The 56696-nt window shown below is 58.4% G+C and carries 55 protein-coding genes, 1 tRNA gene and 2 pseudogenes (2 of these 58 cut by a window edge); 17 read left to right on the top strand and 41 right to left on the bottom strand.

Going from position 1 to position 56696, the window contains the following annotated elements; all coding sequences use genetic code 11:
* From sigX to ppsA, 7 genes are all read right to left on the bottom strand, one after another.
* Positions 1–65 carry the beginning of an RNA polymerase sigma factor SigX gene (gene sigX / locus CKW20_RS05180; protein WP_032834987.1) on the bottom strand. Its footprint begins 526 nt before the window's first position, so 65 of the gene's 591 nt are visible here — the first part of the coding sequence; the start codon lies at positions 63–65; its stop codon lies off the left edge, out of view.
* 86 nt (positions 66–151) lie between these two features.
* Positions 152–976 (bottom strand): mechanosensitive ion channel domain-containing protein, encoded by an 825-nt coding sequence (locus CKW20_RS05175; RefSeq protein ID WP_095051936.1) that lies wholly within the window; start codon positions 974–976, stop codon positions 152–154.
* Positions 977–978: 2 nt separating this feature from the next.
* Entirely contained in the window at positions 979–1227 is a 249-nt protein-coding gene (locus tag CKW20_RS05170) for a hypothetical protein (RefSeq protein WP_007940635.1), read from the bottom strand.
* Positions 1228–1290: 63 nt separating this feature from the next.
* A complete protein-coding gene (locus CKW20_RS05165; protein WP_095051935.1) occupies positions 1291–2286 on the bottom strand; it encodes a zinc transporter ZntB in 996 nt (331 codons plus the stop codon).
* 25 nt (positions 2287–2311) lie between these two features.
* The gene (gene rraA, locus CKW20_RS05160) at positions 2312–2803 is read right to left on the bottom strand and encodes a ribonuclease E activity regulator RraA (protein ID WP_095051934.1); all 492 of its coding nucleotides are present in this window, start codon (positions 2801–2803) and stop codon (positions 2312–2314) included.
* Positions 2804–2977: 174 nt separating this feature from the next.
* On the bottom strand, positions 2978–3967 hold the full coding sequence (locus CKW20_RS05155; RefSeq protein WP_095051933.1) for an alpha/beta fold hydrolase: 990 nt from the start codon (positions 3965–3967) through the stop codon (positions 2978–2980).
* Between the two features lie 91 nt (positions 3968–4058).
* Positions 4059–6434 carry a phosphoenolpyruvate synthase gene (ppsA, locus tag CKW20_RS05150; protein ID WP_095051932.1) on the bottom strand — a complete coding sequence of 792 codons (2376 nt, stop codon included), beginning with the start codon at positions 6432–6434 and terminating at the stop codon, positions 4059–4061.
* A 174-nt stretch (positions 6435–6608) separates the two neighbouring features.
* Between ppsA and CKW20_RS05145 the strand changes: the two genes are divergently transcribed.
* Complete coding sequence (locus CKW20_RS05145; RefSeq protein ID WP_018925255.1) at positions 6609–7427, top strand: pyruvate, water dikinase regulatory protein; 819 nt, start codon at positions 6609–6611, stop codon at positions 7425–7427.
* 121 nt (positions 7428–7548) lie between these two features.
* Here CKW20_RS05145 and prpD read toward each other — a convergent pair whose 3' ends face one another.
* From prpD to CKW20_RS05115, 6 genes are all read right to left on the bottom strand, one after another.
* A complete protein-coding gene (gene prpD, locus CKW20_RS05140; RefSeq protein ID WP_095051931.1) occupies positions 7549–9033 on the bottom strand; it encodes a 2-methylcitrate dehydratase in 1485 nt (494 codons plus the stop codon).
* 196 nt (positions 9034–9229) lie between these two features.
* Entirely contained in the window at positions 9230–10420 is a 1191-nt protein-coding gene (gene prpF / locus CKW20_RS05135; protein ID WP_095051930.1) for a 2-methylaconitate cis-trans isomerase PrpF, read from the bottom strand.
* A 54-nt stretch (positions 10421–10474) separates the two neighbouring features.
* Entirely contained in the window at positions 10475–13072 is a 2598-nt protein-coding gene (gene acnD, locus CKW20_RS05130) for a Fe/S-dependent 2-methylisocitrate dehydratase AcnD (protein WP_095051929.1), read from the bottom strand.
* A 203-nt stretch (positions 13073–13275) separates the two neighbouring features.
* Positions 13276–14403: a 2-methylcitrate synthase gene (gene prpC, locus CKW20_RS05125; RefSeq protein ID WP_095051928.1), complete on the bottom strand. Its 1128-nt coding sequence runs from the start codon at positions 14401–14403 to the stop codon at positions 13276–13278.
* A 138-nt stretch (positions 14404–14541) separates the two neighbouring features.
* A complete protein-coding gene (gene prpB, locus CKW20_RS05120) occupies positions 14542–15432 on the bottom strand; it encodes a methylisocitrate lyase (protein WP_095051927.1) in 891 nt (296 codons plus the stop codon).
* Entirely contained in the window at positions 15429–16151 is a 723-nt protein-coding gene (locus CKW20_RS05115; protein WP_095051926.1) for a GntR family transcriptional regulator, read from the bottom strand. The genes prpB and CKW20_RS05115 overlap by 4 nt, the downstream gene beginning before the upstream one ends.
* Before the next feature lie 298 nt (positions 16152–16449).
* Here CKW20_RS05115 and CKW20_RS05110 point away from each other — a divergent pair, with 298 nt between their 5' ends.
* The 4 genes from CKW20_RS05110 (at position 16450) to pabB (ending at position 21066) form a co-directional block, all read left to right on the top strand.
* Positions 16450–16986 (top strand): ATP-dependent zinc protease, encoded by a 537-nt coding sequence (locus CKW20_RS05110; RefSeq protein ID WP_095051925.1) that lies wholly within the window; start codon positions 16450–16452, stop codon positions 16984–16986.
* A gap of 5 nt (positions 16987–16991) precedes the next feature.
* Positions 16992–18527 (top strand): inactive transglutaminase family protein, encoded by a 1536-nt coding sequence (locus CKW20_RS05105; protein WP_095051924.1) that lies wholly within the window; start codon positions 16992–16994, stop codon positions 18525–18527.
* Positions 18527–19513: an alpha-L-glutamate ligase-like protein gene (locus CKW20_RS05100; protein ID WP_095051923.1), complete on the top strand. Its 987-nt coding sequence runs from the start codon at positions 18527–18529 to the stop codon at positions 19511–19513. Before CKW20_RS05105 ends, CKW20_RS05100 begins: the two co-directional genes overlap by 1 nt.
* 215 nt (positions 19514–19728) lie before the next feature.
* The gene (pabB, locus tag CKW20_RS05095) at positions 19729–21066 is read left to right on the top strand and encodes an aminodeoxychorismate synthase component I (protein WP_095051922.1); all 1338 of its coding nucleotides are present in this window, start codon (positions 19729–19731) and stop codon (positions 21064–21066) included.
* A 110-nt stretch (positions 21067–21176) separates the two neighbouring features.
* Here the strand turns inward: pabB and thrH are convergent, their stop codons facing one another.
* Positions 21177–21794, bottom strand: coding sequence for a bifunctional phosphoserine phosphatase/homoserine phosphotransferase ThrH (gene thrH, locus CKW20_RS05090; protein WP_008074130.1), 618 nt, complete (start codon positions 21792–21794; stop codon positions 21177–21179).
* Positions 21795–21967: 173 nt separating this feature from the next.
* Between thrH and CKW20_RS05085 the strand changes: the two genes are divergently transcribed.
* On the top strand, positions 21968–22708 hold the full coding sequence (locus CKW20_RS05085; RefSeq protein ID WP_095051921.1) for a phosphoadenylyl-sulfate reductase: 741 nt from the start codon (positions 21968–21970) through the stop codon (positions 22706–22708).
* A gap of 120 nt (positions 22709–22828) precedes the next feature.
* Here the strand turns inward: CKW20_RS05085 and CKW20_RS05080 are convergent, their stop codons facing one another.
* Positions 22829–23752: a LysR family transcriptional regulator gene (locus tag CKW20_RS05080; RefSeq protein ID WP_095051920.1), complete on the bottom strand. Its 924-nt coding sequence runs from the start codon at positions 23750–23752 to the stop codon at positions 22829–22831.
* 124 nt (positions 23753–23876) lie between these two features.
* On the opposite strand from CKW20_RS05080, the gene CKW20_RS05075 reads away from it, so the two are divergent.
* Positions 23877–24623 (top strand): 3-oxoacyl-ACP reductase family protein, encoded by a 747-nt coding sequence (locus CKW20_RS05075; RefSeq protein WP_095051919.1) that lies wholly within the window; start codon positions 23877–23879, stop codon positions 24621–24623.
* Between the two features lie 67 nt (positions 24624–24690).
* On the opposite strand, the gene CKW20_RS05070 is transcribed toward CKW20_RS05075, so the two are convergent.
* Complete coding sequence (locus CKW20_RS05070; RefSeq protein ID WP_095051918.1) at positions 24691–25386, bottom strand: HAD-IA family hydrolase; 696 nt, start codon at positions 25384–25386, stop codon at positions 24691–24693.
* A gap of 263 nt (positions 25387–25649) precedes the next feature.
* Here CKW20_RS05070 and CKW20_RS05065 point away from each other — a divergent pair, with 263 nt between their 5' ends.
* From CKW20_RS05065 to CKW20_RS05050, 4 genes are all read left to right on the top strand, one after another.
* Positions 25650–30524, top strand: a complete 4875-nt coding sequence (locus CKW20_RS05065) for an RHS repeat-associated core domain-containing protein (RefSeq protein WP_095051917.1) — start codon at positions 25650–25652, stop codon at positions 30522–30524.
* The gene (locus CKW20_RS05060; protein ID WP_095051916.1) at positions 30521–30940 is read left to right on the top strand and encodes a hypothetical protein; all 420 of its coding nucleotides are present in this window, start codon (positions 30521–30523) and stop codon (positions 30938–30940) included. The genes CKW20_RS05065 and CKW20_RS05060 overlap by 4 nt, the downstream gene beginning before the upstream one ends.
* Positions 30941–31089: 149 nt before the next feature.
* Positions 31090–31503: a hypothetical protein gene (locus tag CKW20_RS05055; RefSeq protein WP_095051915.1), complete on the top strand. Its 414-nt coding sequence runs from the start codon at positions 31090–31092 to the stop codon at positions 31501–31503.
* Between the two features lie 135 nt (positions 31504–31638).
* Positions 31639–32031 (top strand): hypothetical protein, encoded by a 393-nt coding sequence (locus CKW20_RS05050; protein WP_095051914.1) that lies wholly within the window; start codon positions 31639–31641, stop codon positions 32029–32031.
* A 97-nt stretch (positions 32032–32128) separates the two neighbouring features.
* Here CKW20_RS05050 and CKW20_RS05045 read toward each other — a convergent pair whose 3' ends face one another.
* The 8 genes from CKW20_RS05045 to CKW20_RS05015 all read right to left on the bottom strand — a co-directional run bounded on the left by CKW20_RS05045 (position 32129) and on the right by CKW20_RS05015 (position 35562).
* Positions 32129–32494: a hypothetical protein gene (locus CKW20_RS05045; protein ID WP_095051913.1), complete on the bottom strand. Its 366-nt coding sequence runs from the start codon at positions 32492–32494 to the stop codon at positions 32129–32131.
* Between the two features lie 102 nt (positions 32495–32596).
* On the bottom strand, positions 32597–32911 hold the full coding sequence (locus tag CKW20_RS05040) for a hypothetical protein (RefSeq protein ID WP_095051912.1): 315 nt from the start codon (positions 32909–32911) through the stop codon (positions 32597–32599).
* A 108-nt stretch (positions 32912–33019) separates the two neighbouring features.
* Positions 33020–33190, bottom strand: coding sequence for a hypothetical protein (locus tag CKW20_RS29520; protein ID WP_176466853.1), 171 nt, complete (start codon positions 33188–33190; stop codon positions 33020–33022).
* Between the two features lie 128 nt (positions 33191–33318).
* The gene (locus CKW20_RS05035; RefSeq protein ID WP_095051911.1) at positions 33319–33744 is read right to left on the bottom strand and encodes a hypothetical protein; all 426 of its coding nucleotides are present in this window, start codon (positions 33742–33744) and stop codon (positions 33319–33321) included.
* A gap of 183 nt (positions 33745–33927) precedes the next feature.
* Positions 33928–34293 carry a hypothetical protein gene (locus tag CKW20_RS05030; RefSeq protein WP_007902140.1) on the bottom strand — a complete coding sequence of 122 codons (366 nt, stop codon included), beginning with the start codon at positions 34291–34293 and terminating at the stop codon, positions 33928–33930.
* A gap of 347 nt (positions 34294–34640) precedes the next feature.
* Positions 34641–34835, bottom strand: a complete 195-nt coding sequence (locus tag CKW20_RS05025; protein ID WP_095051910.1) for a hypothetical protein — start codon at positions 34833–34835, stop codon at positions 34641–34643.
* Positions 34836–35061: 226 nt separating this feature from the next.
* Positions 35062–35382 (bottom strand): YbjQ family protein, encoded by a 321-nt coding sequence (locus CKW20_RS05020; RefSeq protein WP_007902143.1) that lies wholly within the window; start codon positions 35380–35382, stop codon positions 35062–35064.
* A 90-nt stretch (positions 35383–35472) separates the two neighbouring features.
* Positions 35473–35562: transfer RNA gene (locus tag CKW20_RS05015), tRNA-Ser, on the bottom strand.
* A 307-nt stretch (positions 35563–35869) separates the two neighbouring features.
* Between CKW20_RS05015 and CKW20_RS05010 the strand changes: the two genes are divergently transcribed.
* From CKW20_RS05010 to CKW20_RS05000, 3 genes are all read left to right on the top strand, one after another.
* Complete coding sequence (locus tag CKW20_RS05010; RefSeq protein WP_095051909.1) at positions 35870–36559, top strand: crotonase/enoyl-CoA hydratase family protein; 690 nt, start codon at positions 35870–35872, stop codon at positions 36557–36559.
* A 214-nt stretch (positions 36560–36773) separates the two neighbouring features.
* The gene (locus tag CKW20_RS05005) at positions 36774–37496 is read left to right on the top strand and encodes a 1-acyl-sn-glycerol-3-phosphate acyltransferase (RefSeq protein ID WP_095051908.1); all 723 of its coding nucleotides are present in this window, start codon (positions 36774–36776) and stop codon (positions 37494–37496) included.
* Positions 37497–37633: 137 nt separating this feature from the next.
* Complete coding sequence (locus CKW20_RS05000; protein WP_095051907.1) at positions 37634–38605, top strand: magnesium and cobalt transport protein CorA; 972 nt, start codon at positions 37634–37636, stop codon at positions 38603–38605.
* A gap of 56 nt (positions 38606–38661) precedes the next feature.
* Here the strand turns inward: CKW20_RS05000 and CKW20_RS04995 are convergent, their stop codons facing one another.
* The 3 genes from CKW20_RS04995 to CKW20_RS04985 form a co-directional block, all read right to left on the bottom strand.
* Positions 38662–39396 carry an amidotransferase gene (locus CKW20_RS04995; RefSeq protein ID WP_095051906.1) on the bottom strand — a complete coding sequence of 245 codons (735 nt, stop codon included), beginning with the start codon at positions 39394–39396 and terminating at the stop codon, positions 38662–38664.
* Between the two features lie 95 nt (positions 39397–39491).
* Positions 39492–41636 carry a 3-hydroxyacyl-CoA dehydrogenase NAD-binding domain-containing protein gene (locus CKW20_RS04990; RefSeq protein WP_095051905.1) on the bottom strand — a complete coding sequence of 715 codons (2145 nt, stop codon included), beginning with the start codon at positions 41634–41636 and terminating at the stop codon, positions 39492–39494.
* Positions 41637–41674: 38 nt separating this feature from the next.
* On the bottom strand, positions 41675–42880 hold the full coding sequence (locus CKW20_RS04985) for an acetyl-CoA C-acetyltransferase (protein WP_095052262.1): 1206 nt from the start codon (positions 42878–42880) through the stop codon (positions 41675–41677).
* Positions 42881–43517: 637 nt separating this feature from the next.
* Between CKW20_RS04985 and CKW20_RS04980 the strand changes: the two genes are divergently transcribed.
* A complete protein-coding gene (locus CKW20_RS04980; protein ID WP_095051904.1) occupies positions 43518–44339 on the top strand; it encodes a cytochrome c in 822 nt (273 codons plus the stop codon).
* 125 nt (positions 44340–44464) lie between these two features.
* Here CKW20_RS04980 and CKW20_RS04975 read toward each other — a convergent pair whose 3' ends face one another.
* From CKW20_RS04975 to CKW20_RS04935, 9 genes are all read right to left on the bottom strand, one after another.
* On the bottom strand, positions 44465–45268 hold the full coding sequence (locus CKW20_RS04975) for a transglutaminase family protein (RefSeq protein WP_095051903.1): 804 nt from the start codon (positions 45266–45268) through the stop codon (positions 44465–44467).
* A complete protein-coding gene (locus CKW20_RS04970) occupies positions 45265–46215 on the bottom strand; it encodes an alpha-E domain-containing protein (protein WP_095051902.1) in 951 nt (316 codons plus the stop codon). Before CKW20_RS04970 ends, CKW20_RS04975 begins: the two co-directional genes overlap by 4 nt.
* Before the next feature lie 12 nt (positions 46216–46227).
* Positions 46228–47637: a circularly permuted type 2 ATP-grasp protein gene (locus CKW20_RS04965; protein ID WP_030131628.1), complete on the bottom strand. Its 1410-nt coding sequence runs from the start codon at positions 47635–47637 to the stop codon at positions 46228–46230.
* 357 nt (positions 47638–47994) lie between these two features.
* Positions 47995–48336 carry a ribonuclease E inhibitor RraB gene (locus tag CKW20_RS04960; RefSeq protein ID WP_007902188.1) on the bottom strand — a complete coding sequence of 114 codons (342 nt, stop codon included), beginning with the start codon at positions 48334–48336 and terminating at the stop codon, positions 47995–47997.
* Positions 48337–48551: 215 nt separating this feature from the next.
* Entirely contained in the window at positions 48552–48785 is a 234-nt protein-coding gene (locus tag CKW20_RS04955) for a hypothetical protein (RefSeq protein ID WP_095051901.1), read from the bottom strand.
* Positions 48786–49021: 236 nt separating this feature from the next.
* Complete coding sequence (locus CKW20_RS04950; RefSeq protein ID WP_063342991.1) at positions 49022–49213, bottom strand: PLDc N-terminal domain-containing protein; 192 nt, start codon at positions 49211–49213, stop codon at positions 49022–49024.
* Between the two features lie 71 nt (positions 49214–49284).
* Positions 49285–49815 carry a hypothetical protein gene (locus CKW20_RS04945; protein ID WP_095051900.1) on the bottom strand — a complete coding sequence of 177 codons (531 nt, stop codon included), beginning with the start codon at positions 49813–49815 and terminating at the stop codon, positions 49285–49287.
* A gap of 239 nt (positions 49816–50054) precedes the next feature.
* The gene (locus CKW20_RS04940) at positions 50055–50573 is read right to left on the bottom strand and encodes an ankyrin repeat domain-containing protein (protein WP_095051899.1); all 519 of its coding nucleotides are present in this window, start codon (positions 50571–50573) and stop codon (positions 50055–50057) included.
* A 111-nt stretch (positions 50574–50684) separates the two neighbouring features.
* Positions 50685–52523, bottom strand: coding sequence for a long-chain-acyl-CoA synthetase (locus CKW20_RS04935; RefSeq protein WP_095051898.1), 1839 nt, complete (start codon positions 52521–52523; stop codon positions 50685–50687).
* 355 nt (positions 52524–52878) lie between these two features.
* Here CKW20_RS04935 and CKW20_RS04930 point away from each other — a divergent pair, with 355 nt between their 5' ends.
* Positions 52879–53157, top strand: coding sequence for a DUF3509 domain-containing protein (locus CKW20_RS04930; protein ID WP_095051897.1), 279 nt, complete (start codon positions 52879–52881; stop codon positions 53155–53157).
* 218 nt (positions 53158–53375) lie between these two features.
* On the opposite strand, the gene CKW20_RS04925 is transcribed toward CKW20_RS04930, so the two are convergent.
* From CKW20_RS04925 to aroC, 5 genes and pseudogenes are all read right to left on the bottom strand, one after another.
* Entirely contained in the window at positions 53376–53921 is a 546-nt protein-coding gene (locus CKW20_RS04925; protein ID WP_095051896.1) for an acireductone dioxygenase, read from the bottom strand.
* Positions 53922–53941: 20 nt separating this feature from the next.
* Positions 53942–54043 (bottom strand): annotated as a pseudogene (locus CKW20_RS29790) (hypothetical protein); the annotation flags it as partial.
* Positions 54043–54105, bottom strand: a pseudogene (locus tag CKW20_RS30110) (methylthioribulose-1-phosphate dehydratase); the annotation flags it as partial. The pseudogenes CKW20_RS29790 and CKW20_RS30110, both read right to left, overlap by 1 nt.
* On the bottom strand, positions 54102–55253 hold the full coding sequence (locus CKW20_RS04920; protein WP_176466852.1) for an MFS transporter: 1152 nt from the start codon (positions 55251–55253) through the stop codon (positions 54102–54104). The gene CKW20_RS04920 and the pseudogene CKW20_RS30110, both read right to left, overlap by 4 nt.
* Positions 55254–55281: 28 nt before the next feature.
* Complete coding sequence (aroC, locus tag CKW20_RS04915) at positions 55282–56373, bottom strand: chorismate synthase (RefSeq protein ID WP_095051895.1); 1092 nt, start codon at positions 56371–56373, stop codon at positions 55282–55284.
* An 86-nt stretch (positions 56374–56459) separates the two neighbouring features.
* On the opposite strand from aroC, the gene CKW20_RS04910 reads away from it, so the two are divergent.
* Positions 56460–56696 carry the 5' portion of an alpha/beta hydrolase gene (locus CKW20_RS04910; protein ID WP_095051894.1) on the top strand. 762 nt of this gene lie beyond the right edge of the window, so only the first 237 of its 999 coding nucleotides appear in the window; its start codon is at positions 56460–56462; the stop codon falls past the right edge of the window.

The raw sequence follows: 56696 nt of genomic DNA, 5'->3' as shown, positions 1-56696 counted from the left end.
ACCAACTCCTCATCAGAGAGCTCGCGGGGGTCGTAGCGCGTGGAGAGCGATTGAGCTTTATTCAAAACAAGTCTGGCCGACAGTCAGGTCAATGTCCGCCGCAGCCCCTCAGGGCATTTTGCGGCGGCATACATTAGCAGGATTTGCCGGGTTAGCGGCTACTCACATGCTGCTCCAAGAGAATCCGATTCGAGAGAGAGACTAGCTCACCCTCGTCGGTCAGCACGGTGGTTTTAACCGTGCCGATTTCCTCGATTTGACCTTCGACCTCGCCAATACGCACTTCCTGCCCAACCTGATACAACTCACGCACATAGATTCCCGCAAGAATCTGACCGGCAATTTCCCGACTTCCCAAGCCCATCGCCAGCGCAACCGCCAGACCGACGGTAATCAAAACGATCACGATCACATGGTTGAGCAGGTCTGTTTTGACCTCCAACTGGCTGATCGCAACCGAAATACTGATGATGATCACCAGGCCCTGGGCAATTCGCCCCAGGCCCGCGGCGTAATCAAGCCCTACGCCTTCTGCCGCGCCACGCACCAGCCCATTGGCCAGTTGCGCCAGCAAAACACCCACCAGCAGTACCAGCGCAGCACCGAATACTTTCGGCAAATACAGCGCCAACATGTCCAGCGTAGCCGAAACTCGCTCAAGTCCAAGTGATTCTGCGGCTGAAACCAGAAAAATCAGCAGAACGAACCAATAGACGATCTTGCCGATCAGCGTCGAGATAGGCACCTGCAAGCCGGCGCGGGATAGCAACTTGGTCAGCCCGGTACCGCCCATCAAGCGATCGAGGCCCAGTTTGGCAAGCAATTTGGAGAGTAGCGTGTCCAACAGTTTGGCCACGACAAAACCCAGCAGCAGCACAACCAGTGCGCCGAACAGGTTCGGAATGAAGTTCGCAACTTTGGTCCATAACGCAGTCATTGCAGTGACGAGGCTCTGAGTCCAGAGATCAAGTTCCATATTCAATCAGCCTTATCAGCAGTGCGAGCGGTAGGTTTACGAAGACGGGAAACCGGCGCGACATGGGCCGATCCGTTATTCAGGGCGATCATCAGCGCGGGCAGCCAGCGGCCCAGCAGGCTGAACAGATCGCCGGCACCGACCTGGCGGTTGGCGGTTTTCAGCACGCGGCCCAGGCAGGCATCGTCGTCACGGCTGGACGGCGAAGCTTTGAGCATGTCACGCAAAGACTGTTCGAACGGATCGTGCATACGCACCTCTCGTGATATCTGTGAAAGACGCGGTCAAATTTGCCCGGGTCACATGACTCATCATCAGAACCAGCGCAAACGTCGGTATAGCCACCACTGCCCCAGCGCTACCGAACCTGCCAGCAAGCAGGCGATCAGGAAGCCATAAGGGCTGCTGGAGAACGGAATGCCGCCGACGTTGATACCCAAAAGACCGGTCAGAAAACTCATCGGCAAAAAAATCCCGGTGATGATCCCGAAGCGGTACATCGTGCGGTTCATGCGCACGCTCAAACGCCGGTCTTCGGCCTCCAGGACTAGCCCCACGCGCTCCCGGGTCAATTCCAGCTCCTCGAGATAACGGGTCAGGCTGTTGTTCAATTCGTTCCAGTAATCGGCATCGTCTTCAACGAACCATGGCATTTTTATCCGCGTCAGCTGACCAAAAATATCCCGTTGCGGCGCCAGAAAACGCTTGAGTGAGGCCGCCCTGCGACGGATCTGCAATACGGTCCCGTGCTCAGGTGTATACCGTTCGTCGGCATCCAGCTTTTCTTCTTCCTCATCGACGATTTCGGAGAGGCAGCTGACCAGATCCTGCACTTTATGGGTGAGGTACTGCGCCATATAAAGAATGAGTTCAGAGGCGGTTTTCGGCCCTTTGCCTTCGGCCAGTTGTACCAGCAACTCATCGGTGGCGCGCAACGGCCGCAGACGCAGGGAGATCACCCGCTGGGCTGAACCGAAGATCCGCACCGAGACCATGTCTTCCGGTTCGGCACCTGGATTGAGGTTGATCCCGCGCAGAAATAGCAATAGTTCGGAGTCCGGCAACGGCAAAAGGCGCGGCCGGGTGTTCTCCTCCAGCAGTAAGTCGCAACTAAATTCACTCAGACCGCTGGATTGACGCAGCCAGGTCTGGGTTTGTGGATGACTGCGATCCCAGTGCAGCCACAGGCTTTCATGGGCCTGCAGCTGCAAATCATCGAGTTCAGTCCGGGCTATCGAACGCGCACCGCCTTTACCGTCCAGCACCAGGGCATGTACCAGCCCCCATTGCGCGTTTTCTTCCTCGAACATCCTCACCCCTTTAATGAAGCGCGCTTTATTCAGGCATCTGCAGCGGACTTGGCGAAATGATCACGCCATTGTTGTCCGCATAAATGTATTCGCCGGGACGGAACGTCACACCGGCAAACGTCACCACAACGTTGAGATCGCCGAGCCCGCGCCTGTCGGATTTCCTCGGGTGGCTGGCGAGGGCCTGAACGCCCAGATCGGTCTGTGCGATGATATCGACGTCACGGATGCAACCGTAGATCACCAGCCCTTCCCAACCGTTTTTCGCGGCTTTCTCGGCCAGCATGTCACCCAGCAACGCATGACGCAGGGAACCGCCACCGTCTACCACCAGCACTTTGCCATTCCCCTTGAGCTCGACTTGCTCCTTGACCCGCGAGTTGTCTTCGAAACATTTGATGGTCACGATTTCGCCGCCGAAAGAATCACGGCCGCCGAAATTGCTGAACATCGGTTCCAGCACCTGCACCAGCTCCGGGTAGGCATCGCACAGGTCAGGCGTGATGTAATGGTTCATCGAGAAACTCCTGTAAAAAAGGAAGACAATCGAGTAGGCAGCCTACGCGGGCCAGGGCTGAACAGCTGAAACGCGCCGATCAAATCAGCCACCAAAAGTGACCAGAACCGCTCAATGCGTCATATCTTAGCCGCAAGCCGTTCAGAGCGAAATGCCCTTGTTAGAGCATCAGGCTCAAACTGCAGTGACAAAATCCGGCTTTCCACCCAGCAACGGCGTCTGTTGATCCGCCAGCCAACGCGCCACCAACGGCCAGACTTCAGCCTGCGCAGCCTTGCTGACAAGCATTTCCACATGACCGAAATTATCGCCAAAGCCTTGCTCGCGGCCAAGAGTGATGAATTGCTTGTGCTCGGAGCCAACCTGATCGAACAGCTTGCGGCAGGCCCAGGTCGGGTCCTGATGATCGCCCGCGGCGCTCACGGCCAGCACTGGCAACTGAACCTCGGCCAAACCCGCCCACCAGTCCTTGTCGGCATCGCCAAAACGGCCGAACAGCCCGTACCAGCGCATGCTTTCCAGGGCCAGGCCAATCGGCTCGTCCTCCGGGCCGCGCTTGAGCCGTGAACCTGACAGCTGGGCAAATCGCTTGAGAATAAAGCGTCCGCTCCACTCCACCGGTGGAAACTTCAATGGCCAGTAGGTGCGGCTGACCTGCGTGCCGAAAAACGCCGCAGAGGCCACTACCGGTTCGCCGATGTATTCACCGCCCAGCGCCGCCGCCAGGGTGATCCCGCCCAGCGAATGACCGATCCAGTGTGGGATCTGGCCACTTTGCTCGCGTACGAACGCGCCAATGGCAGGCAAATCGTAACGTGCGTAGTCGGCGACGCTGTTATTGCGATAGTCCTGGTTGCGCTGAGATAAGCCATGTCCGCGCATTTCCGCAATCCACACATCGAATCCCAGACGCGTCAGATAAGCCCCCAGCCCCAGACCTTTGGGAGAGAACCAGAACCGTCGATTGGAAAAACTGCCGTGCAACAGAATCACCGGCACGCCACGCACCGCCGGCTCATCGGCCAGGCCCAAGCGTGTGACAGCCAATTCGACGGTGCCGTCGGGGCTGTTGCCGGGTTTCAAACGATAGACGTCTTCGCTCAAATCACCGCGCCGTTCGGCGCTGATCAGGGCGACAGGAAATAGATTGCTGCTGCTTTGCATAATGCTCTTGCACAAAAAAGGGCGGCATCCAGAGGAGCCCGCCCTGCTTGATACTTAAAGCCCCGGCCACTTGGCCGAGGCTTCATTCACATCAAGCCGAAGCCTGACCCTCAGCCAGGAAGAACCAGGTTTCCAGCACGGAGTCGGGGTTCAGCGAAACACTTTCGATGCCCTGCTCCATCAGCCACTTGGCCAGATCCGGGTGGTCCGAAGGACCCTGACCGCAAATGCCGATGTACTTGCCGGCCTTGTTGCAGGCCTGAATAGCATTGGCCAGCAGCTTCTTGACCGCAGGATTACGCTCGTCGAACAGGTGCGCGATGATCCCGGAGTCACGGTCCAGGCCCAGTGTCAGCTGAGTCAGGTCGTTGGAGCCGATGGAGAAGCCGTCGAAGAACTCGAGGAACTCTTCAGCCAGGATCGCGTTGGACGGCAGTTCGCACATCATGATCACGCGCAGACCGTTTTCGCCACGGGCCAGACCGTTTTCAGCCAGCAGATCGACCACCTGGCTCGCTTCGCCCAGGGTGCGAACGAACGGCACCATGATTTCGACGTTGGTCAGGCCCATCTCGTTGCGCACGCGCTTGAGGGCGCGGCACTCGAGCTCGAAGCAGTCACGGAACGATTCGCTGATGTAACGCGAAGCGCCACGGAAGCCCAGCATCGGGTTCTCTTCTTCCGGCTCGTAGAGTTTGCCGCCGATCAGGTTCGCGTATTCGTTGGACTTGAAGTCCGACAGACGCACGATGACCTTTTTCGGCCAGAACGCTGCCGCCAGGGTGCTGATGCCCTCGACCAGTTTCTCGACATAGAAGCCGACCGGGTCGTCGTAACCGGCAATACGCTTGTCGACGCTGTCCTTGATTTCTTGCGGCAGGCCGTCGTAGTTCAACAGCGCTTTGGGGTGCACGCCGATCATGCGGTTGATGATGAATTCCAGACGGGCCAGGCCCACACCGGCGTTCGGCAGTTGCGCGAAGTCGAAGGCGCGGTCCGGGTTGCCGACGTTCATCATGATCTTGAACGGCAGATCCGGCATGGCATCCACGGAGTTTTTCTTGATGTCGAAGCCCAGTTCGCCTTCGAAGATGTAACCGGTGTCGCCTTCAGCGCAGGAAACGGTTACGCCCTGGCCGTCTTTCAACAGCTGGGTGGCGTTGCCGCAACCGACCACGGCCGGAATGCCCAGCTCGCGGGCGATGATCGCCGCGTGGCAGGTACGACCGCCACGGTTGGTGACGATGGCACTGGCGCGCTTCATGACCGGTTCCCAGTCCGGGTCGGTCATGTCGGAAACCAGAACATCGCCTGGCTGGACTTTGTCCATCTCGGACACGTCTTTGATGATCCGCACCTTGCCGGCGCCGATGCGCTGGCCGATGGCGCGACCTTCTACCAGCACGGTGCCGGTTTCTTTGAGCAGGTAACGCTCCATGACGTTGGCCTGGGTGCGGCTCTTCACGGTTTCCGGACGGGCCTGCACGATGTAGAGCTTGCCGTCGTCGCCGTCTTTGGCCCATTCGATGTCCATCGGGCACTTGTAGTGCTTCTCGATGATCATCGCTTGTTTGGCCAGCTCGCTGACTTCGGCGTCGCTCAGGCAGAAACGTGCACGATCAGCCTTGTCCACGTCGATGGTCTTGACCGATTTACCGGCCGTGGCCACTTCGCCGTAAATCATCTTGATGGCTTTGCTGCCCAGGTTGCGACGCAGGATGGCCGGACGACCGGCTTCCAGCGTGCCTTTGTGGACATAGAATTCATCCGGGTTCACCGCGCCTTGTACGACGGTTTCACCCAGGCCGTAGGCGCCGGTGATGAACACCACGTCACGGAAGCCCGATTCGGTATCGAGGGTGAACATCACACCGGCGGTGCCGGTTTCGGAGCGGACCATGCGCTGCACGCCGGCCGACAGGGCAACCAGCTTGTGGTCGAAGCCCTGGTGGACGCGGTAGGAAATCGCACGGTCGTTGAACAGGGAAGCGAACACTTCTTTGGCGGCGCGAATAACGTTTTCGACCCCACGGATGTTCAGGAAGGTTTCCTGCTGACCGGCGAAGGAAGCATCCGGCAGGTCTTCGGCGGTAGCGGAAGAGCGCACGGCAACGGCCATGTCAGGGTTGCCGGCCGACAGCGTGGCGAACGCGGTGCGGATCTCGGCGTTGAGCTTCTCGGGGAATTCGGCTTCCATGATCCATTGACGGATCTGGGCGCCGGTTTTGGCCAGGGCATTCACATCGTCGACATCCAGCGCGTCGAGGGCGGCGTGGATCTGGTCGTTCAGACCGCTCAGTTCCAGAAAATCACGATAAGCCTGAGCTGTCGTGGCGAAGCCACCGGGCACCGATACACCGGCACCTGCAAGGTTACTGATCATCTCGCCCAGGGATGCGTTCTTGCCCCCCACATGCTCTACATCATGGACGCCGAGCTTATCGAGGGAAACTACGTACTCTACCAAGGTGATCTCTCCACTAACTGTGTTGGAAAAGCTCAGAAGCCGGCGACTCGAGGGAGCATTTGCCGGCTGTATGGCCTGGACCTGGAAAATAAGTGAGAATGCTGGCCATGGGTGGCCGACAAATCGCGCCTACTATATCCAAGAATCGTCACTAGCTTAAGGCCCAAGGTGCAAATGAAACGATCTGCTTTCTTTATCTCCGATGGCACGGGCATTACGGCCGAAACCCTCGGCCAAAGCCTGTTGGCGCAGTTCGAAAACATTACCTTCAGCAAAATCATACGGCCGTACATCGACGACGCAGATAAAGCGCGGGCCATGGTACAACAAATCAACAAAGCCGCCGAAAACGATGGTTTTCGTCCGATTATTTTCGACACCATCGTCAATCAGGACATTCGTGAGATTCTCGCAACGTCAAATGGTTTCATGATCGACATTTTCTCGACCTTCCTGGCGCCCCTTGAACAGGAACTGACCGAGCATTCTTCCTACACCGTCGGCAAATCCCATTCCATCGGCCACAACTCCAATTACATGGAGCGCATCGAGGCGGTGAACTTCGCCCTCGACAACGACGATGGCGCCCGCACCCACTATTACGACAAGGCCGACCTGATACTAGTGGGCGTGTCGCGATGTGGTAAGACGCCGACGTGCCTGTATATGGCGATGCAATTCGGCATCCGCGCGGCCAATTACCCGTTGACCGAAGACGACATGGAGCGCCTGCAACTGCCGACCGCCCTGCGCGCCCATCACCACAAGCTATTCGGCCTGACCATCGACCCGGACCGGCTTACCGCAATCCGCAACGAACGCAAGCCCAACAGCCGCTATTCGAGCTACGCGCAGTGCGAATTCGAAGTGCGCGAAGTGGAGAATCTGTTTCGACGCGAGAATATTCCCCACATCAATTCCACGCATTTCTCCGTGGAAGAGATCTCTGCAAAGATTTTAGTAGAGAAAGGTGTGGAGCGGCGGTTCAAGTAGATTTTCGGCGGCAGTTACACCGCCTTCGCGGGCAAGCCTCGCTCCTACAGGGTTTTGTAAACGACACATCACTGTAGGAGCGAGGCTTGCCCGCGAAGAACGATAACGCGGTCTCCTTCTCCTAGATCACAAACAAATCCACAAACCGGTTCACCGCCGTCGCCTCAAGCGCTGTCTGATCCTTGCACAACGCAAAGATCTCGGCACTGCGCTGCGCCGTGAAGCGCGTCGCCAGATTGGCCTTGAACTTGTCTTCCAGCAGCGCAATACCATCGGTGCGACGACGGCGATGGCCGATCGGGTATTCCACCACTACGTTTTTGGTGCTGGAGCCATCCTTGAAGAACACCTGGACCGCGTTGGCGATAGAGCGTTTGTCCGGCTCCAGGTATTCGCGAGTGAAACGCGGGTCTTCGACGATAACCATTTTTTCGCGCAGCACATCGATAATCGGATGCACCGCGTGGAAGTCGTCTTCGTACTGCTCGGCCACCAGATTGCCGAACACCAGAGGTACGGCGGTCATGTACTGGAGGCAGTGATCGCGGTCCGCGGCATTGGCCAGCGGGCCGACCTTGGAGATGATGCGGATAGCCGATTCATGGGTGGTGATGACGATTCTGTCGATTTCGTGCAGGCGATTCCTGACCAATGGATGCAAGGTGACGGCGGCCTCGCAGGCGGTTTGCGCGTGGAACTCGGCAGGAAAACTGATCTTGAACAGCACGTTTTCCATCACGTAGCTACCGAACGGCCGGGAAAAGCTGAAAGTGCGCTTTTCTTCAGGCTTGAGCGCCAGGTCATTGTTGGTGTGGCTGAACAGTACGTCGTAGAACCCCCATTGTTTGGCGGTCAGCACGCCGGGAATGCCCATCTCCCCGCGCATCGCAATGTCCGCCAGACGCACGCCACGACTGGACGCATCCCCTGCCGCCCAGGATTTGCGCGACCCGGCATTCGGCGCATGCCGGTAAGTGCGCAGCGCTTGGCCATCGGCAAAGGCATGGGACAACGCCGACAGCAGTTGCTCGCGATTGGCGCCCATGAGCTTGGCGGTGACGGCGGTCGAGGCGATTTTCACCAGGATGACGTGATCGATTCCGACGCGGTTGAACGAGTTTTCCAGTGCGATCACGCCCTGAATTTCGTGAGCCATGATCATGGCGTCCAGTACCACGCGAATGGTCAGCGGGGCATCGCCATTGGCCAGGCGTTTTTGCGACAGGTGGTCGGCCACCGCGAGAATGGCGCCGAGGTTATCGGACGGATGCCCCCATTCGGCGGCGAGCCAAGTGTCGTTGTAATCGAGCCAGCGGACGATGCAACCGATATCCCAGGCGGCTTTGACCGGATCGAGACGGTGACTGGTCCCAGGCACGCGAGCACCGAAGGGAACGACGGTACCTTCGACGATAGGTCCCAGGTGTTTGGTGCATTCGGGGAAACGCAGGGCCAGCAGACCGCAGCCGAGGGTGTCCATCAGGCAATTGCGGGCGGTATCCAGCGCCTCGGTAGATTCAATTTTGAAGTTGAGGACGTAGTCGGCGATGTCCTGCAGGACCGTGTCGTAGTCGGGGCGGTTGTTCAGGTCGACGTTGGCGCTCATGTTCGATTCACTCGGTCAGTGGTTCGTTGATGGGACCTCGGTTCAGGGTAGTCTGAGTCGGTTACCGATTTCTTGTTTTGAAAATGAAATCCTGTAGGAGCTGGCTTGCCAGCGAAGGCGGTATAACAGGCAACAATGATGTTCAATATGACGGCCTCTTCGCTGGCAAGCCAGCTCCTACAGGGGGGATGTGTGTTTAGAAATAATCCCCCGGCACTCGGACATAACCTTCCATCAACACCCGCGCACTGCGGCTCATGATGGCTTTGTTCACGGTCCATTCACCGTTGACCTGGCTGGCCTCGGCGCCCACGCGCAAGGTGCCGGAGGGATGACCGAAGCGTACTGCATTGCGTTCGATACCGCCCGCCGCCAGGTTGACCAGCGTGCCGGAAATCGCCGCCGCCGTGCCGATGGCCACCGCTGCGGTGCCCATCATCGCGTGGTGCAGTTTGCCCATGGACAGCGCACGCACCAGCAAGTCAATGTCGGTGGCCGCAATCGCCTTGCCGCTGGACGCAATGTAATCCGCCGGTTTGGCGACGAACGCCACCTTCGGTGTGTGCTGACGCTTGGCCGCTTCGTCCAGGTGCTGAATCAGCCCCATGCGCAACGCGCCGTAAGCGCGGATGGTTTCGAATATCGCCAGGGCCTTCAGGTCGCCGTTGATAGCGCCTTGCAATTCGGTACCGGTGTAGCCGATGTCTTCGGCATTAATGAAGATGGTCGGAATGCCGGCGTTGATCAAGGTCGCCTTGAGTGTACCGACGCCCGGCACTTCGAGGTCATCCACCAGATTGCCGGTGGGGAACATCGAACCACCGCCACCCTCTTCTTCCGCCGCCGGGTCCATGAATTCGAGCTGCACTTCGGCTGCCGGAAAGGTCACGCCGTCGAGTTCGAAATCGCCGGTTTCCTGAACCTCGCCGTTGGTGATCGGCACATGGGCGATGATGGTCTTGCCAATGTTGGCCTGCCACACGCGCACCACCGCCACACCGTTGTGTGGAATGCGGCTGGCGTCCACCAGTCCATTGCTGATGGCGAACGAACCGACCGCCGCCGACAGGTTGCCGCAGTTGCCGCTCCAGTCGACGAAAGGCTTGTCGATGGAGACCTGACCGAACAGGTAATCGACGTCGTGATCGGCCTTGAGGCTTTTCGACAGGATCACGGTTTTGCTGGTGCTGGACGTCGCACCGCCCATGCCGTCGATTTGCTTGTCGTACGGGTCGGGACTGCCGATCACGCGCAACAACAACGCATCGCGAGCCGGGCCTGGAATTTGTGCCGCTTCGGGCAGGTCTTTCAGGCTGAAGAACACGCCTTTGCTGGTGCCGCCGCGCATGTAGGTGGCGGGGATTTTAATCTGAGGTGCGTGAGCCATTGGTGCCCCTTATAGACGGACACGGGCCTGAAATCCCGTGTCCGCACATCGTTGTTAAACGGCGACCGCCGATTCTTCGAGGAAGTCCTGAGCGAAACGCTGCAACACGCCGCCGGCCTCGTAGATCGACACTTCTTCAGCGGTGTCGAGGCGGCAGGTCACTGGCACTTCGACGCGTTCGCCATTCTTGCGATTGATCACCAGCGTCAGCGTCGCACGCGGGGTGCGGTCGCCGATCACGTCGTAGGTTTCGCTACCGTCGATGGCCAGTGTGTGACGATCGGTGCCCGGCTGAAATTCCAGCGGCAGCACGCCCATGCCCACCAGGTTGGTGCGATGGATGCGCTCGAAGCCTTCAGCGGCGATCGCTTCCACACCCGCCAGACGTACGCCTTTGGCCGCCCAGTCACGGGACGAACCCTGACCATAGTCGGCGCCGGCGATGATGATCAGCGGCTGCTTGCGTTCCATGTAGGTTTCGATGGCTTCCCACATGCGCATGACCTGGCCTTCCGGCTCGACTCGCGCCAGGGAACCCTGCTTGACCTTGCCGTTTTCCTGAACCATTTCATTGAACAGTTTCGGGTTGGCGAACGTCGCGCGCTGCGCGGTCAAGTGGTCGCCGCGGTGCGTGGCGTAGGAGTTGAAGTCTTCTTCCGGCAGGCCCATTTTCGCCAGATATTCACCGGCGGCGCTGTTGAGCATGATCGCGTTGGAAGGCGACAGGTGATCGGTGGTGATGTTGTCCGGCAGCACCGCCAGCGGGCGCATGCCCTTGAGCGGACGAGCGCCGGCCAGCGCGCCTTCCCAATACGGCGGACGGCGGATGTAGGTGCTCATCTCGCGCCAGTCATACAGCGGCGTGACCTTCGGGCCGGTGTCTTCGTGGATGGCAAACATCGGAATGTACACCTGGCGGAACTGCTCCGGTTTCACCGAAGCCTTGACCACCGCGTCGATTTCTTCGTCGCTCGGCCAGATGTCTTTCAGGCGGATTTCCTTGCCGTTCGCGTCCAGGCCCAGCACATCTTTTTCGATGTCGAAACGGATGGTCCCGGCGATGGCGTAAGCCACCACCAATGGCGGCGAAGCGAGAAACGCTTGCTTGGCGTACGGGTGAATCCGCCCGTCGAAGTTACGATTGCCGGAGAGCACTGCGGTGGCATACAGATCGCGGTCGATGATTTCCTGTTGGATCACCGGGTCCAGCGCGCCGGACATACCGTTGCACGTGGTGCAGGCAAAGGCCACGACGCCGAAGCCGAGCTGCTCGAGCTCATCGGTCAGACCCGCTTCGTCGAGGTACAGCGCCACGGTTTTCGAACCCGGCGCCAGGGACGACTTGACCCATGGCTTGCGGGTCAAACCAAGCTTGTTGGCGTTGCGCGCCAGCAGGCCAGCGGCAATCACGTTGCGTGGGTTGCTGGTGTTGGTGCAACTGGTGATGGCGGCGATGATCACCGCGCCGTCCGGCATCTGGCCGGGCACGTCGTCCCACTGACCGGAAATGCCTTGCGCCGCGAGATCGGACGTGGCGACACGGGCGTGCGGGTTGCTCGGGCCAGCCATGTTACGCACCACCGAGGACAGGTCGAAAGTCAGCCCTCGCTCGTATTGCGCGCCTTTGAGGCTGTCGGCCCAGAGGCCGGTCTGCTTGGCGTAATTCTCCACAAGCTGCACTTGCTCGTCTTCACGGCCAGTGAGTTTCAGGTAGTCGATGGTCTGTTGGTCGATGTAGAACATTGCCGCCGTGGCGCCGTATTCCGGGGCCATGTTGGAAATGGTCGCGCGGTCACCCAAGGTCAGCGCCGAAGCGCCCTCACCGAAGAATTCCAGCCACGCGCCCACCACTTTTTGCTTGCGCAGGAACTCGGTCAGCGCCAGCACCATGTCGGTGGCGGTGATGCCCGGTTGCAGCTTACCGGTCAGCTCAACGCCGACGCTTTCCGGCAAACGCATCCACGATGCACGGCCAAGCATCACGCTTTCCGCTTCCAGACCACCCACACCAATGGCGATCACGCCCAGCGCATCGACGTGCGGGGTGTGACTGTCGGTGCCGACGCAGGTATCGGGAAAGGCCACACCGTCACGCACCTGAATCACCGGCGACATTTTCTCCAGGTTGATCTGGTGCATGATCCCGTTGCCCGGCGGGATCACGTCGACGTTCTTGAAGGCTTTTTTGGTCCAGTTGATGAAGTGGAAACGGTCTTCGTTGCGACGGTCTTCGATGGCGCGGTTCTTCTCGAACGCCTCGGGATCGAAGCCACCGCGCTCAACGGCCAAAGAGTGGTCGACGATCAACTGCGTCGGCACCACCGGGTTCACTTGCGCCGGGTCACCACCTTGCAGGGCGATGGCGTCGCGCAGGCCGGCAAGGTCGACCAGGGCGGTCTGGCCGAGAATGTCGTGGCACACCACGCGGGCCGGGAACCATGGGAAATCGAGATCGCGTTTGCGCTCGATGAATTGCTTCAGGGATTCGGTGAGCGTGGCCGGGTCGCAGCGACGCACAAGGTTTTCCGCCAGCACGCGGGAGGTGTACGGCAGGGTGTCGTAGGCGCCGGGCGCAATGGCATCGACCGCCGCGCGGACGTCGAAATAATCCAGATGGCTACCTGGCAGCGGTTTGCGGAATTCTGTGTTCATCGTCAGGACTCGGTCACGGTGGTTTCAAAGGGTGGGTGCCTGGCACCGGGCTTGAATTGAAACCGAACCTCTGTAGGAGCTGGCTTGCCAGCGAAGGCGGTGGGTCAACCAACGAAAATGTTGGATGACATATCGTCTTCGCTGGCAAGCCAGCTCCTACAGGGTTACCGGTTCATTCAGCAACCAATGCCAGCCCTCACCGGTCAGCGTTGTTCGATTGGCACGAACTTGCGCTGTTCGACGCCGACGTATTCAGCGCTCGGGCGGATGATGCGGTTGTTGGCACGTTGCTCGAACACATGCGCCGCCCAGCCGGTCAGGCGCGAGCAGACGAAGATCGGTGTGAACAACTTGGTCGGAATGCCCATGAAGTGGTACGTCGAGGCGTGGTAGAAGTCGGCGTTCGGGAACAGTTTCTTCTGCTCCCACATGGTTGCGTCGATGGCTTCGGACACCGGGAACAGCACGGTGTCGCCCACTTCGTCGGCGAGTTTTTTCGACCAGGCCTTGATCACCTCGTTGCGCGGATCATTGTCCTTATAGATCGCGTGGCCGAAGCCCATGATCTTGTCCTTGCGCGCCAGCATGCCGAGGGTGCCCTCGACCGCCTCTTCAGGCGACGAGAAGCGTTCGATCATTTCCATCGCCGCTTCGTTCGCGCCGCCGTGCAGCGGGCCGCGCAGGGAGCCGATGGCCGCCGTGATGCAGGAATACAAATCCGACAGGGTCGAGGCGCACACCCGGGCGGTGAAGGTCGAGGCGTTGAACTCGTGTTCCGCGTAGAGGATCAGCGAAACGTTCATCACCTTGACGTGCAACTCGCTCGGTTTCTTGTCGTGCAACAGGTGCAGGAAATGGCCGCCGATGCAGGCTTCGTCGGTCACGCAGTTGATGCGTTTGCCGTCGTGGCTGAAGCGATACCAGTAACACATGATCGCCGGGAACGCGGCCAGCAGGCGGTCGGTTTTGTCGTGTTGTTCGGTGAAGTCTTTCTCCGGCTCGATGTTGCCCAGAAACGAGCAACCGGTGCGCATCACGTCCATCGGATGGGCGTCAGCGGGGATGCGTTCCAGCACTTCTTTCAGCGCTTGCGGCAGGTCGCGCAGCTTGCTCAGTTTCTCGGTGTAGGCAGCCAATTGCGCTTTGGTTGGCAGCTCGCCGTATAGCAGCAGGTAAGCCACTTCTTCAAATTGTGCGTCCGCCGCCAGGTCGCGAACGTCATAGCCGCGATAGGTCAGGCCTGCGCCCGACTGGCCCACGGTGGACAGTGCGGTTTGCCCGGCTACCTGGCCACGGAGCCCGGCGCCACTGAGTACTTTTGCTTCGGCCATTGCTGTCTCCAGTTTTCTTGAATTTGTTAGGGAAACTTGTAGGAGCGAAGCTTGCTCGCGAAAGCGGTGTGTCAGACGACATTGATTTTGAATGTCAGTCCGTCTTCGCGAGCAAGCTTCGCTCCTACAGGACTTTCATTACTTCTTCGCCGCAAACAACGCATCGAGCTTCTGCTCGAAGGTGTGGTAATCGATGCGATCGTAAAGCTCCATGCGCGTCTGCATGGTGTCGATGACGTTCTGTTGCGTGCCGTCGCGGCGGATCGCGGTGTAGACATTTTCCGCGGCCTTGTTCATGGCGCGGAACGCCGACAGCGGGTACAGCACCAACGACACGTCGGCGGCAGCGAGCTGTTCGGTGGTGTACAGCGGCGTCGCGCCGAATTCGGTGATGTTGGCCAGGATCGGCGCTTTCACGCGGCTGGCGAACAGTTTGTACATCTCAAGCTCGGTGATCGCTTCCGGGAACACCATGTCGGCACCGGCCTCGATGCAGGCAGCGGCGCGATCCAGTGCAGATTCCAGACCTTCAACAGCCAGGGCGTCGGTGCGGGCCATGATCACGAAGCTGTCATCGGTGCGGGCATCGACGGCCGCTTTGATGCGGTCGACCATTTCCTGCAGCGAGACGATCTCTTTATTAGGACGATGACCGCAGCGCTTGGCGCCGACCTGGTCTTCGATGTGAATCGCCGCCGCGCCGAACTTGATCATCGACTTCACGGTACGGGCTACGTTGAACGCCGAGGAACCGAAACCGGTATCCACGTCCACCAACAGTGGCAAGTCGCAGACGTCAGTGATGCGACGCACGTCGGTCAGCACGTCATCCAGACCGGTAATCCCCAGGTCCGGCACGCCGAGGGAGCCGGCAGCCACCCCGCCACCCGACAGGTAAATAGCCTTGAAACCGGCGCGCTTGGCCAGCAGTGCGTGGTTGGCGTTGATTGTGCCGACCACTTGCAGCGGATGTTCGCTGGCGACCGCATCGCGGAAACGCTGGCCTGGAGTGCTCTTGTTGGAACTCATGACTCACCTCGTTCAGTGGCTGTCGGGTTAGCGCCGTCCTGGTAGTGACGGGCGATATTGCGTTTGGAGGCGCCGATGTGACGGCGCATCAACAACTCGGCCAACTCACCGTCACGGTCGGCGATGGCATCGAGAATTCGGTGGTGTTCGGCAAACGCCTGGCGCGGCCGATTGGGCGTGGTGGAAAACTGGATGCGGTACATGCGCACCAGTTGATAGAGCTCACCGCACAGCATCTGGGTCAGGGTGCGGTTGCCGCTGCCCTGGATGATCCGGTAATGAAAGTCGAAATCGCCTTCCTGCTGGTAATAGCCGACGCCTGCCTGAAACGCCGCATCGCGCTCGTGGGTTTCGAGCACGCGGCGCAGTTCGTCGATTTCTTCGACCGTCATGCGTTCAGCCGCCAGACGGCACGCCATGCCTTCCAGGGATTCGCGAATTTCGTAGAGTTCCAGCAGTTCGGCGTGACTCAGCGACACCACCCGCGCCCCGACGTGCGGCACGCGAACCAGCAGGCGCTGGCCTTCCAGACGGTGAATGGCCTCACGCAGAGGCCCGCGGCTAATGCCGTAGGTGCGCGCCAGCTCCGGCTCGGAGATCTTGCTGCCCGGGGCGATCTCGCCTTTGACGATGGCCGCCTGAATACGTCGGAAGACGTTTTCGGAAAGTGTTTCCGAGTCGTCCTGAACTGTGACCAGGGGATCGAGTTGATCCAGCATATTGTCGACACCTTGAAAACCAATGCCGCAAAAACTAGCGAATATGGCCGCTTACGTCAAAGGATAAATCGATATTGTCGACAATCGTCTAATAACCTCGTTGCACCATAAGGAAGCAACACCTCAAGTTATAGCCGTCGGCCAGCGCTGGCGCCATAAACCCACCGTGCTAGAATGCCGCCCGCATTTGCTTGTCATCTGCATTGCCTGTCATAAAAAACGGACAGGCATACGAGGGAGCTTGTGCAGCAATGCCAGGGCCTTGAATTGAAGAACGGACCGCTGCGCACCAGGATTTATGAGACTCAAGCTCTTCACTACACTCCTATGTCTTTTTGGCCTGCCAGGTTTCGCCGCAGCAGGGGAAAAGACTGTGTACGGCCTCAATGAGTACGCTTCGCTGGACGGCATCAATCTGGAAGTCGCCGCCAAACTCGACACCGGGGCGAAAACCGCTTCGCTGAGTGCCCGCGACATCAAACGCTTCAAACGCAATGGCGAATCCTGGGTGCGCTTCTATCTGGCTATCGACGCCGCGCATTCGCATCCGATCGAACGACCGCTGGCCCGTGTCAGCAAGATCAAGCGCCGGGCCGGTGACTACGACCCGGAAGAAGGCAAGAAATACACCGCCCGTCCGGTCATCGAACTGGATATCTGCATGGGTTCGGCTTTACGCAGCATCGAAGTGAACTTGACCGACCGCAGTGCCTTCCAATACCCGCTCTTGATCGGCTCCGAAGCGCTCAAACGTTTCGATGCGCTGGTCGACCCCAGTCTTAAATACGCTGCTGGCAAACCCGCCTGCGCCACCGACGCACATACCGCAGAGTAATTCCAATGCGCTCTCTTACCCTCCATCTGAAACTGCTGATCGCCATCCTGGTGGTGCTGGGCATTTCAGTTACGGCCTATCAGATTTTCGTGCTCGGAATTCCGGTGACCGAAGACGCTACCGACGACTTGTGGAACATCGACGCCAAGGTCGAGTTCGTCGCCAATGCCAAAGACCCGATCAAGATCCAGATGTTCGTGCCACCGTTGAGCCGCGACTACGTGAGCCTCAACGAGAGTTTCATTTCCAATAATTACGGTGTGGCAGTGAACCGTGCCGACGGTAACCGCAAAGTCACCTGGTCGGCGCGTCGCGCCAAGGGCAACCAGACCCTTTATTACCGACTGGTGCTGACCAAGCGCTACAGCGGTGAAAAATCCAAGGTCAAAGGCCCGACCTTCCGCGACAGCATCGCCGTCGAAGGCCCGGAAAAAGTCGCCGCCGACGCCCTGCTGGCGCCGATCCGCCAGCATTCGGCCGATGTCGAAACCTTCATCGGCGAAGCCATCAAACGCGTCAACAACCTCAACGACGACAACGTGAAACTGCTGTTGGCCGGCGATCCGTCCACCGTGAACAAAGCCAAAATCGTCGAGCTGGTACTGTCCATCGCCCATGTGCCGGTGGAAAAGGTCCACACCATCCGCCTGGTGGCCGATCAACCACAAATGCCTGAACTCTGGTTGCGCAGCTTCAACGGCACCGACTGGCTGTACTTCAACCCGGAAACCGGCGAACAGGGCCTGCCCACCGACCGCTTGCTGTGGTGGACCGGCGACGAAAACCTGATCACCGTCGATGGTGGCAAAAAAGCCAACGTCACCTTCAGCCTGAACAACAGCGAAATGAACGCCATTCGCCTGGCCAAGCTGACCGACGAAAACTCCGACGCCAACTTCCTCGACTACTCGCTGTACGGCCTGCCGCTGCAAACCCAGCAGACCTTCATGATCATGGTGATGATCCCGATCGGCGTGCTGGTGATCCTGATTCTGCGCAACCTGATCGGCATTCAGACACTCGGCACCTTTACCCCCGTGCTGATCGCCCTCGCCTTCCGGGAAACCCAGCTTGGGTTCGGCATCGTGCTATTTACGATCATCACGACGTTGGGACTGTCGCTGCGCTCCTACCTTGAACATTTGAAACTGCAAATGCTGCCGAGGCTATCGGTGGTGCTGACCTTTGTGGTGGTGCTGATCGCGGCCATCAGCCTGTTCAGCCACAAACTCGGCCTGGAACGCGGCTTGTCGGTGGCGCTGTTCCCGATGGTGATTCTGACCATGACCATTGAACGCCTGTCGATTACCTGGGAAGAGCGCGGTGGTGGCCATGCCATGAAAGTGGCGATCGGCACACTGTTCGCAGCCTCCCTGGCGCACCTGATCATGAGCGTGCCTGAGCTGGTGTACTTCGTGTTCACCTTCCCGGCGATTCTGCTGATTCTGGTGGGCTTCATGCTGGCCATGGGTCGCTATCGCGGTTATCGCTTGACCGAACTGGTGCGCTTCAAGGCTTTCCTGAAGAAGGCTGACGCCTGATGTTCGGTCTCTGGAAGACCTGGAAAGCCCTGGAGGCCCGGGGCATCATGGGGATCAATCGGCGCAACGCAGACTACGTGCTCAAGTACAACAAGCGCAGCCTGTACCCGATCGTCGATGACAAGATCATCACCAAGGAGCGCGCCATCGCCGCCGGCATTCACGTGCCGGAGCTGTACGGCGTGATCTCCACCGAGAAGGAAATCGACAACCTCAGCGAGATCATCGGCGGGCGTACCGATTTCGTGGTCAAGCCAGCCCAGGGCGCCGGCGGTGATGGCATTCTGGTGATCGCCGACCGCTTCGAGGGCCGCTATCGCACGGTGTCGGGCAAGATCATCAGTCACGAGGAAATCGAGCACCAGATTTCCAGCATCCTGACCGGCCTGTACTCACTCGGCGGTCACCGTGACCGCGCGCTGATCGAGTACCGCGTGACCCCGGACCAGATTTTCAAAAGCATCAGCTATGAAGGCGTGCCGGACATTCGCATCATCGTGCTGATGGGTTATCCGGTGATGGCCATGTTGCGCTTGCCGACCCGTCAGTCCGGCGGCAAGGCCAACCTGCACCAGGGCGCCATCGGCGTCGGTGTCGATCTGGCCACCGGCCTGACATTGCGCGGCACCTGGCTGAACAACATCATTAACAAACACCCGGACACCACCAACGCCGTAGACGGCGTACAACTGCCCTACTGGGACGGTTTCATGAAGCTCGCTGCCGGTTGCTATGAACTGTGCGGGCTGGGTTACATCGGTGTCGACATGGTGCTCGACCAGGAGAAAGGGCCGTTGATTCTTGAGCTTAACGCCCGGCCCGGGTTGAACATTCAGATCGCCAACGATTGCGGGTTGACGTTGCGTACCCACGCGGTCGAAGCGCGCCTGGAGGAATTACAGGCCCGCGGGATAATCGAAACAGCGCAGGAACGCGTGGCGTTCGTTCAGGAAATGTTTGGGCATATTCCTGCGGTTGAGGGCTGATCCGAGACCAAGGTGCGACATTCGCGGGCAAGCCTCGCTTCTACAGGTACAGCGGCGCCCTTGTAGGAGCGAGGCTTGCCCGCGAAGGCTGACTCGCAGTCACCCAATCTTTCAACCCTGGCACCAACAGTTCAATCCCCGACATCCCCTCTAGGAGCAAATCCTGCAGAGGACTACAATCCCTCCCCCGCCTCGATGGCTGATCTGCCCCGCCCATGTTGACCTGTTCCGTACACCCGCTGCCCTATCGCCCCAACCCCGCCGAATACTTCGCGGCGATTCGTCATGCCCCCGGTGCCGTACTGCTCGACAGCGGCCGGCCGAGCGCCGAGCGTGGGCGTTATGACCTGCTCAGCGCCTGGCCGCTGGAGCAATTGGCCGTTTTACCGGACGAAAGCGGCAGCCATTTCCTGCAACGCCTTCGCGACACTCTGACGCGACTCGGCGAAGCCACTGTTCCTTTAGACCTGCCTTTCGCCGGTGGCCTGATCGGTTATCTGAGCTACGACTTCGGCCGGCATCTGGAAAACCTGCCGAGTCAGGCACGGGACGATCTGCAATTGCCCGACGCACGTTTCGGGCTGTACGACTGGGCACTGATCAGCGATCACCACCAGGCCACCAGCCAACTGGTGTTCCACCCGGCGCTGATCGACAGCGAACGACAACGGCTGATCGAACTGTTCACGCAACTTGCACCTCGGAAAATCGAGCCTTTCAAGCTGGACGGCTCGATGAGGGCCGATCTGAGCGCCGACGAGTATCGACAAGCTTTCGAACGCATTCAGCAATACATCCAGGCCGGCGACTGCTATCAAGTCAACTTCGCCCAGCGCTTTCGCGCGCAATGCCACGGCGATCCATGGGCCGCGTACTGCGCTTTACGAGCGGCGTGCCCGACGCCGTTTTCCGGCTTCCAGAGCCTGCCCGACGGCGACGCCGTGCTGAGCCTGTCGCCGGAACGCTTCGTCAAAGTCAGCGCGCGCCACGTCGAAACCCGCCCGATCAAAGGCACCCGCCCCCGCGGTCTGACTGCTACTGAAGATGCGGCGAACGCCGCCGAACTGCTGGCCAGCCCCAAGGATCGTGCGGAAAACCTGATGATCGTCGACCTACTGCGCAACGACCTCGGCCGTACCTGCCGCATCGGCTCGGTGCGGGTGCCGGAGTTGTTCAGTCTGGAAAGTTATCCGAACGTGCATCACCTGGTGAGCAGCGTTACCGGCGAGCTGGCGGATGACAAGGATGCGCTGGATTTGATCGCCGGCAGCTTCCCCGGCGGCTCGATTACCGGCGCGCCGAAGATTCGCGCGATGCAGATCATCGACGAACTGGAGCCGACCCGTCGTGGGTTGTATTGCGGTTCATTGCTGTACCTGGACGTGCGCGGCGAGATGGACAGCTCCATCGCCATTCGCAGTTTGCTGGTCAAGGATGGGCAGGTGTGTTGCTGGGGTGGCGGCGGGATCGTCGCGGATTCGGACTGGCAGGCGGAATATCAAGAATCGATAACCAAGGTGAAGGTGCTGCTCGATACTTTGCGGAGCCTATGATGCCACGCGCTTGAATGATCGTTCCCACGCTCCGCGTGGGAACGATCAAACAGGGACCAGTGTTCACCTGTAGGAGCGAGGCTTGCCCGCGAAGGCGCCCTCGCAGACGACTACAAACTCAACGCCCGATTCGAAGCCTTGATGAACTCTTGCTTCAACTCCGCAAAACTGTGCACCGCCGGGAATTGTGGAAACTCGCGAATCACATTGTCCGGCGCATGGAACAGAATCCCGGCATCCGCCTCGCCCAGCATCGTAGTGTCGTTGTAGGAATCCCCCGCCGCGATCACCCGGTAGTAGAGGCTCTTGAACGCCAATACCGACTGACGCTTGGGATCTTTCTGACGCAACTGATAGCCCGTGACACGACCGGCATCGTCGGTAATCAGACGATGGCAGAGCAAAGTAGGGAAACCCAGTTGACGCATCAACGGCTGGGAGAATTCGTAAAAGGTGTCCGACAGAATCACCACCTGAAAGCGCTCTCGCAGCCAGTCGACGAATTCGCTGGCGCCTTCCAGAGGCTTGAGCGTGGCGATCACTTCCTGGATGTCGGAAAGCTTCAGGCCGTGCTCGTCGAGAATCCGCAGGCGCTGCTTCATCAACACGTCGTAGTCGGGAATGTCCCGAGTGGTGGCCCTGAGGGAGTCGATCCCGGTTTTTTCGGCAAAGGCGATCCAGATTTCCGGGACCAGCACACCTTCAAGATCCAGACAGGCAATTTCCACAAGACACTCCCATTTTGTACTGTTTATTAAGTCGAGCGAGCAAAAGGACTGCCGAACTCTAGCGACTCGCCCTCCTCTGTGCAACGCAGAGGGAGCACCAGTCGCCGCAGGATTTTGTTACCATCGACACATATAGAGCGCCCAGCGCCACCGACCTGTAGGAAGCCGCCCTGATGAGCCCATCGTTCGATGTCGTGGAACTCGCCACGACCTATGCCAACAAATCCGCCCAAGACATCCTGAAACTCGCGTTCGCCGAGTTCGGCGATGACCTGTGGATATCTTTCAGCGGCGCCGAGGATGTGGTGCTGGTGGACATGGCCTGGAAGCTGAACAAGAACGTCAAAGTGTTCAGCCTCGACACCGGCCGCTTGCACCCCGAGACCTACCGCTTCATCGAACAGGTGCGCGAGCACTACAAGATCGACATCGAAGTGGTATCACCGGACTACACCAAGCTCGAACCTTTCGTGAAGGAAAAAGGCCTGTTCAGTTTCTACAAGGACGGCCATGGCGAGTGCTGCGGCATCCGCAAGATCGAGCCGTTGCGTCGCAAGCTGTCGGGCGTGACCGCCTGGGCCACCGGCCAGCGTCGGGACCAGAGCCCGGGCACCCGCAGCACGGTCGCGGTGCTGGAAATCGATACCGCGTTCTCTACCCCGGAACGCACCCTGTACAAATTCAACCCGCTGGCGCAAATGACCAGCGAAGAGATCTGGGGCTACATCCGCATGCTCGAACTGCCGTACAACAGCCTGCATGAGCGCGGCTTCATCAGCATCGGCTGCGAGCCTTGCACCCGTCCGGTATTGCCGAACCAGCACGAGCGCGAAGGTCGTTGGTGGTGGGAAGAAGCCACGCAGAAAGAATGCGGGCTGCATGCCGGGAACATCATCAGTAAATCCAAGGCTTAAAAAATCACAGTCTTGGACCGCGTTATCGTTCATCGCGGGCAAGCCACGCTCCCACAGGACTCAAAACCCTGTGGGAGCGTGGCTTGCCCGCGATGGTAACGCCTCGGTCCCCCGCCGGACTCAAAGCGCACTAAACCGCTGCCCCAACCCCTGCTCCGCAAACTGCTCAATGATGAAATCGACAAATACCCGGGTCTTTCCCGGTAGCAGTTTGTGCTCGGCGTAATAGATGGAGATGTTGCCGTCGTCGACGTACCAGTCAGGCAACACCCGCTGCAACGTCCCGGCATCCAGATAGCCCACGGCAAACGGCATGCTCACCAACGCAATGCCCAACCCCTGAGCCGCTGTGGCGCAGGCGGCTTCCGAATCGCTCATGGTCATCCGCGCCTTGAGCGTCAACGGGCTGTGTTGCCGGGCGCGACTGGTCAACTGCCAGGAACGCACACGCCCCGTCTGCGGCGAACGTATCAAGATGCCGTCATGGTTTTTGAGGTCATCGGGCTCGGCGATCGCCTCGTGCTTCGCCAGGTACTCGGCTGAAGCCACCAACACCCGATGGGCAGGCGTCAGCTTGCGCGCCACCACGCCCTGGGGCAGTTCGAATCCGCCACCAATCGCCGCATCGAAACCCTGGCCGATCAGGTCGACCTGGCGGTTATCGAAATGCCAGTCCGGGTTGATCGCCGGAAAGCGCTGCAGAAACTCTCCTAGCAACGGCACGATGTACAAGCGCCCGAACACTGTGCCCATGCTGACTTTCAATGTGCCGGCGGGACGTCCTTCGGCGCTGGCCAGGTTGGCCACGGCATTCTGGATCGTGTGCAGGCTGGCGCTGACTTCGCCGAGAAACAGCTGGCCCGCCTCCGTCAGCGTCAGACTGCGGGTGCTGCGCTGGAACAGCCGCACACCCAGTCGCGCCTCCAGCTTGGCGACGCTTTTTCCCACCGCCGCCGGCGTCAGGCTCAAGCGCCGCGCAGCTTCGGCGAAGCTGCCCACCTCGGCGCTGCGCACGAAGCATTCGATACTGCTGAAGGTTTCCATAAGCGCCACTATAAACTTCTGGTTTACACAGACTATAGCAATGACGGTCTACCCGCAGGGTTGTGCGAGGCCGATACTCGATTCCGACAACAAGGCAGCCCGCCTTGAATTTCTGGAGATCGACATGACCACTCAACACCTCAGCGGCAAAGTAGCTCTGATTCAAGGCGGTTCACGCGGCATCGGTGCTGCCATCGTCAAACGCCTGGCCGCCGAAGGCGCTACCGTCGCCTTCACTTACGTCAGCTCCACCGCAAAAGCCGAAGAGCTGCAAAACAGCATTACCACTGCCGGCGGCAAAGCCTTGGCCATCAAGGCCGACAGCGCCGATGCCGTCGCCATTCGCAATGCCGTTAACGCCACCGTCGAAGCCTTCGGTCGCCTGGACATCCTGGTCAACAACGCAGGCGTTCTGGCTGTCGCACCGCTGGAAGACTTCAAACTCGAAGATTTCGACCAGACCCTGGCCATCAACGTACGCAGCGTGTTCATCGCCACCCAGGAAGCGGCCAAACATATGACCGAAGGCGGTCGCATCATCAACATCGGCAGTACCAATGCCGAGCGCATGCCCTTCGCCGGTGGTGGCCCGTACGCCATGAGCAAATCGGCGCTGGTCGGTCTCACCAAAGGCCTGGCTCGTGACCTCGGCCCACGGGGCATCACTATCAACAACGTGCAACCGGGCCCGGTCGACACCGACATGAACCCCGCCAGCGGCGACTTCGCCGACAGCCTGATCCCGCTGATGGCCGTGGGTCGTTACGGCAAAGTGGAAGAAATCGCCAGTTTCGTCGCTTATCTTGTCGGTCCCGAAGCTGGCTACATCACAGGTGCCAGCCTGACCATCGATGGTGGTTTCGGCGCCTGATGCACAGTTCGATTGAAACAAAAACGCCGGCTGCCGGCGTTTTTTTGTGCCCGGAATTACCGAGTGCTCAAGCCCACGCAAGTGCCGGCAAGCCACATGCACCAGGCTTGAACGCCTTCAACGTACGAAGAATGCCATCGGCGTGTGCGTACTTTTCGTCGGCCATCGCCGCATCCGGGATCGCAATCGCCGTCATCCCCGCCGCTTTCGCTGCGGTGACGCCGAACGGTGAATCCTCGAACACCAGGCAATCCTCCGGCGCGACACCCAGGCGCCGCGCCGCTGTCAGGAAGATATCTGGCGCCGGTTTGGCTGCCCCCACTTCCGGGTCATCCGCGGTGACGATGAAGTCAAACAGCGCGAACCAGTCGCGGTGCAAGGTGGTTTTCTGAGCGAACGACAGACGTGAAGAACTGGTGCCCACCGCAATAGGAATGTTGTTGGCCTTCAAGTGCCGAACCAGTTCCTCTGCGCCAGGCATCGCCAGCGCCGTCGGAAAACGCTCGCGCATCAAGGGTTCGCGGATCATCAGAAACTCTTCGGCGGTGATCGGCAGGTCCAGCGCCTCTACCACATAGCGCGCCAGATCACCCGCGCCACGGCCGATGATGTTCTGTTTGACGCTCCAGTCGAAGGTCCGGCCATAACGCCCGGCGATGATGGACGTGACCTCGGTGTAAATGCCCTCGGTATCCAGCAACAAGCCGTCCATGTCGAAAATCACGGCCTTGATCGGGCCGAACTCATCCAAGGGTGCATTCATCGCATCAGATCCGTTTTTTCATGGCATCTCAGGAGCGGCTCAGGCACGACCGGGTCCGTGATGGATTAAAGGGTTCAGCAGCATAGCGAGCGCGATTGGTAGAGAGCAACGGGCAACGCCTGACGGATACAAAAATCTGTGTCGAGGCACCCGCGATGATTTAGCGACTTCCCCTACACCAAACACCTCCTTTCCCGACTTCTTTCCTTGCTGATCCCCCGCAAAGTCTCGCGTTCCACATTGATCAGCGCGAGGGACTGCGAATGTTCGAACCTGACAAGGTCCTGGCCTTGAACAATGCCATCGGCCTGCTGGTGGTCGCCGCCATGAACCCCGAGCAGCCGAACGTCGAAGCGCTACTCGATGATTTTCGACTCTGCCTCAATGACTACGAAGCCTGGGCGGAAAACTTCTGGACCGGCGGGGCGCTGAAAGTCGAGCAAGTGTTCAAGGTCGGCAACGAAGTCCGGCTCAGCGCGCCGAAGGAGTCCACCGCCCCTGTCAGTTCAACACTCGCCATATGTCCCGCCAGCGGTCCGTTGACCCTGGTGCACCTGTTCGAGGCCGCGCGTTTCGTGCCGATCGGCAATACACCGGTGATGCTCGAACCGGTTATCTCGCAGCGTAATGGTGAACTGACGTTCGGTGAGCCCGTCCACAAAACCATTGGCCCCAGCGGCATCCTCGAAATCCCCGAATGCTGGCGCGGCCAGCGCTATCGCATCACCTTCTTTCCCAATGTTTCCGCTAAGCACGTCAAAGCGCTCTATGCCTCCTATCAGGACGTGATCGGCGAGCTGGAAGGCTGGCTGCGCAATGAATGGACGAGCGAATTCGAGCCTTTATGGGCAGGTTTTTCCGAGGCAGGGTTCACTCGGCGCTACGGCATGCTGCAACAGGCCGACTGGCGCGGTTTCGAGCGTTCGCTGCACGGTTTGTGGGATGACGTGAAGCAGGTCTACGCCCTGGTGGCAGACCTGCAAACCAACAGCGAAAAACTCCTTGAGTACCTGACCCAAGACGAGCTTGAGACGCTGCTGAATGCCTCGGCTGAAGCCATCGCCAATGTGTTGCTGATGTTGAGCGATGAGCCGTTGATGTTCATCCATCTCGCAGCCTTCACCAGTTGGCTGAGGATGTTGCCGCCGCAGTACATCGCCGAAGTCGTGGCGCAAATTCGTACAGAACTGTTGATCAGTTTCCTGCTGGTGCGCCTCACCGGTCCTACGGGCCTGAAGCTCGGCATGAGCGCCAAAGTATTGGACAAGATCAAGTCCCGGCAGGCTCGACAGTGGTTGGCGGCGGCCAGTTTGCGACTGGCCGAACTGACGGCCAGATCTGACCTGACAGCCCACGTTGGCGCGCTCAAACCGCTCGTGGTCAACGCGCGAAATGCCTCGCTGAAACCGGCACCGACGGTTCCGCTGCAGATCAGTGCCGGCGATTCACCGGTTGTGCGGGTGAACAATCCGGTGGCCATTGCTCGCGACAAGTCCGACGTCATGACCCGACTGGGCCGTCACGAACCTCACGACGATGCATCGAATCAGGCGAAAAATCCCAACGGCGACAGTGCCGATTCGGCGGATAGAACCGCTACCAACGGCTGTCCGGTGTCGATGGTCAGTGGCGAAGAACTGCTGACCCTGACCGACGGTTCGCTGGATGGGCTGCTGCCGTTTGCCTTTACCCGGTTGTACCGCACCAGCGCGGTGGAGATCGATTGCGGGCTGGGTTGGGGCTGGAGCCATTCACTGGCGCAGCGGTTGGAGCTGGACGATGAACACGTCGTCTGGATCGACCATGAAAACCGTCGTACGACGTTTCCGCTGCCGAGCATCGAGCGCCCGACGATTCATAACAGTCTATCGCGGGCGTCGATTTACCTCGGGGACGAGCCGGAAGAGTTGATTCTCGCGTTGGCCGGCGAAAAGAGCCGGTTCTACCACTTTCGAGGGGGTCGCTTAACGGCGATCAGCGACGCCTACAACAACCGCCTCCATATCACTCGCGACCGTCAGGATCGCATTCAACGCCTCGATAACGGCGCCGGTCGTTCGCTGCTGTTGTGCTACGAGCGCAGGCACCTCGTCGCCATCGAATACCAGTCGTTTCACCGCACCGATGCCATGAATGAAGCCTGGCGTACAGAGCAGACGCTGGCTTTCTATCGCTACGACGCTCGCCAACGTTTGATCGAAGTAACCAATGCCGCCGGGGACAGCGAGCGTTACGACTACGACGACCGGCATGTGATCCTGCAGCGGCAACTGGCCGGTGGCGCGAGTTTCTTCTGGGAGTGGGAACGGTCTGGCAAGGCGGCGCGTTGCGTGCGGCATTGGGCGTCGTTTGCGCAGATGGATGCGCGGTATGTCTGGGATGACCACGGCAGCGTGGTGGTTAAAAACGCCGACGGCAGTGAAGAAGTTTACGAGCACGACGACCGGGCGCGGCTGGTGCGCAAGGTCGGGCTGGACGGTGGCGAACAGCTCAAGGTCTATGACGATCAGGGCCGGTTGGTGGCCGAGCAGGATCCGCTCGGCGCCGTTACCGAATACCGTTATGACGAAGTCGGACGGTTGGTGGCGCTGATTCCGCCAGAAGACGAGCCAACGGCCTACGAGTACCGCAATGGTTTCCTGCATGCGCGCTATCGCGGTAAAGCCGTATGGAAATACCAGCGCAATGCGCAGGGCGATGTGACCGAGGCCACCGATCCCGACGGCCACGTCACCCATTACCACTACGACCCTCAGGGGCGCTTGCTGTCGATCCGCTACCCGGACACCAGCCGCCATGTCTTCGTCTGGAATGCCTTGGGGCAACTGCTCGAAGAGACCTTGCCGGATGGCGGGCAGCGACGCTTTTCCTACGATGCGCTGGGGCGGCAGATTACCCGTCAGGACGAACACGATGCCGTCATCCGTTACCAATGGGACGCCGTTGGCCGACTGACTCAGACGATTTTGCCTACCGGTGCCACTCGCGCCTTCAGCTACAACGCCTACGGCAAGATCACCGCCGAACGCGATGAACTGGGCCGCGTCACTCGCTATGAATACGCCGACGATTTGCACCTGGTCAGCCGCCGGATCAACCCCGACGGCACCCAGCTCAAATACCGCTACGACAACGCGCAGCTGCTGCTCACGGAAATTGAAAACGAATCCGGCGAACACTATCGGCTGGACTACACGCCCAGCGGATTGATCCGACAGGAAACCGGCTTCGACGGTCGCCGTACCGCGTACGTCTATGACCTCAACGGCCACCTGCTGGAAAAAACCGAGTTCGGTGATGACGGCTCGCAGCTGGTTACGGGGTATCAACGGGATTCGGCCGGACGCCTGTTGGTCAAGACGCTGCCCGATGGCATCAAGGTCGAGTACCGCTACGATGCGCTGGGCCGACTCGTCAGCGTCAATGACGGCCACGATCACCCGCTGGAGTTCAAGTACGACCAACAGGACCGCCTGATCACCGAACACCAGGGCTGGGGCACCTTGCGTTATGGCTACGACGCCTGCGGCCAGCTCAACCACCTGCGCCTGCCGGACACCAGCAAACTCGACTACCACCACGCCAAGGGCGGCGCGCTGACGGCCATCGACCTCAACGGCGCACGTCTTACAAGTCACACATACAAATCCGGCCGCGAACAGCAACGCCAACAAGGTCAACTCACCAGCAAATATGCCTATGACGATCAGGGCCGGCTGAAGGCCCATGCCGTCAGCCAACAGCAAAAAAACCTGTATCGCCGCGACTATGCCTACAGCGCCAACGGCAATCTCGACCATATTGCCGACACCCGCCATGGCCAGCGCAGCTATCAGTATGACTCGCTCGACCGCCTGATCCGCGTGCGCCATTCCCGCGACCAACCGCCGGAAAGCTTCGCCCATGACCCGGCCGGCAACCTGCTGATGCAGGACCGACCCGGCCCGACGACCGTCAAGGGCAATCGCCTGCTGATACAGGGCGACCGGCATTACGACTACGACGCCTTCGGCAACCTGATCCGCGAACGCCGCGGCACCGCGCAAAAGCTCGTCACTGAATACCGCTACGACTGCCAACACCGGTTGATCAGCGTCACTACTGCAGATGGTCGTTGTTCAAATTACCGCTACGACGCCTTCGGCCGTCGTATCAGCAAAACCGTCGACGAAAAAACCACCGAGTTCTTCTGGCAAGGCGACCACCTCGTCGCCGAACACAGCCAGGATCACCATCGCAGCTACATCTACGAACCCGGCACCTTCCGCCCACTGGCCATGCTCGACGGCAAAGGCCCGCGCCAGGCCTGTCCGTTCTACTACCAACTCGACCACCTCGGCACACCGCAAGAACTCACCGACTACAGCGGCGACATCATCTGGGCCGCCCGATACACCGCGTATGGCCGCCTCACCCGCCTCAACCGTGACACCCACCAAGTCCTCGATCAACCGCTGCGCTTTCAAGGGCAGTATTTCGACGCGGAAACCGGCCTGCACTACAACCGGCATCGCTACTACAATCCGGATGTCGGGCGGTATCTGACGCCGGATCCGAGCAAGTTGGCGGGCGGGCTAAACGGCTATCAGTACACGCGCAATCCGGCGGGTTGGGTTGACCCGTTGGGGTTGAGTGATTGTCCTGGGACGGATGGGTGTAGGAAGCCGTCGTTTGGGGATGAGGATCCGGCGGGTAAGGTGGGGGTTGATGAGGGGGAGCCCAGAACCCCGAATCCAAAACAAGAGAACTATTACTTGTACCGTGGTGACGATCGAGAACCCTGGGAAATTTTTGAGGCAGGATTCGAACCCTTGGGAGACAGTACAGATCTGTACTTGCACGCACTAGATAATAAAAGCCCTCCCAGTTACTTTGTCAGCACTACGACAAACGAAAATGAGGCAAAAAAGTTTGCCACAGGCTACGGAATTGCCGATGGTTACATATACGTACTGAAAAACATTAGGGGAATTGATGTAAACAAAGAACTTGGCATGATGTCACCACATCGGCGTGAGGTTGAGATAGCATTTCCAGGAGGAATAAAAAATCATGATATCGTCGGCGCCACCCCCGTCTATGATGATGGTAGCTATAAGGGCTACTCCATACCAAACCCTTTCAGGAAGCAACCATGAAACCAATAGAAATTTTAATAAACAATCATGGCGTCGTAGAGACAGCCACAATCGAATGCGACAGAAAAAAACTGACACTCACATTCACGATGCACAGTGGTTTAAAAAAAGTTTATACGGCCTACGACCTTTACGTATGCTTTGGCATGTTAAGAGCCGACTATCCTGAGATAAAATTCCTGTGCAAAGGCGCCAAGTTAAATGTTCATCCTTCACGAATGTCGTCCCAAATGTCTAATGGCTTAGTCGCGTACGAACTTAAACTTGGAAAACCTAGCGAAGAAGAGGACATAGTACGAATTTTCGACTACGAAGACGAAAATATTACTAGCAATATTGAGGAGCAAAAAACCTTCTATAAGAACTGGATCGAGTCATTGATTACTACAGCGTCAAAAAAAGATAATACTCAATAAAACAACCGACAATATAGAATCACAAGCTCACGCAACACCGTTAATCGAGCAAATACGCAACTATCAGTAGCGACACTTACAATTCAGAGCAGCCACATCAAAACAAAACATCTAATCACAGAAGATCCGGCCATAAGCGAGCAAACCTAATGAAACATTATATAAAACTACAAATTGGGCATACCATTGAAACTGCAACGCTTGAAGAGAATTACAGTTCATTAACATTCATAATGGAAAATGGACTCAGAAAAACCTATACCGACCATGACCTGTATTTATGTCTGGCACAAATCCGACGAGACTTCCCTAAAATAAAATTCCTTTGCAAAGGAGCAAAACTTAATGTGTTCCCTTCACGAATATGCTCCCAAATGAGCAATGGATCTGTTGCTTATGAGATGACACTGGGAGAAGCAGCATCACGTGATAATATTGTTCACATTTTTGATTTTGAGGACAAAGACATCACCAATGATATTTCCGAACAAATAGATTTCCACCATCAATGGATAAGCCATTTTCGACCAAAACAAACTAACCCAGTAAAAAACCCAACTTAAAGAGGACTGACTTATTCAGTTCAAAAAAACAAAAACAAGCGACTAAGATAAAGCTATTTTTTCAGCGGTATACCCATCGATACCAATGACGGCCTATCAGGCCAAACCATCTTTAAATTCGAACCGAAAATAGAAGTGGAAAGCGTAGAGATTGTGATATTCAAAGACGGTCACCGCCTGCTCGCTAAATTCCTTTGCAACACGAAAACGCTGACCATTAATTTCATTATGGAGGATGGATATAGTAAAACTTATTCAGGCGCGGATTTTTACGAGTGCTTCGGCCATATAAGAAAAGAACATTACAATATAACTTTCTTATGCAAAGGAGCAAAAATAAACGTACACCCCTCCAGCATGTCCTCGCAGATGTCGCTTGGAGTAAAAGCATATGAACTCACAATAGGTAAATATGCATCAAGGAATGACGTTGTAAACATTTTTGATTACGAGAAAAACAATCTTACGAACGATCCGGAGGTTCAAAGAGAGTTCTTCATGCGCTGGGTAGAGTCAGACATTTCATAGGAGTAACGAGTCGAGAAAGAAGGGTGAGGAAACTTTCGATTGTCTGAGTCCAAGCCCAGCTCGACACTGGGCTCAGTTCTACAGTCAAAACGCTGACTTAACCGCCAGAACCACCGATTTTATCTCCACTTCCTGCTTTACCACCGCTCTCATCTATCTCAAAATCACCTGACTCTCCAGACCCACTTCCAGAACCGCTCCCTATCGAACCTCCACCGCTCATCGAGCCACTTCCCTCCCCCGGGCTGGTGCTACTCCCGCTGGCATCGCCGCCATTCCCACCACCAATGGTATCCGGTGGCGGCACTTTCCCATCCGAGGAACCCGCATTCATTTCCGAGTAGGGCGGCATCCCGCCCTTGTCGACCGGCGCATCGCGGCCAGACGATTGAGCAAACGCCGCCAATGAACTGATCGACAGTAAGCCGACCACCGTCAGGCTCGTCAGTTTTGATCTGTTCATGGCGCACCTCCTTTAAAGAGTGCTTTATCTGATCTCTGGCAGCGGTCGCTTTTTAAAGGTGCCGCACAATCGACGAGCGGCGATGGATCGCTACTCAGGGTTTCAGCTCGGTTCTCCCGATAAATCGTCACCGGTAATGTCCGGGTCATCGGGATGGGCCTCCACATCACCGCGCTTCACATCATCGGTGGGCACTTGCTCCACACCAGTGTCGTCATCGGTGGGCACCTGCTCCACACCAGTGTCGTCATCGGTGGGCACCTGCTCCACACCAGTGTCGTCATCGGTGGGCACCTGCTCCACACCAGTGTCGTCATCGTCGGGCGGGCGCTGATCGCGACTCAGAGAGTCGGTAGGTGAAGGCAGCGGGTATTCGGGGGTATCGTCGATATCGGAGTCTTTCGGATCAGCATTCATAACGCACCTCTCAATGGACCTGAGAAACAGATCCTGATCTTTCGAGGACAACACGATAGATGCGGTTCGATCAGAGAGACAATTGGTCGTTCCGACCGCAAAGCCTGATCACTCGTCGTCTTCTTCGTCGTACTCGTCATACTCGCAGTTGCCTACGTCGCCTGCGTCATCGGCATCGTTGAGCGGCACCGTGGCGTCGTCCATCAGAGACCCCGGATCTTCGTTGCCAGGATCGTTGATCGGACCTTCTTCTTCCATGCCTTCGGTTTCCGGAGTCATGACATGCCTCAAAACGTCCAAGGGTGTATGAAGTTCGAGGCGTCCTACGAGCAAACGTTCCAGAGTCCTACTGACAGAAATGAAAAACCCGGCACTGGGCCGGGTTTCTACTGTCACTCGATATCGAGTTAGCGATGCTTGTACTTATTTTTATGCTTGTGTTTGTGTTTGCCACCACCGGAATGCGAGCTGTCGCTGTCATTACCCAGGTTGCTGCCCACCGCGCCACCGGCTGCACCGCCCACGCCAGCGCCAATGGTGGAACCGGTGGAGCCGCCCAAGCTATTGCCGATCATTGAGCCGCCCGCCGCGCCAATACCACCGCCAACGGCCGCTTCTGTTCGACTGCCCTTGCGCGCACCGACCGCGCTGCCTGCCGCACCGCCGACGCCAGCGCCCACTGCTGCTCCCGTGCTGCCGCCTAGTTGACCGCCGACTACGTTACCCAACGCGCCGCCAAGACCACCGCCCACTGCAGCGGTGCCGTCGCCGGCAGCCATTGCACCCTGAGCGACCAAAAGTCCTAAAACCACCGTGGACAATGTCAAACGCATGATATGAACCTCTAATTTCCGCATCGGGGGAAGAACGGGCCGCGGACAGGCCTCAGCCTGGCATCTGCGTGTGTTGAACAAAGCAAATACCGACTGTACGAGATTTGAGCCACATCCTGGAGAAACGTTCCAAAACGAAAAAGCCCGGCATCGAGCCGGGCTTTTTCAGCGGATCATTCGGGATCAGTGGCCCTTTTTGGACAGATTGCTGCCCACGCCGCCGCCCAATGCACCGCCCAGGCCGGCACCGATGGTGGAACCTGTCTTGCCGCCCAGGCTGTTGCCGATCACCGAACCGCCTGCCGCGCCGACACCGCCGCCGATGGCCGCTTTGGTGCGGCTGCCTTTGCGTGCTGCAACAGCACTGCCGGCTGCGCCCGCTACGCCAGCACCAATCGCTGCACCGGTGCTGCCGCCCATTTTCTGGCCGACCACATTACCCAGCGCGCCACCCAGACCACCACCGAGCGCGGCAGTGCCATCACCGGCAGCCATCGCACCTTGAGCAACCAAAAGGCCCAGAACCAGAGCAGGCAGTGTCAAACGCATAACGAGAACCTCAAAAAAAGGGGAAACAGAAAGGCCGGAGATTGAATGCTTTAGAAGAGGCAAAGTCCAGACACAAACACGGAACAACCTCGTCATTGGCGACGGTTGGACAGCATTTATGGAAAAGGTTTTATAACAGGCAAAAAAAAGCCCGCTGGGGAGACGGGCCAGGGTACTGCTTTCTAACGGATGAGCTGAGACTACGTAGGCCGGTGTGAAAAGTTTGTGAAAAAAACACTAGCGCTCGCAAAGTTGTAGGACATTTTCCGGCATTGCTACCGAGCCATGCTTTCTACCCATCAAAAAAAAGAAACCCCGCTCAATGGCGGGGTTCGTGCGGTAACTGTTTACTTCTTGGAAGGCGCACCCAGCTTGGGCATGAATTTCGATTTCGGCCCTCGGGTTCGAGGCACTGCGGATTTGATTTTGTTGATCTTGATACGGTCTTCACCGAAGCTCGGCACATAGTCCGTCTGACCACACTGCACGCAATCATTGATCGGAAACTCTGCCCCGTCGTCTTCGATATACGGCTCAGTCATATCTTCGCTCCTCTCTAACGGGTCGATACCGGCAAGCCTTCTTTGCCTGAAAAATATCGACCACCCAGGATTTTGAGACTAGTCGGTCATTCCCGGACTTGTGATTCAGATTATTACGTGCCCGACGAATGGCCAGCGCTTGCTTCCTACAAAGTCAGATGGCGCGAATAAACAGAACGTGCATGCCCCTCGCCCGACAACGCTCTCAAGATTTTTTCACCCCAACTTACCGCAGTTTGACCGCCGTCCCGGTCACAAACACCACCACCATCCCACCCTTGCCGGCCGGCATGCTGATCTCATAATCGAGCCCCACCACCGCATCCGCCTGAAGCGCCCGCGCCCGCTCCTTGATCTCGTCGGTGGCCTGAATCCGCGCATCCTTCAATGCCCGCTCCAATGTCTGAGAACGCCCGCCGAAAAAATCCCGCATGCCAGCGAACAGATCGCGGATCACGTTAACGCCCTGCACCGACTCAGCGCTGACGATGTCCAGGTAAGCGGTGATTTGTCGACCTTCGATGGTGTGGGTTGTGGTGGTGATCATGATATTTCCTCCATGCATGAATTTTTAGACGCCAAAAACCACAAAACCCCTGACTTCTCTCGAAATCAGGGGTTTTGTGTATATCAAATTTGGCGGTGAAGGAGAGATTCGAACTCTCGATACAATTTCTTGTATACACACTTTCCAGGCGTGCTCCTTAAGCCACTCGGACACTTCACCGTATCTCTTCAAACATGTTCTGTCTGTCGAGGCGCGCTAATGTAGTCGAAAGCTTTTCTGATGGCAAACTTTTTTTGCAGAATTTTCATGCGGTTAGCGATTTAGTCGTTCCGGTGGGTGCCGTGCCATGGCAAACCCGCCAATCTCCGGCTTCGCGCCCTCTTCTATATAGAGGGGAATGCGCGGCTGGTGTGGCCGGCAACGCTTGCCGGGCGGGGAAAGGGTGACCGGGTGGTCAGTCACAGCGCTTTACCTGGCCTACGGCGGTGGGTAACGTCTGCCCTACTTTATTAGAAGGATTGGCGTCATGAGTGAGTTGATTTCTTACCATCTCGAAGACGGTATCGCGACCCTGACCTTGAGCAATGGCAAGGTCAATGCCATCTCGCCGGACGTGATCGTTGCGTTTAACGCTGCTCTGGATCGGGCGGTGGCGGATCGGGCAGTGGTGATCATTACCAGTCAGCCAGGTATTTTTTCGGGTGGTTATGACTTGAAAGTGATGACGGCCGGCCCTAACGAAGCCAGAGCACTGGTAGCTGCCGGTTCGACCCTGGCTCGTCGCCTGCTGTCGCACCCGTTCCCGGTGGTTGTGGCCTGCCCTGGGCATGCGGTGGCCAAGGGTGCGTTTATTTTGTTGTCGGCTGACTACCGCATTGGTGTCGATGGCCCGTACAGCATTGGTCTGAACGAAGTGCAGATCGGCATGACCATGCACCACGCCGGTATCGAGCTGGCGCGTGATCGTCTGCGCAAGTCGGCGTTTCATCGTGCGGTGATCAATGCCGAGATGTTCAATCCGCAGAGTGCTGTGGACGCCGGTTTCCTTGATGTGGTGGTGTCGGCCGAAGAGCTGCAAGGCGCGGCGCTGGCGGCGGCTCGTCAGTTGAAGAAGCTCAACATGACCGCCCACAAGAACACCAAGCTGAAAGTGCGCAAGGCACTGCTGGAGACACTGGACAACGCGATCATCCTGGATCAGGAGCATATGGGTTAAACCTGAACGCGCTGTACCGAAAAGTCCGACCGTCGTGTCGGGCTTTTTCTTGCGTGCCTGGTTTTAAACCTTACAACCGCTCTAGACCGCATCTGACCTATAAGTCGGAAACATGCGCTCAAACATCGGCCATTTCCCACTTCCCTAGCGGCAATTGCCGAAAATAGTGCACATCCGTACACTGCGCCACCTTTTGTCCCGGTGGACCCTTTAAATGCTGTTTGTGTTTCGTATGTTATTGATGGGCTTGCACTTTATTCTGGCCGGGGTGCTTGGGGTGATTCTGGGTCTGTGCCGGCCGTTCAATCCGGACAACAGCCGTTTATGCGCGCGCCTGTATGCATGGCCGGCGATGTGCATTTTGCGTTTGCGGGTGAAGGCCGACGTCAGGCCGCTGATGGAAAAGCCTGACAGCTGCGTGATCATTGCCAACCACCAGTCCAACTACGATCTGTTTGTGTTCGGCAACGTGGTGCCCCGTCGTACCGTGTGCATTGGCAAGAAGAGCCTGAAGTGGGTGCCGCTGTTCGGGCAGTTGTTCTGGCTGGCTGGTAACGTGCTGATTGACCGCGGCAATGCGCACAAGGCACGCCAGTCGATGCTGACCACTACTCGCACTTTGCAGCATGAAGATACCTCGATCTGGGTCTTCCCCGAGGGCACCCGCAACCTGGGCGAAGAGCTGCTGCCGTTCAAAAAAGGCGCGTTCCAGATGGCGATTGCCGCGGGCGTGCCGATTGTTCCGGTGTGTGTCAGCAGTTACGTCAAACACATGCGATTGAACCGCTGGCGCAGTGGGAAAATTCTGATCCGTTCGCTGCCGGCGATTCCTACGGCTGGATTGAGTCTGGATGACTTGCCGATGCTGATCGCCCAGTGCCGCGACCAGATGCGCGAGTGCATCGACTCGATGGATCGGCAACTGCAAGCCGCCTGAATGAAACCCGCCCTGTGCGGGTTTTCTTTTGCCTGCGAACTCTGCAGATTTTGCTGACTCTCAAGCAGTAGACAAGGTTAAGCTCAATCCTGCCTGGCACCGCCAGTCTTTACGCTAATAAGAAGTGAATCACCATCATGGGTAGAGTCGTTGCTGCTGCGGTTTACAGCGCCGGTAAGAAAGTCACCAATATCACCCTCGATGAAGGTGCCGCATGGGCTGCCAAGCCTGGTCACTTTGTGTGGATCGGCCTCGAAGAGCCGAACGCCGAAGAGTTGTTCAACCTGCAACGTCAGTTCAACCTGCATGAACTGGCCATCGAAGACGCCCTGGAAAAACACAGCCGACCGAAGCTGGAAACCTTCGGCGACGCACTGTTTATCGTCACGTATTCGCCGATCCGCAATGAAGGCAAACTGCAGTTCATCGAGACTCATATCTTTGCCGGCAAGGGGTACGTCATTACCGCACGCAATGGTCATTCGGCGTCCTACGCCTATGTCCGACAACGTTGTGAGGCGCGCCCGCTGTTATTGGAACATGGGGAAGATTTCGTACTCTATGCCATCCTCGACTTCGTGATTGAGAACTACCAGCCGATGGGCGAAGCGATCCATGCCGAGATCGATGAGCTGGAGAACAGCGTAATGTGCAGCTCCCTGAATGAGCGCGACATTCAGAAACTCCACAGTCTGCGCCGTGATGTATTGCGCTTGCGCCGTTTTGCGGCACCGATGGTGGAGATCAGCGAGGAATTGCAGAACCTGAGCTTTCCATTTATCGACAAGAACATGCGCCCGTACTTCCGCGATGTGCAGATTCACGTCAGGCGACAGATGGAAGACCTGACAACCCTGGCGGACATTGCCAGCCAGACCATCGAGGTCGGGGTGTTGCTGGAGGCGTCACGGCAGAGCGTGGTGCAGCGCAAGTTTGCGGCGTGGGCGGCGATTCTGGCGTTCCCGACGGCAGTGGCCGGGATTTACGGGATGAACTTCCAGAATATGCCGGAGTTGAGTTGGCATTATGGGTATTTCGGGGTGTTGGGGTTTATCACTGTTGGGTGTGTCGGTTTGTGGGCGAGTTTCAAGCGGTCGGGGTGGTTGTAGTCGGGACCGAGGCGTCTGCACAATTCGCGGGCAAGCCTCGCTCCTACAGGTTTCGCTTAGCGTTTAACCGCTTCATCCTCGGGCTTGTGCGCCACAAACCGCATCATCCACTCTGCAACGGTAGTGCCGTGATGCTCGTGTTCAAGGCTCGCCATACCTTTCGAATAAATCTGCTCGCCCAGCGCTTCCTGACGAATATCCAGCAACGCCCGTGAGTAATCGTGAATGAATTCTGGATGCCCCTGGAAGCACAGCACTTGATCGTTGATGTGGTATGCGGCGAAGGGGCAGAAATCGCTCGAGGCGATGACCGTAGCGTTTTCCGGCAGCGCGGTGACCTGATCCTGGTGGCTGATCAGCAGCGTCAGATCCTCCCTCACCGGGCTCATCCACGGCGCCTTGGCCGCGAGTTTGTAGCTATGGGTGCCCACGCCCCAACCCTGGGTTGCCCGCTCACTTTTGCCACCCAATAACAGCGCCAGCAGCTGATGGCCGAAACACACACCCAGCAGTTTGTCGCCGCGCTCGTAGCGATTCAGCAGGTACGTCTTGAGGGTTTGAATCCACGGGTCGGTGCCGAAGGAATCGGCCTTGCTGCCGGTGACCAGATACGCATCGAAGGTCAGGTCATCGCTGGGATAATCGCCCTGCATCACGTTGTACACGGTGAACTCGGCAGCGATGGGCTGCTGCGAAAACAGACGCTGGAACATCTGCCCGTAACCCTGATATTGATCGACCAGTTCCGGACGCAGGATGTCGGTTTCCAGAATGCAGATGCGTAACGACATAAAAAATACCTGACACATGAAGGGAATAATGCACACCCCAGAGCCTGCCTCGAAACACGGTGGCAAGGCAAGCCCCGGAGCGCGTCATCGGTCCCTTAGAACAAGGCGTTTTTGGCGGCTTTCTCCAACAGCAGCGCAGGCGGTGTGAAGCGCTCGCCATATTGCTCGGCCAGATACTGGGCGCGGGCGACGAAGTCTTGCACGCCGTACTGGTTGATGAACTGCAGCGCACCGCCAGTCCAGGCCGCGAAGCCGATGCCGAAGATCGAGCCAACGTTGGCATCCGCCGTCGAGGTCAGCACGCCCTCTTCCATACAGCGCACGGTTTCGATGGCTTGGACGAATAGCAGTCGATCGCGTATGTCTTTCGGCGAAATCTGCCCATCGGCTTTCTCGAAACGGCTTTTCAGCCCTGGCCACAAATGCTTCTGCCCTGTGGCCGGGTAATCGTAGAACCCCCCCCCAGCGGCCTTGCCCGGACGCTTGTATTCCTTGAGCAGCAAATCAATCACGGCGAACGCCGGGTGCTCAATCAGGGCTTTCCCTTCTGCTCGCAAGTCTTTGGCGGTTTGCTCGCGGATATGGCTCATGAGGCTGAGGGAAACTTCGTCGGAGATCGCCAGAGGCCCGACGGGCATGCCGGCCTTGCGCGCTTCGGTCTCGATCATCGGCGCGCTCACGCCTTCGCCGAGCATGGCAATGCCTTCGTTGGTGAAGGTGCCGAACACTCGGGAGGTAAAGAAGCCGCGACTGTCGTTGACCACAATCGGGGTTTTCTTGATTTGCAGAACGAAATCGAAACCGCGAGCCAGGGTGTCGTCGCTGGTGTGGACGCCCTTGATGATTTCCACCAGCGGCATTTTCTCCACGGGACTGAAGAAATGCAGGCCGATGAATTTCGTCGGGTCCGGCACGGCGGTGGCCAGACCGCTGATCGGCAAGGTCGAAGTGTTGGAGGCGATGACCGCATCCGGGCCGACGACTGTTTGCGCGGCTGATGAGACCTTGGCCTTCAGTTCGCGATCTTCAAACACTGCTTCAATGATCAGGTCGCAACCGGCCAGGTCCGTATCGTTTTCGGTGGCATGGATTCGCGCCAGAATCGCCTCGCGCTGCTCCCGAGTTAACTGACCACGCGCAACCTTTTTGTCCAGCAACGCCGCCGAGTGGGTCTTGCCCTTCTCTGCCGCGGCGAGGTTGATGTCTTTGAGCACCACGTCGATGCCGGCCGATGCACTGACAAACGCGATGCCCGCGCCCATCATCCCGGCGCCGAGCACGCCGACTTTCTTCGTCACATACGGCGCTATGCCTTGGGGGCGCGAGCCGCCGGCATTGATCTCATTGAGCTGAAACCAGAACGTGCCGATGAGATTTTTCGCCACTTGGCCGGTGGTCAGTTCGGTGAAGTAACGGGTTTCGATCAGGTGCGCCGTATCGAAATCCACCTGAGCGCCTTCCACCGCAGCACAGAGGATTTTCTCCGGTGCGGGCAGGCAGCCTTGGGTTTTGCTGCGCAGAATCGATGGCGTGATGGCCAGCATCGGCGCGAGCTTCGGGTCCGACGGCGTGCCGCCAGGGATCTGATAACCCTTCACGTCCCAGCGCTGCGCAGCGACCGGGTGAGCAACAATCCACGCTCTCGACTTGGTCATCAGCTCATCGCGATCGGCAGCCAATTCGTCGATCAACCGCGCCTGTAACGCCTGTTGCGGGCGGATTTTCTTGCCTTCAAGCAGATACGGCAGGGCTTTTTCAATGCCCAGCATGCGGACCATGCGCACTACCCCGCCGCCGCCCGGCAATAGGCCGAGAGTGACTTCCGGCAGGCCAAGCAGCACCGACGGATTGTCCAGCGCCACGCGGTGATGGCAGGCCAGGCAGATCTCCCAACCACCGCCAAGCGCCGCGCCATTGATGGCGGCGACCACCGGTTTGCCGAGGGTTTCCAGGGTGCGCAGTTGGCCCTTGAGTGCCAGCACCATGTCGTAAAAGGCTTTGGCTTCGGGTTTGCCGACCTTGATCAGTTCATTGAGGTCGCCGCCGGCGAAGAAGGTCTTCTTGGCCGAGGTGATGATCACGCCGGCAATGGCGTCCTTGTCGGCGACCAGTCGGGCGACGCAGGTGGCCATGGCGTCGCGGTAGACCGCGTTCATGGTGTTGGCACTCTGGCCCGGCATGTCGATGGTCAGGACGACGATCTGGTCCTGACCCTTTTCGTAACGGATGGCTTGGGTCATGGCAATTTTCCTTGCGTCGGATTTTCTTAAAGTCAGGCTCAGAGGCGTTCGATGATGGTGGCAATGCCCATGCCGCCGCCGACACACAATGTCGCCAGGCCATAGCGCAGGCGCCGGGTTTCCAGTTCATCGAGCAGCGTGCCGAGAATCGCGCAGCCAGTGGCGCCGAGCGGGTGACCCATGGCGATGGAACCGCCGTTGACGTTGACCTTATCGGGGTCTATGGCCATGTCCTTGATGAACTTGAGCACGACCGAAGCGAACGCTTCGTTGACTTCGAACAGGTCGATGTCTTTGACCCGAAGCCCGGCCTTGGCCAGCGCCTTGCGCGTAGCCGGCGCGGGGCCGGTGAGCATGATGGTCGGGTCGGTGCTGGTGACCGCCGTGGCGACGATGCGCGCCCGTGGCTGCAAGCCCAACGCCCGGCCACGGGCCTCGGAGCCGATCAGCATCAGCGCCGCACCATCGACGATCCCGGAACTGTTGCCCGGCGTGTGCACGTGGTTGATCCGCTCGACCTGGCTGTAAACCCGCAATGCCGTGGCATCAAAGCCCATTTGCCCGATCATTTCGAAGCTCGGCTTGAGCTTGCCCAGGCCTTCCATCGTCGATTCGGCGCGAATGAACTCATCATGATCGAGCAGGATGATGCCGTTCTGGTCCTGCACCGGCACCAGCGACTTGTTGAATGAACCGTTCGCCCGCGCCCGCGCCGCCTTCTGCTGGGAGTGCAACGCGAAGGCATCGACGTCCTCACGGCTGAAGCCTTCAATCGTGGCGATCAGGTCGGCACCCACGCCTTGGGGCGTGAAGTGGTTGTGAAAATTGGTTTCCGGGTCCAGTGCCCAAGCGCCGCCGTCGCTGCCCATGGGCACGCGGGACATCGACTCGACACCACCGACTACCACCAGGTCTTCGAAGCCGGAACGTATTTTCATCGCCCCGAGGTTCACCGCTTCCAGCCCCGACGCGCAAAAGCGATTGAGCTGCATGCCGGCCACGCTGACGTCCCAATCGGCCACCTGCGTGGCGGTCTTGGCGATGTCGGAACCCTGATCGCCGATGGGCGTCACGCAACCGAGCACCACATCATCGACCTGACTGGTGTCCAGGGACGTACGCTGCTGCAGCGCCGTCAGCAGCCCGGCCACCAGGTTCACTGGCTTGACGCTGTGCAAGGCGCCATTGGCCTTGCCTTTGCCACGGGGCGTGCGTAACGCGTCGAATATCAAAGCTTGGGTCATGACGTCCTCGAACCTGATGGTGATGAAGATCAAAAGATCGCAGCCTTCGGCAGCTCCTACAGGAGACCGTGTGACCCTGATCTTTATGCACTCACCTTATGCCGAGCAGCCATGGATTCAATGACCACAGTGCTCATTGGCGTTGACGGTCACGCTCAGACGAACGGTAGTCTGCTATCAGATAAATCGATTCACGTCACCGAGCTGTCTAGCCAACGGGCGCCCAAGAAGCTGGCCATAAGCCTCATGCCTTTTTAGAAGCAATAAGCGAGTAACACATACGAAATGGATCTAAGCCAACCGTGACGCGGGCCCTAAGGTAAACCTTGTACGAAGTTGTCGTCGGGTTTTGCCGAGGCACTCGTTCTACAAGGAAGTGCAACGCTCTGTCGTCATGGAGATAGGCAGGCAGGCATCAGGAAATAACAAAAAAGGCGGTCAAGCCATGTTCAAGCATTCGAAAGTTCGTCAAGCCGGGCTCATTCTATTCGCCACTACACTGTTGTTGATTTTGCCGAACCTGACCAAGGTGATTGGCTGATCGAGCTTCAGGGTTTTCATTTCGCCTGATAAAAATGTGATTTGCTCGCTACCCGGGTCAGCGTGGCTGTGCCAACCTTTGCGGCACTTCTACGACATGGACGGCGATCACTTGAAAGCACTCATTCTGTTTGGGGCCTTGCTGCTTAGCACGCCTCTGTCTGCCGCACAGCTGAATCTTGAGCTGGGCGCGAGCCCTGGCACCTGGCAGACCGAGCAATTGCTCAAGCATCCTCAGGTTCAGACCATCACGATCACTAACGATGTTTCCTACAAACGGGACATGAGCTATCGCGCCGTGCCGTTGGCGGCGCTGTTGACGGGCATCAAGCCTGACGATCACCTGCAAGCCGTTGCCCTGGACGGTTTTGCCGCCGAACTGGCTGCCGCGCCGCTGCTCAATACCCAAGGCGCGCGGGCCTGGCTGGCGATTGAAGACCCGGCCCAGCCGTGGCCGCCGCTGTCAGAGGGCAAGCACAGTGCGGGGCCGTTTTATCTGGTCTGGACCAATCCGCAGGCAGGCAACATCAGCCCTGAGCAATGGCCGTTCGAAGTGGCCAGCATCAAGCGCATGGCCCCGGTGGCCGAGCGCTTCCCTGCCCTGCTGCCCGATCCTGCGCTGAAGGCGGATGATCCGGTGAACAAGGGCTTTGCGCTGTTTCAGAAGAACTGCCTGGCCTGTCATCGACTCAATGGGGCGGGAGATGCGCAGTTCGGGCCGGACCTGAATATTCCGTTCAACCCGACCGAGTACTTCGGCGCGGATTTCCTCAAGCGCTACATTCGTGATCCGCAGAGCTTGCGCCAGTGGCCGCAGGCGAAGATGCCGGCGTTCGCGACGACGGTGTTACCGGAGGGGGATCTGGAATTGTTGGTGGGGTATTTGAAGCATATGGCCGGGCGAAAGGTGAAGCCCTAGTCAGTGATCGTTCCCACGCGCAGCAAAGGAATGCAGCCCGTGACGCTCTGCGTCACATCCAAAGCCTAACGCGGAGCGTCCGTGGAGGCATTCCCACGCAGAGCGTGGGAACGATCGGTGGTAGGTTACTGCTGTTGGACGGAGATCACCGGCGTCGGCGAAACAAATACCTTCGCATGCATCTGCTCGCCCCCGCCGCCACGGCGCATGCCGCGCACCGGGCAGGCGTCGAGGTAATCCAGGCCCACGGCCAGTTTCAGGTGACGCTCCGGGCGGGCCAGTTCGTTGGTTACGTCGAAGCTGTACCAGGCGTCATCCAGCCAGGCTTCAGCCCAGGCATGACTGGCCAAGTGTTCGCTGTTCTCGCTGTACAGATACCCCGACACATAACGCGAGGGAATGCCCAGGCTGCGGGCGCAGGCGAGGAACGCATGGGTGTGGTCCTGGCAGACACCGGAACGCCCGGCGAAAGCCTGGGCGGCGCTGGTGTCCACTTCGGTGGAACCCGGCGTGTAGGTCATGTGCTGGTTCAGGCCATGCATCAAATCGATCAGCGCCGTACGATCCCGGCGTTGTTTGCAGGCCTTCTCGGCGAATGCGCGCAGCGCTTCGTCGGCCTCAGTCAGGCGCGTGAAGCGCAGGAACGGCAGCGCCGACTGGCTTTCATGCTCGGCTTCGCGCAGTTCGTCGATGTCCACCTGCCCTCGGGCGCCGATAATGATCGCTTCGTGAGGTTCGTCCAGGGTCAGCACATGCAGAATGTTGCCGAACGGATCGAGCTGCGCACGCACCGGGCGTGGCAGGTCGAGCTGCCAGCTGAGCACGTGTTGGCGCTCGCTGTCATGGGGGGTCAGTCGCAGGTACTGGATGCTCGCCCGCACCTGATCTTCGTAGTGATAGGTGGTCTCGTGGCTAATGGAAAGTCTCATGCAGCCTCCAGGTAGGAACTGTGTATGGCGTTGCCCAACTGGCGCACCAGCGGGATGAACTCGGTCAGCCAGGCATGCAGGCCTTCGTCGAGAATTTCGTTGATACCGGTGTAACGCAGGCGCGCGTCCATTTCTGCCGCCAAACGCTGGGCAGGACGGCCGTTGGCGCCCGGTAATTGGGCGAGGATCTGGTCGATTTCTTCGGTGCAGGCGCGCAGGGATCGCGGCACGTCGGCGCGCAACAGCAACAACTCGGCCACATGCCGGGCGCCAGGGGCGTCGCGGTAGATCTCGGTGTAGGCCTCGAACGACGATAGGGCTCGCAGCAAGGCGCTCCACTGGTAATACGCGTGGGCCGTGCCGTCGCTGACTGCTTCGGCCTGATCGCCGGCCATTTCGTAACGGGCGTCGAGCAGGCGCAAGGTGTTGTCAGCCCTTTCGATAAAGGTACCCAGACGAATGAACCGGAACGCGTCGTTACGCATGATCGTGCCGTAGGACGCGCCGCGGAACAGGTGGGAACGCTCCTTGATCCACTCACAGAAACGACTCATGCCGTAGCGACTCAAGCCCTGCTCGGCAATCCCGCGAATTTCCAGCCAGGTAGCGTTGATGTTTTCCCACATGTCGGCGGTGATTCGCCCACGCACCGCATGGGCGCTGACTCGCGCGGCACCGAGGCAGCTGTAGATGCTCGCCGGATTGGCCGCATCCAAAGCGAAGAAATGCAGCAGCCGTTCGGCATGCAGATCGCCGTGGCGCTCCAGGTAATCGTCGAGGGTGCCGGTGATCAGCAACGGCATGGCGAGTTCGTGCAAGCCATCGCCACGACCGTCCTGGGGCATGAGTGACAGCGAATAACTGATGTCGAGCATCCGTGCGAGGTTTTCCGCCCGCTCCAGGTAACGCGACATCCAATACAGATCCGAGGCAGTTCTACTTAACATGGCAGGCTTCCTTCAATCCTCGACCACCCAGGTATCCTTGGTTCCGCCGCCCTGGGAGGAATTCACCACCAGGGAGCCTTCACGCAAGGCGACACGGGTCAAACCGCCGGGCACAACCCGGGTTTCGCGGCCAGACAACACAAACGGGCGCAGGTCGATGTGGCGTGGAGCGATGCCGTTTTCGACAAAGGTCGGACAGGTCGACAAAGACAACGTCGGTTGGGCGATGTACGCGTGGGGCTTGGCTTTGATCCGCTCGCGGAACGATTCGATTTCCGCTGCCGTCGCCGCCGGCCCCACCAGCATTCCGTAGCCGCCGGAACCCTGGGTTTCCTTGACCACCAGTTCCGGAAGATTGGCCAGCACGTGGGACAGTTCCGAGGGATTACGACACTGCCATGTCGGCACGTTCTTCAGGATCGGCTCTTCATCCAGGTAGAAACGAATCATGTCCGTGACGAAGGGGTACACCGACTTGTCGTCCGCGACCCCGGTGCCGATGGCATTCGCCAGCACCACGTTGCCGGAGCGGTAGGACGACAGCAGCCCTGGCACGCCGAGCATCGAATCCGGATTGAACGCCAGCGGATCGAGGAAGGCATCGTCGAGGCGACGGTAGATCACGTCGACGGCTTTCGGCCCATCGGTGGTGCGCATGAACACCTTGTCATCGCGCACGAACAGGTCTGCGCCTTCGACCAGTTCAACGCCCATTTCCCGGGCCAGAAACGCATGCTCGAAAAATGCGCTGTTAAAGCGCCCCGGCGTCAGCACCACCACACTCGGGTTGTCGAGCGGACTGGAGCTTTTCAAGGTGTCGAGCAACAGATTCGGATAGTGGTCGATCGGTGCGATGCGCTGGGCCGAGAACAACTCGGGGAACAGGCGCATCATCATCTTGCGGTCTTCGAGCATGTAGCTCACGCCGCTGGGTGTACGTAGATTGTCTTCGAGCACGTAGTACGTGCCGTCGCCATCGCGCACCAGATCGACGCCGGAAATGTGCGAATAGATATCGCGGTGCAGATCCAGCCCTTGCATCGCCAACTGGTATTGCTCGTTGGCCAGCACTTGCTCGGCCGGGATGATGCCGGCCTTGATGATGCGCTGCTCGTGATAGAGGTCGGCAAGGAACATGTTCAATGCCTTGACCCGTTGAATGCAGCCGCGCTCGACGACCCGCCATTCACTGGCGGGGATGCTGCGGGGAATGGTGTCGAAGGGAATCAGGCGCTCTGTCCCCTGCTCATCTCCGTAGAGCGTGAACGTAATCCCGGCACGATGAAATAACAGATCGGCCTCGCGTCGCCGTTGTGCCAAAAGCTCGTCAGGCGTTTCGGCCAGCCAACGGGCAAACTCCCGATAATGCGGGCGGACCTGGCCGCCGGCATCGTACATCTCATCAAAATAGGTGCGGATCATGCCGTACTCCTTGTCACTCCGGACATCCAGGCCTTCGCAAGGCCCGTGCCATCGGCATAAACGCTTTGATATCAATAAGTTGGATATAGGCGCTGCACGTACCGCACCAATCCTGTGCGGTAAATACCCCAACCTGATCGCCCCCGCTTCATGGCGAAGCAATGCTGTCGCCTATCAGCAGCATAGCCTGTAGGAGCCGGCTTGCTGGCGAAGGGCCCCGAAGTCATGTGTTGCTCTCGGCGCAGCCTTCGCTGGCAAGCCAGCGCCTACAGGTCCGTATTCAATTTCACATTTCCACAAACGAAAACGGCCAACCCAAAGGTCAGCCGTTACTGAGTGTTGTCACTGTTCATAAGACTATGCGAGTAACCCTCGTACCTCCTGCTTGACGCCCCATCCTTCGATGATACCGCCCAGAGGCTCGACCACCGCCTCGAAGTCCTGCTCAAAGTCGCCAATCCCGTCATAGGTGGCGTACATCACTTTGCTCAGTTCCAGATGCCACGCGCCGTCGTCGCGCACGCTGATCTGGGCATTCAAGGATTCACCACAGAAATGACCTGCCGCCCTGCGTGCCCGCTCCTCGTCCGGGAAAATGGCGTAGAACTCGATGGGATGGAATCGTGAAAAGTCGAAACCGCCTTCTTTCATGCGGCGCAGCACGCTGCTGCTGATGTCTTCTTGATAGGCTGTGCTCATGAAACGTCCCCCTCAGACTGATGGATAGACTTTCCGTATTCCCTGCACTTTCAACCGATTGGTGAGAGCGATACGGCAACAGAGGTTGCCGACGGGAAGCAAGCATGTAGCTGACAAGACCAGACCTTAGCGAGTCATTCGCTGATCTCGCTTGCAGAGTAGCCTCTAGATAGAGCTGCTGCCAAGGCCTGGGTATGAATGTGACGAGAGGTGTATCAGATTGGAGTAATACTGATGATTTCAATGCTGTTCTGGGATTTCAGACTTTTGACGGTCGGATCATCGGTACGACCCTCCAGATCATTGAGATCCAGTTCGGCAGCGACCGGCAGGCGCCGGGCGCGAATGAGTTTGGCGGCTTGCTCGCTGTTCGGGCATTCCTCGGACTCGAAGAGTTCGTCCACTGTTTCACCGTGATCATCCACGAAAGTGATTTTCCACTTTTGCATCGGTGCCTCCTCGATAAAACCCATGGATGGGCTTACTTCTATCTGGACTTTTGCCCGGAGTGATCGTTCAAACGGATTACCGCGTGCCGGCATAAAAAAAACACAGAAACCCTGTGTAGGAGCGAAGCTTGCTCGCGAAAGCGGTGTATTAGTCAATTCACATGTCGACCGATACACCGCTTTCGCGAGCAAGCTTCGCTCCTACAGGGTTATGTGTTCATTTTAGTAGGATGCAGTCAGATCCGCACATTGCCTCGCGGCCCGGCGATGGCCCAGATGATCAGGCCCAGGACCGGCAGCAGCAGGATCAATAGCACCCAGATGATTTTCATCCCGGTCTCAGCGCCACTTTTAAGCACGTTGATGATGGCCCAGATATCCAGGGCAAGAACAATCAGGCCAACCAGGCTGTTGAACGTGGAACCCATAGTGACGCTCCCGAAGAGTGGTATGCACTCTTAGGATAGTCGGGCCTTGCGAGGATTCAGTTTTATTACCGTCAGACGTGGATCGCCACTTTCAGGGCTTCCAGGGAGGGCGCGGCGGCGATGCCGACTTCCGCGCACAACTCCAGCACCCGTGGCACGTCGTTACCGTATACCAGCACCACTTGCAGTTCGTCGTCGAGCAACTGGCTGAAGTTCATCAGCGTGTAACCGCCATTTTCCTTGTTCATGCTGCTCATTTGCACCTGAATGCGGTTAAGCGCCGTCAAGGCTTCGGTTTTGGCCAGTTGCTTGGGTTTGATGTTGAAATCGACGCCAGGACCGAACGAAGCGACGATCTGCGCAAACAGGTCCATGTAGGTGTCGGCCTGGAACAGCACGGTTTCCGGCAAGCTGCCGACGACTACCCACTCGCCCAACGGGATCGGGAAGGTGTCGTCGTAGTTGATGTCCGGATTGGCCGCCAGAAAAGCCTCTGGATCGGCGTAGGCCTGAGCCGCTTCGTCAGCGACTTTCAGGATTTCGTCCTCGCTCATGCACCCGGAGCTGATTTTGCTGATGAGTTCGACGAGTGCGGCTTTCATGAGGTGGATCCTGTAGCGAGGGAGATTTGAGGGCGCGAAGGATAGCGCATTCGGAAACGGATTGCGGGACCTGGCATGAACCTGTGGCGAGGGAGCTTGCTCCCGCTGGGTTGCGAAGCAGCCCCAAAATCAGCCACCGCGGTCGTTCAGACAGACCGCATTCGCCTGGTTTACGACTGCTTCGCAGCCGAGCGGGACAAGCTCCCTCGCCACAAAAGCCCCCGCGGCCACAGAGGGAATCAGCCAACCAGTTTTTGCAGCTGTGCGGTGGTATCCACCGCGCCCATGGTTTTGGCCGCGTCCAGCGCGGATACACCGTTGGCATCCTTGGCTTTCGGATCGGCGCCTTTGCTGATCAGGTAGTCGATGATTTCGACGCGGTTGAACATCGCCGCCATCATCAGCGCAGTGCGACCGTCGAAGGACGAACCTTCCACTTGCGCGCCCCCCTCAACCAATGCCTTGACCACCGCCAGATCACCCTTGAACGCCGCGCCGGCAATCGGGCTCTGGCCGTTGTCATTGCGGATTTCCGGGTCGGCCTTGTGCTCGAGCAGCACTTTTACCGTCTCGACATGGCCGTGGTACGCCGCGAGCATCAACAAGGTATCGCCCTTGTGGTTGCGCAGGTTCGGCGGCAGGCCCTTGGTCAGCAGCGCAGCCATCATGGCCGCATCGCCCTCGCGCGCTTTGTTGAACACCTGTTCGGCAAATTCAGCAGCCTCTTCGGGGGTCATCTGGCGGCTTTTGTCTGACATTGGGGACTCCACATTCGGTCAATCGGAAAGCCGATAGTTTCCCGAGCGCTCCGGAACCTGTCACTTCTTTTTTCTAATGGGCGGCCATAGCCACAGTCAATAAGGCCACATTCAATAGCGGTGCTTGCCGCCGTGAATATCCGCCAGCACCTGCTCGGTGACTTGCACGTAAGTCTGGGTCCCTGGCAACCAGGCGTAGATCGGATCATCGCCGGTTTTGTTCGGGTCGAAGGCTTCATCCTTGAGTCGGGTCTTCTGGTATTTGAAGGTTCCGGTGGTTTCCATTTTCACCTTTACCCGCAGAAAAAGTGGCACCGCATAGGCAGGCATTTGCTGCCTGGCGAACGCCAGTAACTCGCTGAAGTCCAGGGTCGCCAGGGATTCAGCCGGTGTGATTGCCGCCATCCCGGCACGTCCATTGGTGTTGTGGATTTCCACGCCATAGGCCACGGCTTCGGCGATCTGCGGGTGTTGCAGAAGGATGTTCTCGACCTCGGTGGTCGAGACGTTTTCGCCCTTCCAGCGATAGGTATCACCCAAGCGATCGACAAATTGCGCGTGGCCAAAACCGATGTTGCGCAGCAAGTCGCCGGTATTGAAGTAACGGTCACCCTTCTTGAATACGTCGCGGAGCACGACTTTTGCAGTCTTTTGCGGATCGGTATAGCCGTCCAGCGGCGCCTTGTCGTCGATCCTCGCCAACAGCAAACCCTGCTCGCCCTTGGTCACTTTGCGCATGAAGCCCCTGGCGTCACGGGTGGGCGCGCCGCTGTCGTGGTCGTACGCCACCAGCTCCCAGGACATCAGGGAAAAACCGATGGTGTTGTCAAAATTGAGGATGTTGGTGAAGCCGATATTGCCATCGCTGGCGGCGTACAGCTCGCAGATATGGTCAACGGCGAAACGCGTTTTGAACTCGCTCCACGCGCCAGGACGCAGACCATTGCCGATCATCTTTGTCACGCTGTGTCGACTGTCGTCCGGGCTGCGCGGTTGATCCACCAGGTAGCGGCACAATTCGCCGACGTAACCTAGGGTGGTCGCCCGGTATTTGCGCACGTCGCTCCAGAACTGACTGGCGCTGAACTTGCGGCGGATGGCAAACCCCGACGACCCGCTGATTGCCGAGCCCCAGCACACGCAGAGCCCGGTGGCGTGGTACAGCGGCAAGGTGCAATAGACGACATCCTGCGGCTGCATGTCCAGGGCAATCCGCCCGAAACTGGCGGAACTGCGCATCCAGCGGCCGTGCTTGAACACCCCGGCCTTGGGCAACCCGGTGGTGCCCGAGGTGTAAATATAGAAACAAGGATCGTCGAGAAAAACCCGCTGGCTGCTGACAGGGTTATCGCTGCACGCTTCGGCGCTGACCGTCATCAGGTTAATGAAGCCATCGGGCGAATTGCCCGGATGGCGATAAGCGTCTTGATCGGCGACAAACCAGGTGCGCGCCGTATCAATAGACACCCGCTCGCGGACCGCATCGAAAGCCGGAACCAGCTCTTCTCCGACCACGATCGCTACAGGCGCCACCAGATTCAAACTGTGAGCCAGGGTGTCACGGGTTTGGGAGGTATTGAGCAAGGCGCTGATTGCGCCGACTTTGGCCACTGCCAATATCGTCACCAACAGTTCCACACGGTTCTCGATAAAGATCGCCACCACATCGCCCTTGCCGATGCCTTGGGCGATCAGGTGATGGGCGATGCGATTGGCCCATTGGTTGACCTGTGCATAAGTGAGTGCCACCTCGCCCTGCAGCAAGGCTGGGCCATCGGGATTGCGCAATGTCGCCTGCTCGAAGCTCCAGCCCAGGCCACACGGCTGGGTCGGATCCTTGACGTTGGCGGCTTTCATGCCCTTCACCACGCGGGGAATGGCTTTGGCAATGGAAGGCAGTTTGCGGAGCATCATGCCCCAGGTAATCGTGTCGTTCAGCGTCCGGCTCATGGTTGCTCCCGTTCGATCTTTTTATTGTCGGGTGGCGTTGATTGAAGCCGAAAGTACGTCAGCGGTTCTTGAGCTGTACACGCGGTTTTTGCAATGTTTTGTATCCGCGACTGGAGCGTTCGAACCGGAGATCGAAAAGCGGAACCCTGGCGTTGTGATTGGTTCCATCGAATCGATGCCGACCACGCAAAATGCAGGATGCACGATGGCCATTCATGCAGATTGCACGAAAGCATAAAGGTACTTAATTTATAACTTATTGATTTGTATGTATTTTTAAAAAATCAGGTGCTGGCACAATCACTGCAACTACCTCTCCATGGTTGCCCTTCAAGCACAAACGGAGCTGATAGACATGAGCCTGATCCAGGAAAAATTTTCGTCGCTATTCTCCAACTTCGAAGTGACCACCCAGCCACGGCCTGACGGCGGCATTCTGCTGACCCTGCGCGGTACGGACGGCAAAGTCTTCAAACGTTCGATTTCCTATCAGCAATTGCATGCCGGCGATCAGCTGTCGTGGGTGATCAGCGCGATTCGCCGTGACGTTGCCGAACAGGCCAGCGAACTGCCGCAGATCTCCCTGCTGCAAAGCCAGCAACGGTTCGCCTTGCCGACTTATCACTCGATGTAATTCGTTACAACGCTACAAACAAACAGGCCGTGAAAGCTTCTCGCTTCACGGCCTGAGTTGTTTCTGCAGTTACGCAATCCCTGTAGGAGCCGAGCTTGCTCGCGAAGGCGGTGTGTCAGCCAACATTAATCTCAGCTGACCCGCCGCCTTCGCGAGCAAGCTCGGCTCCTACAGGTTATGTGTGGTTACAGTCAGAAGGCCAGCTGATCGGCATCGACTCAGTCCTCGAGACGCGGGAAGCGGCTGGCGATGTCATCGCCGCTGAAATTGGCTACCAAGCCTTCCGGATTGTTGAACAGGCGGATTACAACGAAATGCGGGTTTTCACCCATGTCGAACCAGTGCTTTGTGCCGGCTGGCACCGAGATCAGGTCGTTTTTCTCGCAGAGCACGGCGTAGACATAATCGCCGATGTGCAGGGTGAACAAGCCACGGCCGGCGACGAAAAATCGTACTTCGTCTTCACCATGGCGGTGCTCATCGAGGAACTTGGCCCGCAACTCGGTTTTTTGCGGGTGATCGCTGTTCAGGCTGACGACATCGACGGTGATGTAACCGCGCTCGGTCATCAGCTTGTCGATTTGCTCCTGATACGCGGCGATCACTTCTTCTTGGCTGGCGCCTGGCTGGATTTTCGCCGCGGCTTGCCAACGGTCAAAGCGCACGCCCTGTTCGGCCAGGGTCGAGGCGATGTCTTCAAGGTGGGTCAATACCTTGTTCGGCAGGTCAGGGCTGCTGACGTGGTAAACGGACAGGCTGCTCATCGGGGCAACTCCTTAACGGTTCATGCTTTATGGTTCGAGAATGAGCGCGTCTTCGACTCGCACACGAACAAAAATTCAAAGGCCTCGATCTGCCGCAATGCGTCGCTCATGCGCGCACTCCACCATACAAAAAACGCCCGGCGTCGATGATTTCCTGCGCGAGGTGTTCACGGGTAAGGCTCATGGCCTGTCCTCTTGCATGCGTGTGGCAATGATAACGGCAGCGGCGAAGGCTGCGAGACTGGCAATACTAAAGGTCCATGTGGCGCCGAGGGTATTCCAGCTATAGCCGGAATACAGCGCGCCCAGTGCACCGCCAGTGCCAGCCAGTGCGGCATACAACGCTTGGCCCTGCCCTTGCTGGCGTGCACCGAAGCTACGTTGCACGAAATGGATGGCAGCGGCGTGAAAGCTGCCGAAGGTGGCGGCGTGCAGCACTTGGGCGAACAGCAACACCCAGAGGAATTCGGCAAACGAACCGAGCAACAACCAACGCAAAGCCGCCAGCAGGAAACTCGCCAGCAGCACCCGGCGCACCGAGAAACGCGCAAGGATCTTGCTCATGACCAGAAACACCAAGACTTCGGCGACCACCCCGACCGCCCAGAGCATGCCGATCAGCCCACGACTGTAACCGAGTCGCTCAAGGTGCAAGGTCAGAAAGGTGTAATACGGCCCGTGACTCATCTGCATCAGCGCCACGCAACCGTAGAACGCCAACACCCCGGGGTTGCGCAATTGCTGAAGGAATCCCTCCCCCGCCAACCGTTCACTCTGAATCGGTTGCGCGTTAGGCACCCATAAACTGCTGACGACGATCCCGGCCATAATCAGCACCAACGCCAGCGGATAGATGTCGAGGCTGAGCCATTCGAACAACCTGCCGAGCGCGACCACGGTGATGATGAAACCGATGGAACCCCACAGGCGAATCTGGCTGTAGCGAGACGTTTGGCCGTTCAAATGCGCCAGGGTGATGACTTCGAATTGCGGCAATACCGCGTGCCAGAAGAACGCGTGCAAGGCCATGACCATCGCCAGCCAGGCGTAGCTTTTGCTGACGAAAATCAGTGAGAAAGTCAGCAGCGTACAGACCGCGCCGAAACGCACGATGGCCAGCCGCCGGCCGGTGTAATCACCAAGCCAGCCCCAGATGTTCGGCGCCACGCAGCGCATCAGCATCGGGATCGCCACCAATTCGCCAATGCGCGCACTGGAAAAGCCCAGGTGATCGAAGTACAGCGCCAGAAACGGCGCCGTCGAACCGAGCAAGGCGAAATAGAACAGATAGAAACTGGAGAGCCGCCAGTACGGAAGCGCCGCCACGGCCATCAGACTGCAGCGGCCTTAAGAACAGCCATTAAAGCTGACCCAGCACCGGCGTGCTCACGCGCACATCGACATTCTGCCCACGGTGACGCAGCAGATGATCCATCAGCACGATGGCCATCATCGCTTCGGCAATCGGCGTGGCGCGGATGCCGACGCACGGGTCGTGACGCCCTTTGGTGACGACCTCAACCGGGTTGCCATGGATGTCGATGGAACGGCCCGGCGTGGTGATGCTCGAGGTTGGCTTGAGCGCCAGATGCGCAACTATCGGCTGACCGGACGAGATGCCACCGAGAATGCCGCCTGAGTTGTTGCTGAGGAAACCTTCCGGGGTCATTTCATCACGGTGTTCGGTGCCGCGCTGGGCGATGCTGGCAAACCCGGCACCGATTTCCACACCTTTGACCGCGTTGATGCTCATCAGCGCATGGGCCAGTTCGGCGTCAAGACGATCGAAGATCGGCTCACCAAGGCCCGGCATCACGCCTTCGGCGACCACGGTGATCTTCGCGCCGACCGAATCCTGGTCGCGACGCAATTGGTCCATATAGGCTTCCAGCTCCGGCACTTTGTCCGGGTCGGGGCTGAAGAAAGCGTTTTCTTCCACCGAATCCCAGGTCTTGAACGGAATTTCGATCGGGCCGAGCTGGCTCATGTAGCCGCGAATGATGATGCCTTGAGTGGCCAGATACTTTTTCGCAATCGCCCCTGCCGCCACGCGCATGGCGGTTTCACGGGCCGAACTGCGACCGCCGCCGCGGTAATCGCGCTCGCCGTATTTGTGGTGGTAGGTGTAGTCGGCGTGGGCCGGGCGGAACAGATCCTTGATCGCCGAGTAGTCCTTGGACTTCTGGTCGGTGTTGCGGATCAACAGGCCGATGGCGCAACCGGTGGTGCGGCCTTCGAACACGCCGCTGAGGATTTCGACTTCGTCGGCTTCCTGGCGCTGGGTGGTGTGGCGGCTGGTGCCGGGCTTGCGGCGATCCAGGTCGCGCTGCAGATCCTCAAGGGAAATCTCCAGGCCCGGCGGGCAGCCATCGACAATGGCGACCAACGCCGGACCATGGCTTTCGCCCGCGGTGGTGACAGTGAACAGCTTGCCGTAGGTATTGCCGGACATGCGGGACGCTCCGTGAAAATCGAAACTAAAATACGTAATGCGCGCCAGTATACGCAGGCTACCCGACTAGTTCATCCTCGAACCTTATGGGTGCCTGCGAGTCCAACCGGCACCTTGTTGATGATGGCGTGATGATGCTGCGAGTTCTAGCCTTGAGCCTTACCTTGTTTACCGGCTTTGCACAGGCCACTGTCCTGCAACGCCCGATCACTTTGGACACGGGCCGCGGCGAGCTTTTCGGCTCGCTGTTGCTGCCCAAGTCCGACACGCCTGTACCGGTTGTCCTGATCATTTCCGGCTCCGGTCCTACGGATCGTGACGGA

It is taken from the genome of Pseudomonas sp. Irchel s3b2, assembly GCF_900187445.1.
In the GTDB taxonomy this organism is placed as follows: Bacteria; Pseudomonadota; Gammaproteobacteria; order Pseudomonadales; family Pseudomonadaceae; genus Aquipseudomonas.
Note: the sequence above shows the minus strand (reverse complement) of the source record. Positions and strands in the feature narration are given on the sequence as shown.

Coding starts and splice junctions, on each gene's coding strand:
- CKW20_RS05025 (WP_095051910.1), bottom strand. CDS start 34,835: ATGACTGAGCCGTATATCGAAGACGACGGGGCAGAGTTTCCGATCAAT.
- CKW20_RS05100 (WP_095051923.1), top strand. CDS start 18,527: ATGTTCGGTCTCTGGAAGACCTGGAAAGCCCTGGAGGCCCGGGGCATC.
- aroC (WP_095051895.1), bottom strand. CDS start 56,373: ATGTCCGGCAATACCTACGGCAAGCTGTTCACTGTCACCACCGCGGGC.
- CKW20_RS04955 (WP_095051901.1), bottom strand. CDS start 48,785: ATGCAAAAGTGGAAAATCACTTTCGTGGATGATCACGGTGAAACAGTG.
- CKW20_RS05155 (WP_095051933.1), bottom strand. CDS start 3,967: ATGCAAAGCAGCAGCAATCTATTTCCTGTCGCCCTGATCAGCGCCGAA.
- CKW20_RS04940 (WP_095051899.1), bottom strand. CDS start 50,573: ATGTCAGACAAAAGCCGCCAGATGACCCCCGAAGAGGCTGCTGAATTT.
- CKW20_RS05170 (WP_007940635.1), bottom strand. CDS start 1,227: ATGCACGATCCGTTCGAACAGTCTTTGCGTGACATGCTCAAAGCTTCG.
- CKW20_RS05035 (WP_095051911.1), bottom strand. CDS start 33,744: ATGCGTTTGACATTGTCCACGGTGGTTTTAGGACTTTTGGTCGCTCAG.
- CKW20_RS05110 (WP_095051925.1), top strand. CDS start 16,450: ATGAGACTCAAGCTCTTCACTACACTCCTATGTCTTTTTGGCCTGCCA.
- CKW20_RS04920 (WP_176466852.1), bottom strand. CDS start 55,253: ATGGCCGTGGCGGCGCTTCCGTACTGGCGGCTCTCCAGTTTCTATCTG.
- CKW20_RS05070 (WP_095051918.1), bottom strand. CDS start 25,386: ATGAATGCACCCTTGGATGAGTTCGGCCCGATCAAGGCCGTGATTTTC.
- CKW20_RS04945 (WP_095051900.1), bottom strand. CDS start 49,815: ATGAAAGCCGCACTCGTCGAACTCATCAGCAAAATCAGCTCCGGGTGC.
- acnD (WP_095051929.1), bottom strand. CDS start 13,072: ATGAACACAGAATTCCGCAAACCGCTGCCAGGTAGCCATCTGGATTAT.
- CKW20_RS04930 (WP_095051897.1), top strand. CDS start 52,879: ATGAGCCTGATCCAGGAAAAATTTTCGTCGCTATTCTCCAACTTCGAA.
- CKW20_RS05000 (WP_095051907.1), top strand. CDS start 37,634: ATGGGTAGAGTCGTTGCTGCTGCGGTTTACAGCGCCGGTAAGAAAGTC.
- CKW20_RS05075 (WP_095051919.1), top strand. CDS start 23,877: ATGACCACTCAACACCTCAGCGGCAAAGTAGCTCTGATTCAAGGCGGT.
- CKW20_RS05080 (WP_095051920.1), bottom strand. CDS start 23,752: ATGGAAACCTTCAGCAGTATCGAATGCTTCGTGCGCAGCGCCGAGGTG.
- rraA (WP_095051934.1), bottom strand. CDS start 2,803: ATGAACCATTACATCACGCCTGACCTGTGCGATGCCTACCCGGAGCTG.
- CKW20_RS05040 (WP_095051912.1), bottom strand. CDS start 32,911: ATGAATGCTGATCCGAAAGACTCCGATATCGACGATACCCCCGAATAC.
- prpD (WP_095051931.1), bottom strand. CDS start 9,033: ATGAGCGCCAACGTCGACCTGAACAACCGCCCCGACTACGACACGGTC.
- CKW20_RS05175 (WP_095051936.1), bottom strand. CDS start 976: ATGGAACTTGATCTCTGGACTCAGAGCCTCGTCACTGCAATGACTGCG.
- pabB (WP_095051922.1), top strand. CDS start 19,729: ATGTTGACCTGTTCCGTACACCCGCTGCCCTATCGCCCCAACCCCGCC.
- CKW20_RS05030 (WP_007902140.1), bottom strand. CDS start 34,293: ATGCGTTTGACACTGCCTGCTCTGGTTCTGGGCCTTTTGGTTGCTCAA.
- CKW20_RS05055 (WP_095051915.1), top strand. CDS start 31,090: ATGAAACATTATATAAAACTACAAATTGGGCATACCATTGAAACTGCA.
- CKW20_RS04970 (WP_095051902.1), bottom strand. CDS start 46,215: ATGTTAAGTAGAACTGCCTCGGATCTGTATTGGATGTCGCGTTACCTG.
- CKW20_RS05005 (WP_095051908.1), top strand. CDS start 36,774: ATGCTGTTTGTGTTTCGTATGTTATTGATGGGCTTGCACTTTATTCTG.
- CKW20_RS04965 (WP_030131628.1), bottom strand. CDS start 47,637: ATGATCCGCACCTATTTTGATGAGATGTACGATGCCGGCGGCCAGGTC.
- CKW20_RS05060 (WP_095051916.1), top strand. CDS start 30,521: ATGAAACCAATAGAAATTTTAATAAACAATCATGGCGTCGTAGAGACA.
- CKW20_RS29520 (WP_176466853.1), bottom strand. CDS start 33,190: ATGACTCCGGAAACCGAAGGCATGGAAGAAGAAGGTCCGATCAACGAT.
- CKW20_RS04975 (WP_095051903.1), bottom strand. CDS start 45,268: ATGAGACTTTCCATTAGCCACGAGACCACCTATCACTACGAAGATCAG.
- prpC (WP_095051928.1), bottom strand. CDS start 14,403: ATGGCCGAAGCAAAAGTACTCAGTGGCGCCGGGCTCCGTGGCCAGGTA.
- CKW20_RS05010 (WP_095051909.1), top strand. CDS start 35,870: ATGAGTGAGTTGATTTCTTACCATCTCGAAGACGGTATCGCGACCCTG.
- CKW20_RS05105 (WP_095051924.1), top strand. CDS start 16,992: ATGCGCTCTCTTACCCTCCATCTGAAACTGCTGATCGCCATCCTGGTG.
- CKW20_RS05085 (WP_095051921.1), top strand. CDS start 21,968: ATGAGCCCATCGTTCGATGTCGTGGAACTCGCCACGACCTATGCCAAC.
- CKW20_RS05115 (WP_095051926.1), bottom strand. CDS start 16,151: ATGCTGGATCAACTCGATCCCCTGGTCACAGTTCAGGACGACTCGGAA.
- CKW20_RS05145 (WP_018925255.1), top strand. CDS start 6,609: ATGAAACGATCTGCTTTCTTTATCTCCGATGGCACGGGCATTACGGCC.
- CKW20_RS04995 (WP_095051906.1), bottom strand. CDS start 39,396: ATGTCGTTACGCATCTGCATTCTGGAAACCGACATCCTGCGTCCGGAA.
- CKW20_RS04990 (WP_095051905.1), bottom strand. CDS start 41,636: ATGACCCAAGCCATCCGTTACGAAAAGGGTCAGGACCAGATCGTCGTC.
- CKW20_RS04950 (WP_063342991.1), bottom strand. CDS start 49,213: ATGGGTTCCACGTTCAACAGCCTGGTTGGCCTGATTGTTCTTGCCCTG.
- CKW20_RS05165 (WP_095051935.1), bottom strand. CDS start 2,286: ATGTTCGAGGAAGAAAACGCGCAATGGGGGCTGGTACATGCCCTGGTG.
- CKW20_RS05020 (WP_007902143.1), bottom strand. CDS start 35,382: ATGATCACCACCACAACCCACACCATCGAAGGTCGACAAATCACCGCT.
- CKW20_RS04985 (WP_095052262.1), bottom strand. CDS start 42,880: ATGACCCAAGCTTTGATATTCGACGCGTTACGCACGCCCCGTGGCAAA.
- CKW20_RS05065 (WP_095051917.1), top strand. CDS start 25,650: ATGTTCGAACCTGACAAGGTCCTGGCCTTGAACAATGCCATCGGCCTG.
- CKW20_RS04925 (WP_095051896.1), bottom strand. CDS start 53,921: ATGAGCAGCCTGTCCGTTTACCACGTCAGCAGCCCTGACCTGCCGAAC.
- CKW20_RS05045 (WP_095051913.1), bottom strand. CDS start 32,494: ATGAACAGATCAAAACTGACGAGCCTGACGGTGGTCGGCTTACTGTCG.
- CKW20_RS04980 (WP_095051904.1), top strand. CDS start 43,518: ATGGACGGCGATCACTTGAAAGCACTCATTCTGTTTGGGGCCTTGCTG.
- CKW20_RS04960 (WP_007902188.1), bottom strand. CDS start 48,336: ATGAGCACAGCCTATCAAGAAGACATCAGCAGCAGCGTGCTGCGCCGC.
- prpB (WP_095051927.1), bottom strand. CDS start 15,432: ATGAGTTCCAACAAGAGCACTCCAGGCCAGCGTTTCCGCGATGCGGTC.
- prpF (WP_095051930.1), bottom strand. CDS start 10,420: ATGGCTCACGCACCTCAGATTAAAATCCCCGCCACCTACATGCGCGGC.
- CKW20_RS04935 (WP_095051898.1), bottom strand. CDS start 52,523: ATGAGCCGGACGCTGAACGACACGATTACCTGGGGCATGATGCTCCGC.